The organism is Amycolatopsis sp. NPDC104587 (genome assembly GCF_055583645.1).
Genome location: NZ_JBVJNO010000009.1, coordinates 322281 through 379951 on the forward strand (window position 1 = coordinate 322281; position 57671 = coordinate 379951).

Sequence of the window (57671 nt, forward strand, 5' to 3'; positions counted from 1 at the left end):
TCTGCGGGAGGGGTGGTGGTGACCCGACCACCCACCCCCCACACCCCCCTCGGCGGGAACACCTCAGGTCGGGGGGTAGGCCGTGTGCTCCCTCTCCCCCCCCCCCTCCCCGCGGCCGGGGACGGCGCGCAGAGCGACGCCGTCCCGGCCGTCGAGCTGAGCAAGCTGAGCCGGGGCGAACAGGCCATCGCCAAGGTGCTCAAGCAGGCGCCCAGCAACAAGGACAAGTTCGCGTGCTTCCAGCGCGGCTACAGCGACGGCTTCGTCGCCGACATCACGGCCGTGCGGGCCGCGCTCAAGGCCCGCGTCGAGCAGCTGCGTGCCGCGAAGGACGCGAACGGCCACGCGCTTTCGGCCAAGGAGGCCAAGGCGCTGGCGGGCAAGGAGACCCAGCGGCTCACCCTGGCCAACGCCGCCCGCACGCAGGTCGACGGCAAGGAAGCGGGGCTGGACGTCAACGTCGGGCTGCTGGTGCAGGTGCAGATCGAGAAGTACCAGTCCGGCACCCTGCTGCTCGTCGACAAGGCGCTCAAGGAGCTGCAGGAAACCAAGTGGGACGACGAAGAGGGCAAGTTCAAGGACAAGGCGATCAAGGACCTGAGCGCCGCCACCACGGTCGTGCTCACCGCCTCCGCCGCCCTGAAGGTGTTCAGCCGGGACGTCGTCAAGATGAGCCCGGAGGACCGGGCGAAGCCGGAGACCGAAGCCGCCCTGTTCGACCTGATGATCGCGTTCACCGAAGCGGTGGGCAAGCAGGGCCGGGCGATGACCAGCGCGGGCGAGCAGGTCGCCGCCTGGGCCCGCTGGGCGACCAAGACCCTGCTCAAGGAGAACTTCAACACCATCTACCCGAAGCTGGGCGGGGCGCTGCTCCTGCTGCGCACCGGGGTGTCCGTCGCGCAGGTGACGTTGGACTTCTTCCCGCCCTTCAACGCCATCGGCACCGCGCTGGGGGTCGCCGACCAGGCGTTGGAGTTCGGCCTGACCGAGCTGGTCGTGTGGCGGGACAAGCAGAGCCTGGAGATCCAGCAGCAGTACGCGGGCCAGGAGTTCGTCACGCCGTGGGAGGAGCTCAGCGTCGCGGCCAAGGCGGTTTCCGGGTTCTCCGAAGGCAAGCAGCTGCTGTGGGACAACCTGAAGAAGTACACCGAAGACCTGCCGGCCGAGGCGGTCAAGAAGGTGGCTTCGATGAGCGTGGACGGCCTCGCCAAGGTCACTGACATCTCCCCGGAGCGGCAGTACCAGCTCAAGGCCGGCGCCGAAGGCGTCATCGGCGCGCTCAACAGCAACAAGGAGAAGATCCTGAGCCTAGACGGGGTCGAGGCGACCCTCACGGTGACGGGCGTGATCGCCAAGGCCGCCGGGGACGCCGCGGGCCCGCTCGGTGCGGTGCTCGCGCTGGCCGAGACGGGCATGGACGTCATCGACTTCCTCGCCGACCAGAACAAGGTCGCGCGGAACAAGGCCGGCTTCAGCGACGAAGACGTCGCGGCGATCCGCACGTTGATGGCCGACAAGGAGCACAACCCGTACCACACCGCGTTCACCTCGGGAGAGTTGCAGCTGGACCCCAAGACCGACCCGGGGTTCATCACGGGCACGGTCGCGGGCACCCGGATCAAGATCACCCTGGGCGCGAACCCGGGTGTCGTCAACGCCGACCCGGCGCAGCTGCTGCACCGGCTCCGGCAGTTCGTCGTCGGCGAGCTCGGCGCCGAGCTGGTCCACGACGGGCGCGAGCTCGTCGTGGACTGGTCCACTTTGGACCTGGTTGCCGACGACCACCCGCGGTACCACCTCAAGGTGGCGGTGCGGTTCATGATGGGCCGCATCGCGCACCCCGGCACCGCGGAGCTGACCTACGACATGCAGGGGATGTTCACCACGGTCACGAAGGTGACCGGCGAGTTCCCGGCCGACCCGATCCAGGCCAAGCTGGCCAACGCCCAGGACGCGCTGGCCGGCGGCACCGCGGCCGACGTGATGGCGGTCATCACCGACGACGACCTGGCGGCGAAGTTCACCGCCGGCACCCCGGTCACCGCCGACGGCGAGAAGTACACGATCAGCGGCGGCATCACCGGCACCGAGCGCGACACCGCCGCGGGCGTCATCCGGTTCCGCGTCGCCGGGCGCTCCGCCGACCGGCGGCCCCACGAGCTGACCCTGCAGTTCTCGGTGGACGGGCGGCTGGAGGTGCTCGACGCCGTGCCGGAACCCGACCCGCTGGAGACCCTGGCGGCCGACGCCGGCGCGATCCTGAGCACCGACAGCCTGGAGAACCGCCTGTCGGGCCTCACCCTCGGGTTCTCCGCGGGCGGCGCGACCGGGCAGTACACCCTCGACGCGGTCAAGGGCGCCGTGCGCAAGAACGGCGGCATCGAACTGGTGATGACGGCGATCGCAGGCAGCTCGGCCAAGGCCACCGTGACGGTGTTCTGCCTGCCGGGCGACGCCCCCGAGGTCACCGCGGCCGACCCCTCCCCCGCCGAAGAGCGCAAGGCGGCGAACCGGGCCAAGTTCGTCGCGGGCTCCGCGAGAAAAGTCGACCTGACGGCCCTCTCCCACTAGCCGACGCACGTCAACGGAGGCACCATGACCAGCACCGAAGAAGCCGTCGCGGACGACCCGGCCGTCCTTCCCCCGGACCTGTCCGAAGCGGCCGCCACCGCGCTGCGCGAACAGCCCACCTTCGCCGCCCTGCTCGACCCGAGCGACACCACGTGGACCGAAGAGGGACCCGGCCGGTACGCCGTGCTCGTGGCCCCGGACGTGGCGGGGGTGCTCGACGCCGCCGCGGGCCGGTTCATCCCGGACGACCCCGAGCAGGTGCGCCTGCTGCTGGCCGAGCGGATGGCCGCCACGGTCGGCGGGACCCCGGTGGCCGGCGGCGCCGGCGACCGGGTCGTCGACTGGACGACGCTGCAGATCACCGACGAGGCGGGCGGCGTGCTGACCGCGACGGCCACCACCGTGGCCGACGCGGCCGACGGCGACGCCGTCCACGCCGTGCGGCTGTCGATCGACCTGGCCCTGCAGCCGACGGTGGTCACCGAGCAGCTCGTCGCCGGCGGCGCGTTCGAGGCGGCGCTCGACCAGGCCATCGAGGTGCGGGAGGCGCAGGCCGAGGCGGCGGTCGCCGAGGAGATCCCCGCCGCGGAAGCCGCTCCTGCCGTCGACGCGGCGTACCTCGGCGGGTACTACGGTGAATCGGCCTTTCCGTTCGACGGCGACAACTTCGTCTTCGACTGGACCACCTGGACCCACGACCAGACCACCCCCGACGGCACCGTCGGCTTCACCGCCCACGCCACCGCCACCGACGGAAGCACCTACGACACCTACGCCTGGTTCGATCCCGCCGTCGGCATCAGCATCGTCCGCGCCGAAGCCCTCGCCGTCGACGCGGCTCCGGCCGTCGACGCGGCCTATCTCGGCGGGTACTACGGCACGTCCGCGTTTCCCTTCGACGGCAACAACTATGTCATCGACTGGACCACCTGGACCCATGACCAGACCACCCCCGACGGCACCGTCGGCTTCACCGCCCACGCCACCGCCACCGACGGAAGCACCCACGACACCTACGCCTGGTTCGACCCCAACGTCGGCATCAGCATCGTCCGCGCCGAACCCCTCGCCAGTGCCGAAGACGCAGCACCGGCCGCCGACGAACCGGTGGCCGACCCGCGTGCGGAGTTCGAGGCGCTCACCGGGCAGCTGCGCGACCGGTGGCGGTCGGCGGGCAACCGGCTCGAGGAGCTGAACGGCAAGGCCTACGACGTGCACGGCTGGGTCGAGGGCGAGCCCGGCTGCGAACTGGTCCACCAGAGCTTCGACGGCGAGTGCCACCTGGCCGAGCTGGGCGCGCACACCGACGGCGACGCCCGGCCCGTCACCGTCCTGCTCCGGATCCGCGACGCGGAAACGGTCTGGGCGGACCGCGAAGACGACCGGTACTGAGCCCGCGCAAGCGAAGGAGTGGCCGTGAACCGGCTGTGGAAGCTGCTCGCCGTCCTGCCGCTGCTGGCGGCGGGCACCCTGGTCGTGACCCCGGCGGTCGCGTCGGCCACCGGACCGGCGCCGGTCACCGCCGAGTCCCCGGTGTCCTACCGGGACGCCGTCTACGGCGACTTCCTGCACGTGGGCAACAGCATCCTGCGCTGCCCGGCGGCGGGCGAGGACACGCGAGGCGGTGGCACGGCGGCGGACTGCGCCGCGATCACCGCGGGCGGCACGACCCAGGGCCCGGCCGGGTACAACAACGGCTACGCGATGCGCCTGGCCGACGTGGACGACGACGCGGCCACCTTCGACTCGACGCGGGCGACGCTGACGGTGCCGGCGGGGGCCACGGTCGCCTACGCCCAGCTGACGTGGGGCGGCCACACCGGTGGCTTCTTCTCCTCGCTGCTGCCCAACTGCTCGGTTCCGGTGCTGGGCAGCGCTTCCCTCCCACCGGCGCCCGCGGCGTCGGGACCGCGCCGGCAGCAGGTGCGCCTGGCCGTCGGCGACCGGCCCTCGGCGCCGGTGCCGCTGGTCGCCGGGCACTACCGCGCGAGCAACGGCGTGCTCGACTACGCCGAGATGTACTCGGACTGGTCGGACGTGACCTCGCTGTTCGGCGCGGTCCCGACGGGTCGGCCGACCACCGTGACGGTGGGCAACGTGTGGGCGCCCAGCGGGATCGGCTGCGCCGGCGGCTGGTCGCTGACAGTGGTGTTCGGCTTTCCCGGGCCACAGCCGGACTACCCGGCACCACGCGCGGTCGCGGTCTACAACGACCACCTGCGCGCCGGCCCGCTCCGGGAGGAGAGCCTGACCGCGGCCTTGCTCGGCGGGCACGCCTCCACCGCCGGGGTGCGGATGGCCGTCACCGCCTTCGACGGCGACCGCGGGCTGGGCGAGGAACGCCTGTCGGTCAACGGCGTGGACGTCGTCGAGCCCTGCGCACAACGCTCCACAGTGGACTTCTTCGGTTCCTGCGCGCAAGGTGCCGTGGATCCGGTCGATCCCACGCGCGCGGCGGTGGCGAACAACCTGAGTGTGGACGCCAAAAGCTTCGCCCCGGGTGGGCTGCAGGACGGGCAGTCCGCGGCGGTGGTACAGGTCTCGTCGAGCACCGACGTCACCACCGTCGCGGAGCTGGTCGTCAGCCAGGCGATCCGGCCGCAGCTGGCCGTTTCCGTGCAGGGCCAGCAGACGCCGGTGCGCCAAGGCGACGTGGCACCGTTCTCCGTCGCGGTGACCAACACCGGCGACGTCGGTCTGACCGGCCTGCGCGTCACCGACAACGCCGGCACTCCCCCGCAGCCCGGCGAGTCGTGCGCCGCGCCACCGAGTGCCGTTCTGCCGCCGGGGGCGAGCGTCACGCTGAGCTGCACCCGGGTGGCGCGACAGGATCCGCTGCACGAGGAGGTCACCGCGACCGCCGACTACCTGAGCGCCGTGCCCGCGGGCACCGCGCGCTCGGTGAGCGCGACCGCCGCCGCCGACACCGCGGTGATCCACTCCGACATCGGCGTCACCCGCGTGGCCGACCGGCTCGTGGTCCGCGACGGGCAGCCGGTGACCTTCACCGTGACCGTCACGAACAACACCCCCGACAACACCCTGCAGACCTTGCGCTACACCGATTCCACGACCGGCGATTGCGCGGACCGCCCGCTCGACGACCTCGGGCCCGGGCAGAGCACCACGTTCACCTGCACGGTGGCCGCGGTGCACGAGAGCTTCACCAGCTACGGCGTGCTGCAGGGCACCGACCGCACCGGCACGGCGTTCCCACCGGTCAGCACGCAGCAGGCCGCCGTGGTGGTGATCCACCCGCAGCTTTCCGTCGCCGAAACCCTGAGCCCGGACACCGTCTACCGCGGCTCGCCGGTGACGGCGAGCTTCACCGTCACCAACACCGGCACCCAGCCGCAGGAACGGCTGACCGGGGTGACCGTCACCGATCCGGCGCTGCCCGGCTGCGCCCCCGAACCGGTGCCCGTGCTGGACGCGGGCACGGCCGTCACCCTGACCTGCGAGGCGCGTCCGACCGCGACGGCGTCCACCGCCGCGAAGGCGACCGGCACCGACGAGACGGGCGCGCCGGTGACCGCCGGAACCACGGCGACCGTCACCGTGCTCGAGCCGCCGCTGACCGTCGAACGCGCGGCGGACCGGACCACCGTGCGCGCGGGTGGCCCGGTGACGCTGACCTACCGGCTGCACAACACCGGCACCACGGACCCGCTGTCTTCGGTGACGCTGACCGACCCGGCGGCGCCGGACTGCGCGCCGCCACAGCCGATCGACTCTCTCGCGGCGGGCGCCACCGCCACCTTCGACTGCGCCGTGGCCCTTGCCGCGTCGGTGGACAGCGTGCCCGTCGCCACGGCGAAGGACCCGCAGGACCGGCCGATGTCGGTGACCGCGGCTCCCCTGCCGCTGACCGTGCTCAACCCGGCGCTGATGATCGGGGTGTCCGCCGGGTCGCCGCAAGCCGCGGCCGGCGCGGACGTCGAGTTCACCGTCGCGGTCCGCAACACCGGCGACGTGGCGCTGACCCTGGCGGTGACCAACGACCTGGCGAGCGCGTGCGACTTCACCGTGGACGAGCCCGACGGCCTCGCCGCGGGCGCGGCCCGGACGCGCCAGTGCACCGTCCGGGCGGCGTCGGCGGGCAGCCTGCGCGACACGGCGAGCTTCACGGCGAGCCCGGTCGCGGCGGCGCACGACACCGGCGCCCCGCTCACCGGCCAGGCCCAGGCCACGGTGCCCGTCACCGGCTCGGCCGGCGACGGCACCGGGACGTCGACCACGTCACCGGGCACCCCCGGAACCGGGACCGCGGGCGCCACCGGCACGGCCACTTCCGGCACCCAGACCGGAGTGACGGGCCCGGAGAGCGCGGGCACCGTTCCCGGCGGCGGCACGGGCAAGGACGACCCGGGCAAGCCCGGAAAGCTGGCCTACACGGGTGTGTCGGTCGGCCCGCCGATCATCCTGGGCACGGGCGCACTCCTCGCCGGCGTCGTACTGGTGGCCGTGGCCCGGCGCCGCTCCCGCGGCCGCTGATGGACTTCGCCCGGCGCCGAAGCGCCCCAATGTGGCCTTCGGTGCGTCTGACGCACCGAAGGGCCCCTTGGGTGCGTGTGACGCAACCAAGGCCACATTGGGGTGCTCAGCTTTGCGGGGTTTCGCGGGCCGGCAGGACCGTGCTCGCCCAGACCGCGATCTGCGCCCGCCGGCCGAACTCCAGCTTGCTCAGGATGTGCTCCACGTGGGACTCCGCGGTGCGCAACGCGATCACCAGCGTCGCCGCGATCTCCTTGTTGCTCAACCCCTTTGCGACCAGCAACGCCACCTCCAGCTCACGCGGGGTCAGCGGGTTGGCCACGGGCGGGCGGTCGCGCGGCGCCGGCACCGCGACCTCGGGTGCCGGGCCCGCCAGCACCTCGTCCACGGTCGAGCGCAGCCCGGTCGCGTAGTGCTGCTGGTAGACCTCTTCGCCGAGGTCCGCGCGCACGGCCGCCGCGTACCGCAGGTGCGGGACGTGCACGTGGCGCAGCCCGCTCAACGCACAGCCCGTCGCCCGCCGAGCCGCCTCCGCCGCGCCGAACGCGATCGCCGCCGTCACCGGGTCTCCGCGCTCGGCCCACGTCCAGGCGTAGGTCTCCAGCGCCATCGCGGTGAGCACCTTGTCCCCGCGGGCGGCGCGCACCCCCAACGCCGAACGCAGACTTCGCGCGGCCACCTCGTGGTCGCGGTGCTTCCACCGGTCCAGCCCGTGGCACCAGAGCCACCAGGCGTGCGAGGTCGGCGACCGCCTCGGTTCGGGCTGGACCGCCCCGGACGCGACCGCGCGCGCCCCGGCCGGGTCGCCCCCGAAGCAGCGAGCCATGGTCAGCTGGGCGAAAGCGAGCTGTTCGGCGGCGGTGTCACCGAGCTCCCGGTGCCGGTCCACGGCTTCGGCCAGCAGCTTGGCGCCGTGGGCGAAGTGACCGGCGAACACGCGCGCGAGCCCGCTGTACTGGACGGCCAGCGCCCGGCTCGGGGCGTCCCCCAGCTCTTCCGCCAGCGTTCGGCACTCGCGCAGCAGCCGGCCTGCCGTGGTCCGGTCGCCCTGGACGAGCGCCGCCCAGCCCGCCGTGGCCAGCGCGCGAGCCCGGACCACGGTCCGGCCGGGGGCGTTGACCAGCGCCCGGTCGAGCCAGCGCCGCGCCTCCCCGAGCGTCGCCCACGCCCGCCGGTGGTCGCACAGCGCGATCACCATCTCCAGCGCGGCCTGCCCGCCGTCGTCGTCGGCCAGGCTGAACTCCAGCGCCGCCCGCAGGTTCCCGCCTTCCACCTGGAACAGGGCGGCGATCCGGCTCTGGTCGCTGCTCATCCACTCCGAGCCGGCCCGCCGGGCCAGTGCGCGGAACCAGTCGCGGTGCGCGCGGAGCACGCCGGCCCGGTCCCCGCTCTCGGCCAGCCGGTCCTGGCCGTAGTGCCGGATGGTCTCCAGCAGGCGGTAGCGCACCTGGCCGTCTTCGGTGTCGGCGCGGACCACGACCGACTTCTCGACCAGCCCGGTCACCAGGTCGTCCACGTCGTCCGGGGCGAACCCTTCGCCGCACACCGCGGTCGCCGCGGCCAGGTCGAACCCGCCGGAGAACACCGAGAGCCGGGCCCAGACCGTGCGTTCGGCGTCGGAGCAGAGCGCGAAACTCCAGTCGATCAGCGCCCGCAGCGTGCGCTGGCGGGGCAGTGCGAGCCGGTTTCCCTTGGTGAGCAGGCGGAAGCGGTCGTCGAGCCGGTCCAGGATCTGGCCGGCCGACAGGGCCCCGAGGCGCGCCGCCGCCAGCTCGATCGCGAGCGGGATGCCGTCGAGACGGCGGCAGAGCCGGGTGACCGTCTCGTAGTTGGTGTCGGTCACCTCGAAGCCGGGCCGGATCGCCGCGGCGCGGGCCGCGAACAGGCTGACCGCGTCGTACCGGCCTAGTTCGGCCGCGCGAGCGGGAAGACCCGGCGCCGGCACACCGAGCGGGGCGACTTCGTGGATGTGCTCCCCCAGGATGCCCAGCGGCTGTCTGCTGGTGCACAGCACTCGGATGCCCTCGCCGTGCCGCAGCAGCGCACCGGCCAGCTTCGCGCACTGGTCCAGCAAGTGCTCGCAGTTGTCCAGCACCAGCAGCACGGACCGGTCGGCGAGGAAGCGCCGGAGCCCCGGGCCCAGCCCGTGGCGCGGGTCGTGTTCGATGCCGAACAGGGCGGCCAGCTGTTCTTCGACCGACTCGGCGACCCCCAGGTCGCCGAGTTCGAGCAGCCACACACCGTCGGGGAACACGTCCGGCACCGAGGCCGCCACCCGCAGCGCCAGCCGGGTCTTCCCGACCCCGCCGGCCCCGGTGAGGGTGAGCAGCCGCGTCCGGGACAGCAGCGTCGCCACTTCGGTCAGTTCGGTGCGCCGGCCGACGAAACTGCTCACTTCCGTCGGCAGGTTGCCGAGGTGGCCGTGGTCCGTGTCCGGCTCGGGCAGGGGCGGGAGGTCGTAGCGCGGGTGGCGGTCCTGCTCGCGGGTGCCCGGCGCCCACATCCGGGGCGCGCCGCGGCCCCTGCCGTGGAGGTGCGCCCCGTGCTCGGGTCCGTGTCCGGTTTGCCGGATCGCGGCACCGTTCCCGTCTCTGCCCGTGTTGGTTTCCTGCACGCTGTCTATAACGACGAAAGGACGAACATGGACGGACCATTCGGCGTAAACTTTGCGTGACGAAACGCCTTTCTCTCCAGCATCCGGGTGAACAGCACCCCCTGTTCAGCCGTCAGCCGGTCGGCGGGCACTCGCCTGCCACAGGCTGTCCGCTCCCGCCGCCCAGCAGGCCGCCGAGAGCCCCGGTGACCGTCGTGACGGTGCACGTGATCAACCCGGTCACCGGATCGAGCACCGGCACCGCGGACGCCGGGGGCGGCAGCGGGGCCGAAGTCGTGGGCGGGGCCGGGCGGGTCCCGGAGGTCGGCGGCGGAGCGGGCACGGACGTCGGCGGAACCGGAGGCGTGCCGGCCGGCGGAACGGGCGACGGGACCGTGGCAGGCCCCGGAGCCGTCGCCGGAGGCAGGAGCACCGGCGCGCCCTGCGGCGCCGCCGCGGCGGCGAACCGCGGGTCCGGGCCTTCCGCGACCGCGCCTTGGTAAACCAGCATCCAGGACAGCACCTGGCGCAGGTAGGCAGCCGAGTGGTTGTAGCTGAGCACCGCCGAGTCCAGTCCGGCCGCCGAACGCAGGTCGCGGCCGCCCGCGCAGAGGTACCGCCCGCTCGCCTCCACCGCGTCGGCCACGTTCTCCGGATCGGCCCGGCCGTCCCCGTTGCCGTCGGCGGCCCAGCGCCGCCAGGTGGACGGGATGAACTGCATCGGGCCCACGGCCCGGTCCCACGCGGCGTCCCCGTCGAGCACGCCGCCGTCGGTGTCGGCGATGGCCGCCGTGCCGGCCCGCCCGTCGAGCACCGGGCCGAGGATCGGGCTCAGCGCCGTTCCGGCGGTGTCGACCCGCCCGCCCCGGGCGTGGCCCGACTCCACCTTTCCGATCGCGGCGAGGAGGGCGACCGGCAGCCCGCACGCCGGGGTGTCGGCCGCGAGCCGAGCGGCTGCCCGCTGGTAAGCCGCCAGCACGACGCCCGGAACTCCCGCCGTCGCACCGGAACCCCCGGGCAGGCCCGGCACCTGCGGGCCGGCCGCCAGCGGGATCGGGACACCGGCGAACGCGGGCAGCGGGAACTGCGGCACGGTGCCGCCGTCCACACCGTAGGGCGCGGTGGTGTCCCCGGCGGGGCCGGGAGCCACCGGCGGGGTGTCCGGCCGCCGCTCGACGCGCGCGTCCGCGGCCGGGGTGGCGTCACCGGCTCCCGCGCTCAACGCGGTGACGGCCAGGACGAGCACGGCGGCCAGGTGGGTGGTGCCCGCCGGGAGGCGCACTCGGAACGGCCTGCGCACTGGGGACATCTGTGGTCCTTCCGGAAGAGGTGACGCTTCGAGTGGACCACCGGCGACGGCCGGTGAGCGCGGTTGGCGGAAACCCGGCCCCCGTGGCAGCCCCGGCTTGCCCGCGAGGGTCAGATCAAGCCGCCCTCGAGGGCAAAGGCGATGGCGTGCGCGCGGTTGCGCAGCTGGAACCGGTTGAGCACGTCGTGGGTGACCCGCTTGATCGTCCGCTCCGAGTAGGCGAGCTTCTCCGCGATCTCCTTGACCTCGAAGCCTTGGGCCACGAGGCGCAGCACTTCGGTCTCGCGATCGGTCAGCCCGGTCAAGGCCATCCCGCGGGGCCCGAGCACCTGGTTCTGCAGCCGCGCCACCTGCTCGAACAACCGGCCGACCATGCGCGGCGAAAGCACGCCGCCACTCCCGGCGACCTGCGTCACGGCCGCGACCAGCCGTTCGGGTGTGGCCTCCGCGCGGGGCACCACCCCACCCGCGCCGGCGCCGATGCAGGCGATGAGCGCGGGATCGTCGATGTCGGCCGGCACCAGCAGCACCCGGCCGTGCCCGGTGCTCGCCCCGCTCGCCTCCCGCACCAGGACCAGCAGCGCTTCGGTCACCGCGTCCCCCACCACGATCGTCACCGTGCCCGCGGGCGCGCCCGCGGGCCGGTCCACCAGCGACACCTCCGGCCGGGGCCGCAGCTGCCCGGCCACTCCCGAAACCAGGATGGGGTCGAATCCCTTGACCAGCACCGGTATCCGCTCCGACATCTCGCTCCCTCAGATCGCCGGCAGTGCCCCCACGCGCACCGCCGTGGCCGACGACGGGTACGACTCTGGCACCGGTGGCACCGCGACCGGCACGGGGAAAACCCCGAAAGATCGACCTGAACCACGGATGCTTCTCGGGGCTATCCCCGATGCGGGCCCGGGCGGGCGATGATCAACGGACTGCACCTGCGTGCGGGCGACACCTGCCGAGGTGACCGCCGATTCAGGCTCCGGCAGTGGCTTGCCGAAGTCTCGATACTCGTCAACGCGCTCCGGTCTGCTGTGCTTCCCGGGCTCAGGGCACATCCGGCGGGTGGTCCACGAAGTCCTTCACGACTCCGGTCAACCGGTCGACGACCGTCTCGACGAGGGCCAGTTCGGCTTCGGTGTAGCCGGCCAGCGCGGCGTTCTGGCGTTGCGCGAGAGTCGCGAAGAACGCGTCGGCGGAGGCGTGGATGGTGGGCGTGGAGTGCAAAGTGACCACGCGGCGATCGCTGTGGCCGCGGGTGCGGACGATGTGGCCCGCGTCTTCGAGCCGGTTGAGCAAGGTGGACGTGGCTCCGGTGGTCAGCACGATGTGCTCGGCCAGCCGCGCCGGCGTCATGGGGGTGCCCTGGTCTTCGGCGGTGAGGATCGCGACCATGGCGGCGGCGTCGGTGGTGTGCATCCGCTTGGCGCGGGCGAAGAGCCTGCCCAGCTCGTCGCCGGCCGCGGCGAAGTTCCGCAGCTGAGGCACGACGCGCTGGTGCGGCGTCCGTTGTTCGTCGGCCATCGACCCTCCTTGTGCGAGTGGCACCATATCACTCCGTGAAGTAACTTGATGATGTAACTACTTCATGATGGAGGATCACCCGTGTCCGATCAGACCCGTCCCCGCGTCCTCGTCACCGGCGGGAGCATCGCCGGCCCCGCCCTCGCCTGGGGCCTGGTGCGTGAGGGTTTCGAGCCCGTCGTGCTCGAACGCTCGCCACGGCGCCGCAGCGCCGGGCAGAACATCGACATCCGCGGGCTCGGCCACGAGATCGTGGACCGCATGGGTATCCGCGACGCCGTGCTCGGCAGCCTCACCGGTGAGGCCGGCACCCGGTTCATCACCGAGACCGGCGACGTCTACGCCGAGGTCGCGCGCCAGGAAGGCCGCGATGGCCCCACGGCCGAGCTGGAGATCCTGCGCGGGCAGCTCGCCGGCATCCTGCTCGACGCGATCGCCGAGGACGTCGAGGTTCGCTACGGCGATTTTGTCGCCGGCGCGCACCAGGACGCCACCGGTGTCGACGTGCGGTTCGACTCCGGTCGCTGGGAACGGTTCGACCTGGTGCTCGTCGCCGAGGGCCGCAGCTCGCGCACCCGGCGGCTGCTCCTGGGCGAGCGGACCAGCTACCGCGACAAGGGCTTGACCGTCGCCTTCGGCACGATCGACCGCCGTCCGGACGATGACGACTGGTGGTACTTCATGACCACTACGCGCGGCCGCGTGATCACCGCCCGGCCCGACAACGTCGGCACGATCCGGGCCAGCCTGAGTTTTCCCTCTGGGTCCGCGGAGTTCGAGACGCTGCCCGCCGAGGCCCGGATCGACCACCTGCGTGAGCGGTTCCGCGGCGCCGGCTGGCAGACCGAACGCATCCTAGACGGTTTCGCGGCCCGGCCCGAAGAGTTCTACACCGACCGGTGGGGACAGGTGGTGATGTCACGGTGGAGCGAAGGCCGGATAGGGGTGCTCGGCGACGCCGCGTGGGGATCGGGGCCCACCGGAATGGGCACCACCCTGGCGCTGGTCGGCGCGCACGTGCTCGCCGGCGAGCTCGGCCGCAGCCTGCGCGAACCGGGCGGCACCCACACCGGTGCGTTCGCCCGCTACGAGCGGCTTCTGCGAAGCTACGTCGACAGCGCGCAAGGTCTCGCACCGGGTATGCCCCGGCTGATGCACCCGATGACCCAGGCCGGTTTGGTCGCCACCCGGGCCCTCCACCGCGTCGTCACCTCCAAGGCGCTGCGCCCCGTCGTGGAAAAGGCGGTGATCACGACCCAGAAACACGAGCCGCGGCTGCCCGAGTACCCGAGGCTGCGCGATCCCGCAGCCGTCTGACCCGGGTCTCGCGCCCGCCTCGGGTGATCCGGGGCGGGCGATCCTGCCGCAACGAAGATCACCGGATCGCGACCACCGTCGGCCACTCAACGAGTCAAGGGCTCACCACGTCGTCGTCGATCGCGGCTCCGGCGACCGCGTCCGCGATGTTCTTGCCCGGGGTGGCCGTCAGCCAAAGGCCGACCGCGAACTCCCGGCGCCGGTTCTGCGACTCCGGCACGAACGCGTACAGGTGCGCCCGGGTCTGCGGCCACGGGCGGTACCAGGTTCCCTTGACGATCGGCCCGTCGTGGCGGCCGTCGGTCACGTTCCAGTAGCCACCGGACCGGACGTCGATCGCCCGCAACCGCCAGGCGCCCTCGTCGAGGCATTCCGGGTCCGGGCCGGTCGAGGTGAACTCCGCCGTCTCCGAGTCGATCTCGCCCACGATGTCACCGATGCGGGCCCGGTGCAGCCGCGCCGTCGCGCTGCCCGGCACCGGGCTGCTGTAGGCCATGTTGATCTCGCTCAGCCGGATCCCGCGAGAATCCTCCTGCAGCGCTTCGCGGTACTTCGCCGCGTCGGCGTCGTTCTCGTCGACCGGGACGAACCGGGTGCCGTCGTCGTAAAGCCGGCCTACGGTTCCCCGGCGGCGGGTGAAGAAGTACGGCCCCTCCGGGCTGTCGATCGGTCCGGACAGCAGCGTCAGCTTGCGGCCCAGCCCGTCGACCTTCGGCCGGGGCCGCTCCGCCACCGAGCCGGGCACCACGACCCGGACGCTGCGGCGGACCTGGGCCGCGGCGATGACGCTGTTCATCATCCCACGCAGCCGGGCGCCGTCCACTCGCTGGGCCGGGTCCACCGGCAGCGCACCCATGATCATCTTCAGGACGTCGTTGACGAGGGTCTCGCGCACGGCTTCGGTGGTCCAGTTGACGACGTCCACAACGGCGAGCACGTCACCCTTGATCTTGTCTTCCATGGTCTTGAGCAGGTCCTTGTGGAACCGCTTGAAGATCTCGAACCCTTCTTTGCCCTTGCCTTCGGCCAGGTCCAGCCGCTCCTGCTGGTACTGCTTGACGGCGCCGAGGATGATTTCCTTGAGCGCGGCCCAGATCTTGTCGACCGGCGCGTACGGGATCCACGCGGTGCCGACGCTGACCACCGGCTCGACCAGGGCGAGGATCAGCTCGATCTCCGCATTGGCCTTGTCCCGCAGCAGTTTCGCGATCAGCAGGCTGTCCTTGTCGTGCTCGCCGAAGATCCGGTCCGAGCTGTTCGCCTTGTTGAACTCCGCGATCTGCCGGTCGGCGCTGGCCGACAGCAGCATCCGGTCGACGACGGCCTTGCCCGCCGTCGCCGCGACCATGCTCCACTTGATCCCGGTGGCGGCGGCCTGCGTGTGGTAGTCGGGCACGTTGCTCAGGACGTCGCCGACCCGTGCGGTGTTGGCGATCCCGTTGTCGAAGACGAGGAGGGCCGCTTTGAGCGACTGGTGCGCCACGTCCGGGTGCTCGTTGACCCAGGCCTTCACGGCCTCGTACCGGATGACCTCCAGCGCGAGGGCCAGCAGCTCGTCGGACCGCATGCCGAACTGCTCGACGAACGTCAGGTTCACCGTGAAGAACCGCGCGAGCTTGAGGTTGAGGTCCTCGTCCTCGACCAGAACGTCGCCGTCTCCGGGCGTGGCCCCGTACCGGTTGACGAGCTCGCGCGCTTCCGCCACCCGGCGCTGTGCCTCCTGGGTGTGGGTGACCGCCTTGTCGGTCGCCTGCAGCAGGCCCTTCCCCGAGCCGGTCTTCACGATCATTTCCACGGCGCCCAGGTCGCGCACCGAACGCGCAGTGGCGGCGTAGGTGCTCCGCTGTTCTTCGAGTACGCCGATCAGCCCCTCCAGGGTGTCGATCGCGGCCTGCCGCCGCACCGGCTCGGCCGACCTGATCACCAGGGCCACCTGGAAATCCTGGGTCAACCCGAGCAGGAAGTCCTTCTTGTCGAGGGCCTGGGCCACGGCGAAGTGGTGCATGTCGAAGAGCTCCCGGCGCACGGCCCGGCCGGCGTCGATGATCTTCGTGAACAGGTGCTCCTTCTTCTTCTCGGCCTCGGGCCCGGAAGCGGTTGCCGCTTGCTTCGCGTGTGTCATGTCGTCCCTCGCTCGGATTTCGTCGTTCGGCTCGTCAACAGGTCACGCCTCGGTGAGGACCCGGTTCAGCACGTCCGCCACGTCCTCCGGGCTGAGGTCGGCGAACTCTTCGGTCACCAGCTCGGGTTTGACGACCGTCTCGAAGAACTGCCGGAGCCGGTCCTGCTCGGCCTTCGCCGCCCGGGCCTGCGCCAGCGCCAGGTCGACGTCTTCTTCGGCGGCGGTCGCGGTTTCCGCGACCGGTTCGGGTTCGGGGACCGGCTCGGGTTCGGGAGCCGGGGAGGGTGGGACCCCGAGCCCGGGCAAGGCCGTCGTCAGCCACGGCGCCAGCGCCTCCGGCGTCGAGCGCTTCCACTCCGGCCACCACGCGTCCAGCTGCCCCGGCAACCACGTCCGCCACTCACCACGCACGCTCGTGAAAGACGCGAGGACCGTGCGCTGGTCAGTGGTGACCCACCCGAGGTCCGCGACGCTCACCGCGGCCGGCGGGGTGCCCAGCCCGGGCAGGGCCGTCGTCAGCCACGGCGCCAGCGCCTCCGGCGTCGAGCGCTTCCACTCCGGCCACCACGCGTCCAGCTGCCCCGGCAACCACGTCCGCCACTCACCACGCACGCTCGTGAAAGACGCGAGCGCCGTTCGCTGGTCAGCGGTGACCCACGCCAGGTCGGTCACCGCCGCGACGGGCACGGCGGCCGGCACGGCGGCCGGTGCGATCGCGGCGCGGTAGTGCCCCGGCAGCTCACGGCCCAGTTCGACCAGCTTGCCGACCGTCTCCCACGGCGCCCCGGACTGGTCCTCGACCACCTTGGCGAACGTCTCGACGTCCGCCGGTGACGACCACCCGGCCCGCACCTCCGCCAGCAGCTCGGGCCAGCCACCCTCGGCCGCCGCGGTGCTGCGGTGGGCCTGGCAGAGAAGCTCGAACCAGTGCTCGGCATCGGCCGGGCGAACGGCCGTGAGTGCCGCCTTGACTGCTTGATCCATGTTCGGCGATCCCTTCCGTGGTAGAACGTTCAGCGGTGCTCAGGGTCCGATGAGGACGGTCGCGGTCGCCTGGACCGTGCCCGTCGGCAGTGGCGCCGGGTCGTTGCAGGTCAGCACGCGGTCGCCGGCGCGGGCCGCGGGTTTGCCCCCGATCAGGACGGTCACCCCTTCGGCGAGCACCGTGCCCTGATCCGTCGGCTGGGTGGCGAACCGGCCGGTGGGGGCCACGTGCGGCGGCAGGTTGCGCGCCGTCGCGCCCAGGACCGCGGCGGGCTTGCCGCCGATCAGCACGGTCGCGCAGCACCCCTCGGTGATCCGGCCGGTGAACGGGAGTGACGTCGGGGTCGGCACCGGCCCACCGGAGGACGGCACCAGGACGACGTGGACGTCGGTGCCGATGACGGCGTCCCCCTGCGCTGCCGCGGGTTTCCCCATGGTGGTCCTCCTCAGCTCTCGTGGATGACGCCGTGAGGCCGGCCGGCCCGGCGCCCGTCGGGTGCGGCGGGTGCCCCGCCGCGGCGCACGCCGAGATCAACGCGCTCCGGCGGCGTCGCCACGTCGGCGAGCACCGGTGGGACGTACGAAGCGATCAGCACAACGTCGAGCGCGAAACGGGCCTGCGCGCCGCAGGGATCCGCGGTGGGGACGTCGGGGTGAGCGAACTCGAGTGCGATCGGGACGTCCCCGTCGAGGGAGGTGCCGTCCAGGTGCCGCCGCGGGACGACCGGGTGAGCCACGCAGGTGCGCAGCACGGCGTCCAGCAGCCCGCGTTCGGCCTCGGCGTCGGCGGCGTCGGCCGTGACCCGGTAGTGGAACCGGAAGCGCCGAAGCGGCGCCTGCCGCCCGGCGACCCGGCCGTTTTCGCGCCGGTCCTGCCAGGCCGCCGTCCGGGCCGTGAGGTCCTCCCGGACGTCGCGCGGAACCAGGCTCACGACCACGCCGGTCGTGGCCGGCTCCCGCTCCGACCGTCCGATCCGGACCGTCGCCGAACCGGGAAGAGCGTTGCGCAGCAACGACTTGAGCACCGCGTCGACATCGGACAACATGGGCCGATCCTGACATCGGGAAGGTGCTCGACGCGAAGCACCCGAGCCAGCCGATGAGGCACACGAAGCTGCCCGATGGTGTGGGCCGCGAAGCCTCGCGACCGGGGCCGGGCCACGGCAGAGTCGGCGACGTCGAAACGCATCCCTGGAGGGCCGATGCCCAGTTACCTCTCCCCCGGCGTGTACACGGAGGAAGTGTCGTCGGGGTCCAAACCGATCGAAGGGGTCGGGACGGCCATCGCGGCGTTCGTCGGGTTCGCCGAACGCGGCCCGGTCCACGAACCCGTGCTGGTGACGAACTGGACCCAGTTCACCCGGGAGTTCGGCGGCTTCGTCCCCGGCACCCATCTCGCCCACGCCGTCTACGGCTACTTCCTCAACGGCGGCGGGTCCGCCTACATCGTCCGGATCGGTGCCGGGGACGCGGCGGGGCAGACTCCCGGCCCGGCTCCCGCGACGGAGCTGGAAACCGACGGTGCGGGCCGGCCACTGGCCCTGCGGGCGGCCGCGGCGACCGGCGGCGACCCGGTCACCGTCGAGGTCGAACCCGCCTCCGAGGGCGGCGAAGACTCCTTCAAGCTGGTTGTCCGCCAGGGTGAAGCCGAGGAGACCTACGACAACGTGACCGTCCGGCGCGGACCGTCCCACGTGGTCACCGCCCTGCGCCGGTCGAAGCTCGTCGCCGCGGTCGACGGCAAGGCCGGCACCCTCGCGGCCCCGAAGGTGGGGGCCCGGCTGGCGCTGGCCAACAACGCCGCGCCGGCACAGACCCTGCGCGCGCAGGACTACATCGGTGACCCCGACGACCGGACCGGGTTCGCCGGGTTCGAGGCGATGGACGACGTCACGATGCTCTGCGTCCCGGACCTGATGAGTGCGCGGGCCGCCGGGATGATCGACGACGCCGGCGTGAAAGCCGTGCAGCAGGCCATGATCGCGCACTGCGAGCTGATGGCCGACCGGATCGCCGTGCTCGACCCGCCGCCGGACCTCACCCCGCAGCAGCTGAAGCGCTGGCGGCTCGACACCGCCGGGTACGACTCGAAGTTCGCGGCGCTCTACTGGCCGTGGCTCACGGTGGCCGACCCGCTGACGGGCCGTCAGGTCACGGTGCCACCGAGCGGCCACATGGCAGGCATCTGGGCACGCAACGACGACACCCGCGGTGTCCACAAGGCACCGGCGAACGAGACGGTCCGGGGCGTGGTCGGCCTCGCCGGCAACCTCACGCGCGGAGAACACGACCAGCTCAACCCGATCGGCGTCAACTGCGTCCGCGCGTTCCCCGGCCAAGGCGTGCGGGTCTGGGGCGCGCGGACGCTGTCCAGCGATCCGGAGTGGCGGTACCTGAACGTGCGACGGCTGTTCAACTTCCTCGAGAAGTCGATCCTGAACGGGACCAGCTGGGTCGTGTTCGAGCCGAACGACCGTTACCTGTGGAGCTCGGTGGAGCGCACCATCAGCATGTTCCTGCGCCGGGTCTGGCGTACCGGCGCGCTGTTCGGCACCTCGCCGGAGGAGGCGTTCTACGTCAAGTGCGACGAGGAGAACAACCCCGAGGAAAGCCGGGACGCGGGCGTGCTGGTCGTGGACATCGGGGTGGCGCCGGTGAAACCCGCCGAGTTCGTGGTGTTCCGGCTGTCGCAGCTGTCCGACGGCGCCGCGTTGCAGGAGTGAGCCGTGGAACCGACGAGCCTGACCACGACGGGCCTGCCGTTCGTCGAGCCGGTCAGCGCGGCCCGGTTCGTGGTGTCCTGCCAGGGCTGGACGACCGGCGTCGGGTTCTCCGAGCTCGCCGGCTTCTCCTCCGGTGTCGAAGCGCTCGAGTACTCGCACGCGGTCCGGCTGGGCAACGTGCGGACCAAGCAGTTCGGCCGCGCGACCCCGCCGACCCTGGTCCTGAAACGCGCGCTCGACTCGGCGGGTTTCGCGCAGCTGTTCGCCTGGCACACGCTGGCCAGGATGAACAACCCGCTGGCGAAGGTCGCCGCGGAGTTCGTGATGCTCACCGCGGCCGGCCTGCCGGTCGCCGCGTGCGTGCTCGACAACGCCTGGTGCGCCCGGCTCGAACTGGATCCGGCGCAGGCCGGCGCCTCGTCGATGGTGCTGATGAAAGCGACCATCGAATGCGACGACATCACCATGACCTGATTCATTCTCCGGAAAGGAGCACACCGTGGGTTCCGGCACCATGCAGCAGCAGGTGATCAGCGCGGCCCGGTTCTTCATCGAATTCGAGAACCTGGGCAAGATCGCCTTTTCCGAACTGTCCGGCATCACATCCAAGGTGAGTCCGCAGGAGTACATCTTCAACGACGAGAAGGGATTCACCCACCACACGAAGCAGTTCGGCAAGACCGAGCCGCCGACGATCACGCTCAAGCGCGGTCTCGACGCGGACGGCAACGCCAAACTGCTCGCCTGGCACGCGATGGCCCGGCACGGGATGCCCGGCGCCCGCAGCAGCGGGTTCCTCACCGTGCTCGACGCGTCCGGCGACAACCAGGCCCAGATCGTCTACCAGATCGTCAACGGCTGGTGCTCCGAAATCGTCGTCAACGCGATGAAGGCAGGCGATTCCCAGGTACCGGCCATCGAATGCAAGATCGTGTGCGAGGAAATCGTCGTTCCGACCGTCAAGTGACCGTTCCGTCCCGACCAGGAAGGCGACGACGATGTCCACGTCTCTCTCCGGCGCGCCATCGGCCGCGTTGCGCACCGACTACCCGTTCGCGCTCCCCCGCGGTTTTGTCGACCAGGCGGGCGTGGTGCACCGGGAAGGCGTCATGCGGCTGGCGACCGCGCGCGACGAGATCAGCACCCAGACCGATCCGCGGGTGCGCCAGAACCCCGCTTACCTCACCGTGCTGCTGCTGGAACGCACGATCACCCGGCTCGGTTCGCTGCCCGCGGTCGACTCGCTGACCGTGGAGAGCCTGTTCGCGTCCGATCTCGCGTTCCTGCAGGACGTCTACCGGCGGATCAACCAGGACGGCTCCACCGAGGCGGATGTGCGCTGCCCGGCGTGCCGGCACGACTTCGTGGTGAACGTCGCCGGTGATGCGGCGGGGGAACGCTGACGGCGTACCCGGCTTCCCGGCTGTGGGAAGAGGTCGTGTACGTCGGCTACCACCTGCACTGGCCGCCCGGCGAGATCCTCGATCTGTCCCATGTGGACCGGTCGGCCGTGATCGACCGGATCGGCGCGTTGACCGGCAACGGCGAAAGGATGTGACTTCGGATGCGGTGGTCGTGGCCACGGGCGTTCCGGCGCAAGGCGGCGCCGCCCGCGACGTCGTCCGGCCCGGCCCGGCACTGGGCCGCGTTGCCGCCGACGCCGTACACGGTGTCGGTGGTTCCGCCGGTGCTCGCGCCGCTGCTGACCATGCCCGATGTCGCGGCGACCAGGTCGCACCTGACCCTGGAGCACCGGCCGGGCACCCCGTTCGACGCCCCGCCTCCGGGCCGCGTGGCCGGCTTGCTCGGCTCACGCGGGCCCGGACCGGCCACGGCCGAGGTCGTGACGCCGCCGATCGAATGGCCGGTGACGCCCCGGCCGGTGCCGGTGGTGCCGGAACCGGCGGCAAAAGCGGTGCTGACCACGGCGGACGAGGACCATCTGGGCGAGCCGCGGGAACCGGCGGCCCCGTTCACCAGCCTTTCGGACTTCGATCGCCTGGTGGCGCAGTACGAGTCGATGCCGATGGGCTTGGCGCTGCAGACCCTGCCGGCGTTCTCACCGGCGGAGTCCGCCGAGCCGGTCGAAGCGCCCCGGCCGGCGCCTCGGGCCCCGAGGCGGGCGACGCTGGGCGAGAGCAGGCGCCGCGGAATCGGTGGTTATCAGGCTCCGGTTGCGGTCCCGCCGGTCCCCGGCACCTCGGGCAGGGAGCCGGCGACCGGATTCGCACCAGGCCCGGATCCTGCGGCGGACAGAGAACGACCCGATCCCGTGCCGTCGGCCGGGGCTCGCTCCGAGAGTGCGGAGGAACCGGCCGGCCCCAGCCCCGCGCCGGACACCGCGGTGAGCGAGGACGACGCCGGTCCCAGGCCTCGGCTCGAACCGGACCACTCCGAGGTTCGAGCCGAGGCCGGACGCGGGCCGGGGGCCGTCCCCGGCGCTTCGGCGCAGCAAGGCGAACCGGGCCCCGGCACGGCCGACCGACGCGAACACAACGCCAACCCACGGACCACCCCCACCCACACCGAACCTCAAGACGGGCCCCAGCCGGAACCGTCGAGCGCCCCCGGCACCACGACCGACCGACGCGAACACAACGCCAACCCACGAACCACCCCCACCCACACCGAACCTCAAGACGAGCCCGGTCCCGGATCTCGCAGTGGCTCCGGTCAGGAAAGCTCCCACCCCGGGCCGCCGGGCCGCGTCGCGCCGCTGACCGGACCGGACCCGACGGTGTGGCCTCACGTCGCCGCGGGGCCGATCGCCGGTGCCGGGCCCGGACCCACGCGGACCGGCCGAGGCCCCGGGCCGGGGAACCGGCCCCGAGCCGGGGGCGGCTCCGCCCCGGCGGCGAGGGCCACCCCGCCGGTGGCCGGACTCGTGCCCGCGGCTCGCTCCGGACCGCCTCCTCTCGCCTCGTCAGGCGCACCCTCGGTGATCCGGCCGAACCCGGCCGACGAGCCGACGTCGTCGTTCGACGGCCGGCCCGGCCGGTCCGTGCCCCGTGCTGGTGCCGGCGGCGAGCCGAAGACCACGGTGGGCGAGGAAACGGCGGCACCGGACCGATGGCCCGCCTTCGGCAGCGCATCGGCTCCCGGACCCACGCCCCCGGCGGACTCCGGTTTCACGACCGACGCGCGAACGCACGGGAGCGAGCCCGCGGGAACGCCCGGCCTCGGAACCGAGCCGGTGTTCGCGCGGGAGCGCGGACCGCGAACCGCACAGTCCGGTGGTGACGCCGTGTCCGCGCTCCGGGAGCTCCGCGTCGCCGGGAGCCTGGCGCCCACGATTCTCCTGAACTCCGGCTTCGGTGGCGGAGCCCACCGAAGCGCGCTCGGCGAGGGGGCAAGAACCGGCAGTGGCCCCGAACCGGCGCGCGCTGCCGTGCCGCGTCCCGGCTCCGGAAGCGGTCCGGTTCCGTCCGGCAGCGGCCGCGCACCGGCGGCCGGCCCCGGCTTCGACGGCGCATCGGCGACGGCCGACGGTGGCGACCGGCCGATTCCCCTGCTCGGCAACGAAAGCGTGCCGTCGCCGGTGCTGTCCGGCACCGACGAGGCGGTCGCCCCCGGTTCGGACGGGACGGTTCCGGCGCCCGGGACACCGCCGGTCACCTGGACGGCCGAACACGGGTTCGCCGACCCGGCCGCACCGCCGCCCCGGCCGCGACCACCGGCGCCGGTACCGACCGCCACCGCACCGGAACCGGCCCGGACGACCGCAACCCCCGCCAGAACCCACGAACCCTGCTTCGACCTGACCGATGCCCAGGTGCTGGAGGACCTCGCCGGGCGGGTCTACCGGTTTCTGCGCACCACCCTGCGTGCCGAGCTCCTGATCGACCGGGAACGGTCCGGGCTGCTCGCCGATCCGAGATGAGGTGACCGTGAAGTCCACCGTGCAGCAGGTCGCGGGCAAGGCGTCCGAAGTCCTTTTCGGACAGGTGGCGATGACCCACCGGTTCGTCGTGGAGATCGACCACACGCCCTACAACTTCGGGACCTGGACCAAGGTCTCCGGGCTGCAGGTCGACTGGGAGCAGCATTCCTACCGGCCCGGGGACACCTCCGTCGAGGTGATCGTGCCCGGCGCCGTCCGCTACCAGCACATCACCCTGGCGCGCGCTGCCTGCTCGGACACCAAGACCGTGCAGCGGTGGCTGGCGTCCGTGCCGCGGCAGAACGACCGCTACAGCGGGGCCCTGCACGTCCTCGACTTCACCGGCCGGCCGATGCTCACCTGGCAGATGCGCCAGATCTTCCCGGTCTCCTGGGCCATCAGCGGGTTCGACGCCACCACCGCGCGCCCGGCGATCGAGGAGCTGAAGCTCGCTCACACGGGTTTCCTCGACGACCAGTGGCGGGCGTGATGGCCGGGCTGGTACCGCTGTCCGCCCCGGTCTCGCTGGTCCAGCGCACCGGCCGCGAGACCCAGCGGAAGATGAGCACCATCGAGCAGTTCGGGATGACCCTCTGGTTCGCGGTGACCGTCGAGACCGGCGGCTCCGGCGGGACGGACCTGGGCGGCTGGGCGAGCTGTTCGGGCCTGGGCGTCGAATTCGCGGCCGAACGGCTCGCGGTGGGCGGAAGCTACGGCGCCGACGTCGTCCTGCCCGGACGGCTGACCTTCGGCGACGTCACCCTCGAACGCGCGATGACCCACACCGACTCGGCCGCCGTGCGGAGCTGGCTGGACGAAGTCAGCCGGACGTGGCTGGGTGGCCCGGGCAAGCCACCTTGGGACCGGACCGGCTGCAGCGCCACGATCCGTGTCTTCGGCGGTCCTTCCGGCACCGAGCCGGTGGCCGAATGGACGCTGCGCAACGTCACGCCGGTGTCCTGGACGGCGCCCCAGCTGTCGACGTCCGGCGGCGGGATCGCGCTGGAAAAGCTCGTGCTCTCGCACGACGGGTTCCTGCCCGCCCGCGGCGGTCACGACCGGACGGCGGCGCTCACGCTGTCGCAGGGCCCGGGCGGCACCGGTGTGGTGTTCCGGTATCCCCCCGACTCGGTGAAGGTCGACCAGACGGTCGGGCTGAAGAACGCCGCGAGCCCGAACCGGATGATGTACGACCCGAAGATGACCGAGCCCGGCAAGACCGGCATCACGGTCAACGATCTCCTGATCGACGGGGCCGACGACGTCAAGCGGGACGTCGACCGGCTGTGGAAGTGGCTGGAGCCGGTGTCCGCCGGGCGGCCGGCCCCGGCGGGCGACGGTGACGAGCCCGGCGACTTCAGCCCGCAGATCCTCCAGCTGACCCTCGGGACCAGCGCGCAGGGCCTGCGCCGCACGGTGATCATCACCCGGGTCGACGTGACCTACGTGCGCTTCGACCCGGACGGCAGGCCCACCCGCGCGAAGGTGTCGCTGACCCTGCAGGCGGTGAGCGAGGACGCTCGGACGGCCGCCGGGTTCCTGGGCGCCGCCCGGGGAAAGCCCGCCCCCGTCCCGGCCGGCGGGCACGCGGACCCGATCCGGGCCGCCCGGGCGGCCGGGCGATGACCGCCGAGGGCCGGATGGTCACGGTCGTGCCGGAGATCGCGCTCGGCGCCGGGCGCACCCGGCTGCCGGCCGCCGCGGCCGAACGGGTCGGCCTGGTCGTGGTCGACAGCAGGCGCCGGCGGCCGGACATGTTCGAGATCACCTTCTTCGATCCCGACGGCCGGGTACTCGACGTCGCCGGTATCGGGCTCGGCACCACGGTGACGGTCGGCACCGCGGGCGGACGGCTCGTCACCGGCGAGGTCACCGCGATCGAAGGTGTCTACGGTCAGCTGAGCCACACCGTCGTCCGCGGGTACAGCGGTGACCACTGCCTGCAGCGGGGGCAGCGGTCCCGGACGTTCACCGGCATGACCGACGCCGACATCGCCCGCGCGGTCGCGCTGGACGCCGGTCTGGCGCTCGGTGTCATCACGCCGACCCGGGTGGTGCACGACCACGTCGGGCAGCTCAACCAGACCGACTGGGACTTCCTCTCCGGCCGCGCGGCCGAAGCGGGCTGCGACTTCGGGATGCGGGACGGGCGGTTCTTCTTCGGTTCGGCGCGGCCCGATCCGGCGGCGCCGGCCGTGCCGCTTCGGTTCCCGCGGACGCTCCGCGCCTTCCGGCCCCGGGTCAGCACGGCCGGGCAGAGCGCGGAGACCGAGCTGCGGGTGTGGGATCCCCTGGCGGCCAAAGTGGTCAGCTCCCGCGCCGGCGGGGCCGCCTCCGGGCCCGCGACCGCCGATCCGGCCCGGCTGGCGGCGGTGTTCGCCGGCGGGGCGCGCCGCCCGGCGCCCGGAGCGCGCGGCAACCCGGCGCTGGGTGATCTCGGGCCCGCGCCGATCGCCGGGCACGTCGTCGGCGACCGGCCGGTCGGCACCGGCCGGACGATCGCCGTCGCGGCGGCCGCGGCGGCCGGTCCGGCCGCGGACCACCACGGCGGCACCGCCGCGGAAGCGATCGGGGAGACCGTCGGCGATCCGGCCCTGCTGGCCGGCACCGAGGTGACCGTGTCGGGGGTCGCGGAGATCTTCGCCGGCCGGTGGGTGCTCACCGCCGCCCGGCACATCTTCGACCGCGACGGCTACCGCACGGAAATCGAAGCGAGTGGCGAACACCAGCGCACGCTGCTCGGCCTGGCCACCGGCGGCCCGGCCCCGGCGGCCAAGCTGCCCGGGCTGATCTGCGGGATCGTCAGCGACATCGGCGATCCGCTGCGCCGCGGCCGGGTCAAGGTCACGCTGCCGTTGCTGTCCCCGGGCTACGAAACGGACTGGGCGCCGGTGGCCCAGCCCGGCGCGGGCACCCGCAGCGGCACGGTGTTCGGCCACGAGGTGGGCGACCAGGTGCTCGTCGGGCACGAACGCGGCGACCCGCGCAGGCCTTATGTGCTCGGCGGGATCGTCTCCGACCACAGCAAGCACACCGTCGGCGGCGAGCCCGTGCGCACGGCCGCGGCGGCGAGCGCCCTGGTGTGGCGGGGGATGGTCAGCCCGACCGGCAACCGGCTGGCGTTCCACGACGAGCTCCCGCCCGGCTCCGGCGGGTCACCGAGCGCGTCGGAGATCGTCGTCGGCACCGGCCCGGGGGATCTCGCGCTGCGGATCGACGCGGTCGCCGGGACGGTCGCCGTCCGCGCGTCGCCCGGCGCCGGCGCGGGCAAGGTGACGATCGAGTGCGGAGCCGCGGGCAGCGTGGACATCCACGCCGGCGCCGGCGGGCGCGTGAACATCGACGGCGGCGCCGAGCTGAACCTGCGCGCCCAGGCCGCGGTGAAGATCGAAAGCAGCGGCCCGGTGGAGATCAAGGGCAATCCGATCAAGCTCAACTAGGAGTCGTGATGCGCACGGACCAGGTCGGCACCGGGTGGAACTTCCCTGCTCGCGTCGATCCCGACGGTGGCCTGTCGATGACCGGCGGCACCGCGAAGCTGGAGCAGTCGATGCGGCTGATCCTCGCCACCTACCCCGGCGAACGCCCGGCCCGGCCCGGCTTCGGGTCCCGGCTGCGGGACTTCGTGTTCCGGTCGGCCGGCGCCGAGACCGCCGCCGAGCTGGCGGACGAGGTGCGCCGCGCGCTGGTGCAGTGGGAACCGCGGGTGGCCATCGACCAGGTGCGGGCCGGACCCGAACCGGACGTGCCCGGGCTGCTCCGCGTCGACGTGACCTACACGGTGCGCGCCACCGGCGACCGCGCCGAGCTCACGTTTCCCTTCGACACCCGTCCCGACGGCGACCAGGACTGACATGGCACTGCCCGCACCCCGCCTCGACGACCGCGGCTTCGACGACCTGTTCGCCGACGCGCAGCGGCTGATCCGGCTCAACTGTCCGGAGTGGACAGACCTGAACCCGTCCGATCCCGGCGTCACGCTCATCGAGACGTTCGCCTACCTGACCGAGCAGCTGCTCCACCGGCTCAACCAGGTCCCCGACCGGCTGCACGTGCAGTTCCTCGACCTGATCGGCCTGCGGCTGCGCCCGCCGTCGGCCGCGCGGGTCCGGCTCACGTTCTGGCTCAGCACGGCGGCGAACACCCCGATGACCATCGAGCGCGGCACCCAGGCGGCGACCCCGCGCACGGAAAGCTCCGAAGCCGTCGTGTTCGCCACCACGGCGGACCTGACCGCGGTGCCGTGCCGGGTGGCGCACGTGCGCACCCGGGTCTCGGGCGAGGAGGACGGCGTCGCCCGCGACCCGGGCGGCGCGCCGTTCCCCGCGTTCGGCGAACCGCCGTCGGCCGGCGACGAACTGCTGATCGGGCTCGACCGGGCCGTTCCCGGGTGTGCGGTGCGCCTCGACCTGACGTGCCACGTCGAAGGCCTCGGCGTCGATCCCGGTTTTCCGCCCCTGGTCTGGGAAGCGTGGACCGGGACGGAGTGGACGCGGTGCGCCGTCGAGGAGGACGGGACCGGCGGCCTGAACCGCCCCGGCGCCGTGGTGCTGCACGTGCCGGACGGGCACCACACCGGCGTCGAGGGCGGGGACCGCGCCGGGTGGCTGCGGGCCCGGGTGGTGGAGCCGCCGCCGGGACGTCCCGGGTACACCGCCGCACCGACGGTGACCGGCGTGTCGGCGTGCACCGTCGGGGTGTCCGGCCCGGCCACGCACGCCGAGCTGATCGAGCACGAAGGGCTGGGACAGGGCGAAGGCGTCGCCGGCCAGATCTTCCTGCTCACTTCCGCACCGGTGGTGGCCGCCGGGTTCCCGGTGGTCGTCGAGGTGGCGGGCGACGACGGCTGGCAGGAGTGGCGCGAGGTACCCGACTTCACCGGCAGCGGACCCGGTGACCGGCACTTCCGGCTCGACGCCGTCACCGGCGAGATCCGGTTCGGCCCGGCCCTGCGGCTGGCGGACGGCTCGATCCGGCGGTACGGCGCGGTTCCGCCACGCGACGCGCCGGTCCGCGTGCGGCGGTACGCCGTCGGCGGCGGCGCCCACGGCAACGTGGCCGCGGGGACGATCACGACGCTGCGGTCGTCGGTGCCGTTCGTCAGCGGGGTCGGCAACCGCCGGTCCGCCCAGGGCGGCAACGACCAGGAGACGCTCGCCCAGGGCCGCGACCGGGCCCCGATGCTGCTGCGCACCCGCGGCCGGGCCGTCACCGGCGAGGACTACGAAGCCATCGCGGCGCAGGCGGTCCCGGAAGCGGCGCGGGTGCGCTGCATCACCGCCGACGGCGCGGACGTCCCGGCGGGCACGGTGAAGGTGCTCGTCGTGCCCGCCGCCGCGGCCGAAGACGGCCGGATCCGGTTCCCGGACCTGGTGCCCTCGGACACCGTGCTCGCGCGCCTGGCCGAGCGGCTGGACGAGGTCCGGCTGATCGGCACCCGGGTCCTGGTCGAGCCGCCGCGCTACCGCGGCGTGACGGTGGCCGCGCGCCTGGTCGCCCGGCGCCGTGCGGATCCCGGCACCGTCCGCCGGGACGCCGTCGAGGCGTTGTTCGGCCTGCTGAACCCGTTGCCCGGCGGCGGCCCCGACGGCGACGGCTGGCCGTTCGGGCACCCGGTCCGGATCGGCGACCTGCACGCCCGGCTGCAAGGGGTGCGCGGCGTCGACTTCGTCGACGAGGTCCGGCTGTTCACCGCCAACCCGGTGACCGGCGAGCGCGGCGACGAGGTGACCCGCGTCGAGCTGACGGCCAACAGCCTCGTTTTCTCCTATGACCACCAGGTCCGCGTCGAGACCCGCTGAACCACCCGACCCACTCGGAGTACCGGATGATCATCTGCAACGACTGCGGGCACCGCAACGCCGACCGCGACACGTTCTGCGGTTCGTGCGGCTGTTTCCTCGAGTGGACCGGGGCCAAGGTTCCGGTCGCCGAGCCGGCGGAGCCGGCTGTGGTCACGGTCGTGCCGCCGCGGCCGGGGCTGTTCAGGCGGCTGGTCGCCGCGGCGATCGGCGAGGTGCCCGCCGATCCCGACGCCCGCCCCGCGCCACCGGCCGACACCGCTCCGGCCGAAGCGGCGTCACCGCCGGCCCCCGCACCGCCACCACCGCCTCCGCCCCCACCTCCGCCTCCGCCCCCTCCGCCGCCCGCCGCCGCCTGGTCGGCGGCCCCGCCACCCCCACCTGTGCCACCAACCCCACCGGTCCCCGCCCCGCCGGGATCGGCAGCGCCGCCACCGCCGCCTGCGCCGCCCGCACCGCCGACAGCCGCGCCGGTCACGGCCGAGGCGGCGCTGGTCGCGCCCGTCCTGCGGGACGCGGACCGCGCCGGCGCCGAGGTCCCGCCGCAGGAACCGGCGCCCGCCGCACCCCGGGTGGTCCGGGCCGCGCCGGTCACCCGCGCCAAACCGGGTGACCTGATCTGCGGCGAGTGCGGTGAAGGGAACGTCGCGTCCCGCAAGTTCTGCCACCGGTGCGGCCATTCGCTGCGGCTGGCGGAAGTCGCGCGCCGGCCGTGGTACCGGCGGCTCGTGCCGCGCCGGCGCGGCCCGCGGGTCCTGCCGGCCGGTTCCCGGCCGGGGCACCCGGCGCAGGGGCGCGTCCGCCGCTCGGTGCGCACGTCCGTGAAGGTCGTGCGCCGCGGTGTCTGGGTCGTGCTCCTGGTGGCCGGGCTGCTCGTCGGGCTCTACCCGCCGCTGCGGACCATGGTCCTCGACCGGCTCGGCGCGGTGAAGCAGGACGTCGCGCAAGCCGTCGACCAGGCGCTCGTCCCGGTGCGGCCCGTCTCGGTCAAGGCGAGCGCCGAGACACCGGGTCACCCGGCGACCGCCGCGTTCGACGCGTTCAGCAACACCTACTGGGCCGCGCCGTGGTCCCGGGACCGGGAGCCGAGCCTGACCATCGACCTCGGCAAGCCGACCACGCTGGTGAAGCTCCTCGTGACCGGCGGCGCCGGTCGGGAGTTCACCGCGACCAACCGGCCGTCGATCGTGAACCTGGCCTACTCCAACGAAAAGTCCGACACCGTCACGCTGCGGGACACCCCTGAACCGCAGCAGCTGGTGCTGACCCACGCCGCCGGCGCGCAGACCGTCCGGATCCAGGTGCTCGACGTCCACGGCGCCCAGCAGTCCGACACCGTCGCCGTCACCGAAATCGAACTGTTCTCCGCTCTCTGAAAGCGAAGGAGCCATCGTGCGCGGAACCGCAAGCGGGCTGGGCACGCCCTACCCGATGCTCGAGCTGATGCCGTCGGTCTTCCGGGACGACCCCGTGCTGGGCCGGCTCACCGCCGTGCTCGACGAGCTGATCGCGCCGGTGATCTCCACACTGGACTGTCTCGACGCCTATGTGGATCCGGCGCTGGCGCCGGAGGACTTCCTCGGCTGGCTCGGCGGCTGGGTCGGCGTGGCGGCCGGCCCCGGCTGGCCGGTGGAGCGACGGCGGGCCGCGGTGGCCGGGGCGGTGCCGCTGCACGCCCGGCGCGGCACTGTGGCCGGGCTGCGCGCGCAGCTGGAACTGCTCACCGGATCGGCCGTGCGGGTCACCGACAGCGGCGGCGTGCGGTGGTCGGCCGCCCCGACCGACGGGCCGGACGACGCCGGGGAACCGTGGCTGCTCGTCGAAGCCACCACAGTGGACCAGGACACGCTCGTGGTGCTCGACGAGACGGTCGCCGCGGCGAAGCCCGCCCACGTGCCGCACGAAACGCGGGCGTCCTGACCCGGGCCCGGCGTACCCCCGGGCCCGGGTGCGTCGTTTCCCCAGTGGAGGAAGTCGTGGCTCGGGGTGATCAGCCGCCGCTGACCTGGGGGTCGTCGGCACTGGAGCGAATGGGCTTACGCGGGTTCGGCCTTTCGGGCTAGCCTCGGTCGGGGACGTCCGGCGTCGGCACCGGTGGCCGCGGGGGTGGCCGGCTTCCCAGGTTCGCCGACGAGAGGCCGGTCCCGTGCAGCATTCACCCAGCACCAACGGGTTCGTCGGCCGGCGTGAGGAACTGGCGACCTTGGCCGACCTCGTCGCCAAGGTCCGTGTCGGCTCGCCGCAGGTCGCCTGGGTCCGCGGGCGCGCCGGGATCGGCAAGACGTCGCTGGTGCGCCGGTTCTTCCAGCAGCTGAGCGGCTTCACCGTACTCCCGGCGACCTGCGACGCCGCCGAGTCCGTCGTGGACTACGGCGTGGTGGACCAGCTGGTCCACCGGCTCCCGGCGGCGGTCCGGGCGGCGATGCCACTGCTGAACGGCCGGCCGCGGACGGCGGCCAACCCGCTGGTGGTCGGGGCCCAGCTGCTCGACCTGATCGGCCGGCTGCAGGAGGACGAAGCGGTCGCGATCGTCGTCGACGACGTCCAGTGGGCCGACGCGGCCTCCCTGCAGGCTTTGGCTTTTGTGCTCCGCCGGGTGTGGGCCGACCAGGTGCTCGTCGTGCTGGCCGCCCGGCCGGACGACCCGGAGTCCGGCCCGGTGTTCGACCGGCTGCGGCGCAGCTGCCCGGACGCGCTGCTGATCGACCTCGGCGGCTTCGGCTCGGCGGACGTCGCGGACCTCTCGCGGTTCGTGCTCGGCAACGCGCTGCCGGAGGGGGCGGTGGACCGGCTGCGGAACTACACCGCGGGTCATCCGTTCCTGGTGCGGACGCTGCTGTCCGAGATCCCGGCCGACCGGCTGGCCGACCTGACGCAGACTTTGGCGATGCCCCGCTCGGCCGTCGCGGCAGTCGACGCCGGCCTGCGCCGGCTGCCGCTCGGAACGAGGCAGCTGCTGGACGCCCTCGCCGTGCTCGGAGTACGGAGCCCGCTGGCCCGGGTCGCCCGGATCAGCCGCACGGCGCGGCCGACCGAAGCGCTGCGGCCCGCCATCGAAGCCGGTCTGGTCCAGTGGTGGCCGGACGATCCGGTCTGCCCCGTCGCGCTGGCCCACGACCTGCAGCGCGAGGCGATCTACCAGAGCCTCACGCCCGCCCGGCGTAGCACCCTGCACAGCCGTGCGGCCGAAGTCGTCGACCAGGGCAGTGCGTGGGCGCACCGGGTGGCCGCCTGCACGAGCTCCGACAGCGGTCTCGCCGCCGAGCTCGACACCGCGGCGGCGGCCGAAGCGGCCGCGGGCCGGCACGGTGCCGCGGCCGCCTACCTGCGCTGGGCGGCCGACCTCTCGCCGGATCGGGCGGGCTACGAACGCCGGCTGCTGACCTCGGGTGTGCAGGTGATGTTCAGCAAGGACCGCGACAGCGCGCGGCCGCTCGCCACCCTGGCGGCCAGTTTCACCTCCTCGCCGTTGCGGTCGCTGTTCCTCGGGCTGTCGGCGTTGCTGCTGGACGGGCAGTGGGCCCTCAGCGTCCGGCTGCTCGAGCAGGCGCTGGCCCCCGGCGAAGACCCGGCGGCCGAGGCCTGGATCCACAGCACGGCTGCCGCACTGCTGTCCGCCGCCACCACGTGGGGCGGCGGTGACAGCGCCCGCGCCGCCCGCGAAGCGCGGTCCGCGCTCACGACGGGCGGGCTGCCCACCCTGCTGGCCGACTACACCCGGGTGCTCCTGGCCGTAGCCGTCACGCGAGAGCAGGGCATGGCGGCCGGTCTCGGCGAGCTGACGCACCTGCCGCGCAACCCCGGCGCCGTGCCCTCGGTCGAGCTGGATTCGCTGTCCTGCCGCGGCGGCATCCTCGTCATGCTGGGCCGGTTCACCGAAGCGAAGCGGGACCTGACGAGCCTCGTCGCCCGGCACCGGTCGGGGACCTTCCTCATCGGCGGCACCACGCCGTACGCCTACCTGGCGGCCTGCCACTACCAGCTGGGCGAGTGGGACCAGGCGTCCATCGTGATGCGGCAGTCGCTGTCGTTCGCGGACGAGCAAGAACAGCCACAGAACCATGTGCTGCGCCACTTCTGCGCGACGCTGGTGCCGGCCGGACGCGGTGAGTGGGCCACCGCCGAAGAGCACGTCCGGCTCGCACAGCGTTACGCGCAAAGGCTCGGCAGCCCGCAGGACCTGCGCAACGCGGCGCTCGCCGAAGCGATCCTCCGGCACGCACAGGGTGATCTGGCCGCCGTACTCGCGGCGTTCCGGCGGCTGCCCGAGATGCTCGAACCGGACGACCGGGACGGCAACCACACCTGGTGGAGCCTGTGGTGGCGGCCGCTGCTCGTCGAGGCCCTGCTGGCCGCGGACGAGCCGGACCTCGCCGAGCGCCACCTCCGAATCCTGCGGAAGGCGGCCGAGGGCGCGCCGTACCTGGCGGTGACCGTCACCCGGCTGGCGGCCCTGCTGGCCGGGCACCACGGTGCGGACCTGCCCATCCCGGCGCAGAACGAGCGCGGGGACGCACCCGCGTCTCCGTTCGCCGAAGGCTTGTGGGAGCACGACCACGGCCGCCGGCTGCTCGCCGCGGGCCGCCGCCGAGATGCGGCGAACTGGTTGCAGTCGGCGAAGTTCCGCTTCGCGACGTTGTCCGCGACACCGTACGAGCAGCGCGTGGACGAGGATCTCGCCCGGTGCGGCGTGAGGCACGGTCCGTCGGCGGCCATCCTGTCGGCGCTCACCGACCGCGAGGCCGAGGTGGCGCACCTGGTGGACCGGCAGCTGACCAATCGCGAGATCGGCGGACAGCTGTTCGTCACCACCAAAACGGTGGAGTACCACCTGGGCAACATCTACGCGAAGTTCGGCATCTCGTCCCGTCGGCAGCTGCGGGAGCTGCTGGCGGCGCACCGGACGGCCGTGGGCACGGCGTCCTGAACGGGTCCCCCGGGGACCCCAGGACCGAGCGCTAGGGCACGTCCCCAGGGACTCGGGGCTGCCCGTTCGCGCATGCTGGGGTCAGCCCGGCAGAAGGAGCAACACATGAACCCGCGCATTCCCGTCCACGTGCACGCATCCGACGCGCTCACCGGACACGGCCTCGTCGCCCAGCTGCGGCACGAGAGCTCGCTGGCCGTCGTCGAGCGCCGCCAGGTCGGTGCCGACACCGTGGTCGTCGTGGCCGCCGACACGATGGACGACGACACGATGCGGGAACTGCGGGCGCTGAACCTGGCCGGGGCCCGCAAGTGCGTCCTCATCACCGGGACGCTCGACGACGGCGCGCTGCTGACCGCGATCGACGTCGGGGTGTGCGCGGTGCTGCGCCGCGCCGAGGTCACCCCCGCGCGGCTGGTCACCGTCATCGGCAAGGCCTCGCGCGACGAAGCGGCGTTGCCCTCCGACGTCGTGGCCAAGCTCCTCAAGCAGGTTTCCCGGCTGCAGCACAACGTCCTGACCCCCCGCGGCCTCACCCTGGTCGGTCTCACCCCGCGCGAGACCGACGTGCTGCGGCTGGTGGCCGACGGCCTCGACACCGAGGAGATCGCGACGAACCTGAGTTTCTCGCCCCGGACCGTCAAGAACATCCTGCAGGGCGTCACGACCCGGTTCTGCCTCCGCAACCGCACGCACGCCGTGGCCTACGCCCTGCGCGAAGGCCTGATCTGAAGCGCTCCCGGGCGTCAGCCGGCGCTCACGCCCGAGAACGACACCGACGGTGTGCAGGCCGCCGCCCCGGGGCCGGGGGTGACGCAGTTGACCTCGACGACCACCGGCTTGCCCGGGTCGACGTGCAGCGGGTTGACGTAGTGGTAGTCGAGATCGCGGAAGTTGGCCAGCCCGGACTCCAGCAGGACCTGGTCGCCGAGCACGATCCGGAGGAAACCGCTGTCCCCGCGCGGGTTCTGCAGCAGCATGTCCCCCAGCGCCAGCGACCGCCCGGCCGGCGCGGTGAACACGAACCGCTGGTAGGCGTTGTCCGTCACCGGGCTCGCCTGGGTCGCGATCCGGAAGTCGATCGGCGCCGTCGCGGCGGCGGCCGGCGGCGGCGCGGACGTCGCCGGCGCCCCGGGAGTCCCGGTGGTGCTCGGCGCGGTCCCCCCGGGCGGGGTGGCGGCATCGGGTTTGCCACTCCCGCCGCCGGTCGCCTGGGCGGCCGCCGCGCCCGCCCGTGCCGCGGCGTCCTTCGCCTGCACAGCGGCTTCGTTGGCCTGCGACACGACCGGAGCGACCTGCTCGGTCGCGATGCTCGCGACGGCCTTGGTCAGCACGGTGAACCACAACGTCACCAACGCCGCGGCCAGCACGGCGGTCGCGACCAGGGCGGGCAGCAGCCACTTGGGCAGCACCCGCTCCTGCACCATCGTGCCGGCGCAGTCGATCGGTTCGGCGTCTTCACGGTCCGGTTCGGACACGCTCAGCCGGAACGGGTGCGTCTTCGGCTCGCCGCGCAGGAACCGTTTGCGCGCGGTCGCGGTGACCTTGACGAGGGTGACGGTGCCCGGCGCCGCGGTCAGCGTCGCGGGGTCGGCCCGGACCTCCAGCACGTCACCGTCCACATCGGACACCGAGATCGCGGCGGCGACCGGCTGGTTCCCCGTGTTCTCGACCGCGAGCCGGTACCGCGCCCGGCGCCGGGCGTGCCGCCGCGCGGGGACCAGCTCGGCTGTCGTCTCGGTGAAGGCCCCGACGGACACTTCGCCTTCGGCCACCACGGCGGCGGCCGGGTCCTCCCGCGAGCGCACCCGCGCGCCGAACGGGACGGCGCCGGCCGGGACGGAACTGGCCCGTGGCGGCGCGAAGGTGAGCGTGACCGTGCCCGAGGTGCCGGGCATCAGGTTGATGGTGGCCGGCTCCGCGGTGGCCCACGCGCCGGCGTCCCCCACCAGCTCCACCGAGAACTGGTCGACCACGGCGCCGTCGTTGCGCACCTCGAGGTCGCAGCGCGCGCTCTCGCCGGGGTCCACCGTCGTCGTGGTGGAGCTGAGGTTCGCGGCAACAGTCATGCGCCCACTATGGGAGCCCGGGCACCGGCCCGGCAGCTGCTTCGGACGGCCAACTCAGGCACTTCCCGTTGCCCGATGGGGACAAAACCGCCGTCGGCGGCCACCGCCCCCGTACCGTCCGCCTCGTGATGGTTGGCGGACAGGCCTTTTCGGCGACAAGACGACGCACCGCTGTGGTCACGGCGGGTGTGGTGGCGGTGGCGGTGGCGCTTGCCCCAGCGGCCACGGCGCTGCCGCCGCAGGACCCGGAGCTGGTGTCGGTCCGGACCGACGGCGGTCCGGGGGCGCCGTTCGCGCCGTCGCAGGACGCGGCCGTCTCGGCGGACGGCCGGTACGTCGCGTTCGACTCGGCCGCGGGCCTGGACCCGCTCGCCACGCCCGGCGTGCTCGACGTCTACGTCCGCGACCGGCAGCAGGGCCGGACCGTGTTCCTCAGCCACGGGATCGGTGGCGCCCACCCGGCCATCTCCGCCGACGGCCGGTACGTCGCCTTCGACACCGGCGACGGCTCCGGGCGGAGCGTGGTCGTCGCCGACCGCGATCCCGACGGTGACGGCGTGCCGGACGAACCGCTCCCGTCCGGCGCGCCGGACGTGCGGTACACCACCATGCCGGCCGACGGGGGCCAGGCGGACAGCCTGCCCAGCGTGTCCGCCGACGCCGGCACGATCGCCTGGAGCAGAACGACGACCTACGGCAACCCGGTGACGGTGACGGCCGCGCTGGTCCGCGACGCCCAGGGCCGCCTGTCGGCGCCCGCCCCCGGCGCGGTGCGCGTCCTGCTGCCCGAAAGCGAAGGGACGACCTACGTCGAGGGCGGCATCGGCCGGGCGAGGGTGTCCGCCGACGGGACGCACGTGCTGGTGCCGGTCAAGGTGTGCGCGTCCTACTGCGGCACCTCGCTGGCGCGCGCGGTGCGACCCGCCGCGCTCGCCGGGCCGCCGATCCAGAACGCCCTGTACGTCGCCGAGCTGCCCGGCGGCCGGATGTCCAGAGTGGACGATCCCGGGATCGGGGACGCCGGTGGCGGGACCCTTTCCGCCGACGGCCGGGAGATCGCCTACCTCGAGGGCGCGCCGCCGGCCTTGCGGGTGGTCACTCGCGGGGTGGACGGCGGGCAGGTCTCGAAGACCACGGTGGCCACGCCCGCCCCGCCCGCCCCGCCCGCCGAGCCGGCACTGTCGGCGGACGGCCGCTACCTGGCCTACGCCGCCGACGATCCGGACGGCCGGGTCCTGGTGCGCGACCTGCGGGTGGACGCCGACCGGGCCGCCGCCGGCCTGCCCCCGCTGCCGGACGAGCCCGCCGCCACGCGCGACTGCCGAACGGAAGGCACGGCGTGCGCGCCGGTTCCGGCCTCGACGTCGGTCGGCTTGTCCGCGGACGGTTCGGTCGTGACCTTCGACTCGGCCGCCCCCGATCTGGTGCCCGGCGACCGGAACGCCGCCACCGACGTGTTCGCGCGGCCGTTCCGCCCGGAGGCACAGGCGGACGCGGTCGACTTCGGGGTGGCTGACGAGCCGGTGACGCGGACGGTCACGGTGCGGCACAACGGTTTCGGCCCGCTCCACCTCGGGACCGTGACCACCGGCGGGGCGTTCGACGTCCACCCGGCCCAGAACTGCGGCGGTGTGGTCCTGCACGAGACGGGGGAATGCGTGATCTCCGTGCGGTTCACCCCGCCCGCCCCGGGCACGGAGGTGACGGGCGAGCTCACGATCACGACGGACACCGGCGTGCTGACCGTGCCGCTGCGCGGCGCGCGCGGCCCCGCGCCGGCGGCCGCGCTCTCGGTGTCACCGGCCGAGCTGACGTTCCCCGGCGAGCGGCTCGCCCTCACCCCGAGCCCGCCCGAGACGGTGCTCCTGCTGGCGTCCGGCACCGCACCGCTGACCATCCGGGACCTCGGCCTGCTGACGGGGCCCGGCCTGTACCCCGGCGACTACGTCCTGGACCGCGGGTGCGCCGGCGCGGTGCTGGCCCCGGGCAAGACCTGCGAGGTGCGGATCACGTCGGTCCCCCGCGGCGGCGGCCCCCGCCCGGGCGCCCTGCTGATCACCACCGACGACCCGGCCGGACCGAGGATCGCGGGCCTGACCGCCACGGGCGTTCGCCCGTCGGTGACCACGACCCCGGCGGTCACCGGCGGCGGCCGCGTGACGACGCTGTCGGGCTCGGGCTTCCCGCCGGATCACCAGCTCTCGCTGACGGCGCCAGGCCTGACGCCGATACTGCGCACCGACGCACGCGGCCGATTCTCGGTACCGATGGTGATCTTGCAGCACGCGGTCCCGGGCGCGGTCCGGCTGAAGGTGAGCGGACCACCGGACACGAACCTGACGACGGAGGCGGACCTCCTCATCACGGGCGGCACGTACCAGCCCCCCGGACTGCTTTCGCGGCGCTGAGGTTTCAGCGGTATCAGGCCGCCATCGCGGCCGGAATCCTCGTACCGCACACCCGACGAAACGCTGACCGCGCCGTCCCGGCGTGAAGCCGAGCTGCGGTTCACCGACCTGCGCTGGAGCAGCCGGAGTCGCCGGTCGAGCAGGTGCGGGTTCTTCCGGCTCTTCCGCTGCCTCCGCGGCCGCCCTTTCCCGGGGTTTCAGGCGTTTTCCCGGAAGGTGACCTCGTCGGGGTTGGAGCTGGGCTGCCCGGCGCCGGTGACGAGGAAGTCCCTGAGGCTCGCGCCCGCGTAGAGGTTCCACGCGCCGGAGCACGCCTCGTAGCACTCGACCGTGGGGCGCAGGCCGACGTGGGTGAAGCGGACAGCGGTGCCCTCCGCGGCGGGCGAGATCTCGAAGCGGATCCGGGTGCCGGTCCATTCGTCCTGGTCGGCGACGAACGAGACCTTGCCCTCGACGACCTCCCAGACCACGAGCTCGCCCGGGACCAAGTCGGTGACCCTCAGCTTCGAATAGTGCACCCCGGGGACCTCGAAGGAGAACTCGTCGCCGACCTGCCGGGCGGTGCCGGCGAGGTCGGTCATCCACCAGGCACGGGGGTCGCTGATCGCGTCGGTGACCTCCGCGGCGGGGTTGGGGACGGTGAAGGTGGTGGTGTAGTCGTTCACGGCTGCTCCTGTCGTCGGTGCGGGTCCCAGCGGACCCTGGTGACCCACCGACGAACGGCGGGAGCCGGCTTTGCGTCCCGCCGCGAAAAAACTTCGGTCAGTTTTCCGGCGTCAGCTCGAGCAGCCGGTTGGCCAGGTAGCGGCGCTCCGGTCCGGACGGGGCCAGCGCCAGCGCCTGCTCGTAGGACGCCCGCGCTTCGGCGTCGCGACCGGCGCGACGAAGGAGGTCCGCGCGGGTCGCCGGCAGCAGGTGGTAGCCGTCCAGGTCGCCGGACTCCGCCAGTGCGTCCACCAGCGCCAGGCCCGGCGCGATGCCGTCCGCCATGGCCACCGCCACGGCGCGGTTGAGCTCCACCACCGGTGACGGCGTCAGCTCGCTCAAGTCCGTGTACAGCCCGGCGATCCGCGCCCAATCGGTCGCCGCGGCGTCCGGCGCCGTCGCGTGGCAGGCCGCGATCGCCGCCTGCAGCTGGTAGGGACCGGTCTGGCGCATCGCCCGGGCTTCGCCCAGGATCCGGACGCCCTCGTCGATCAGGGTGCCGTCCCACCGTGACCGGTCCTGGTGCTCCAGGATGACGAGTTCGCCGTCGTGCAGGCGGGTGGCGCGCCTCGACTCGTGCAGCAGCATCAGGGCGAGCAGGCCGCGTGGTTCGGCCTCCGCGGGCATCAGCGCCGTCAGGACCCGGGCCAGGCGGATGGCCTCGGTGGCCAGCGCCCGCTGGTCCGCTTCGCCGTAGCCCTCGTTGAAGATCAGGTACAACACGGCCAGCACCGATGCCAGCCGCTCCGGCAGCAGTTCCGCCGGCGGCACCCGGTACGGGATGCCGGCGTCCTGGATCTTGCGTTTCGCCCGGCTCAGCCGCTGCCCCATGGTGGTTTCGGCGGACAACAGCGCCCGGGCGATCTCGGCGGTCGTGAGACCGGCGAGCGTACGCAGGGTGAGCGCCACCCGCGCGGGCAGCGGCAGCGCGGGATGGCAGCAGGTGAAGATCAGGCGCAGCCGCTCGTCCGGGATGTCCTCCGGCTCGGCGACGGCCGGGACCTGGCCGGGCTCCCACGCGGCCAGCTCCCGGAGCTTGGCCGCCCCGACCGTCTCCCGCCGGATCCGGTCGGTCGCCCGGTTGCGGGCCGTCCTGGTCAGCCAGGCCCCCGGATTGTGCGGGACGCCGTCGCGCGCCCACGCCGTGAGCGCCGCCGCGAACGCCTCCTGCGCGCTGTCCTCGGCCAGGTCCCAGTTCCCGGTGGCGCCGATCAGCGTCGCGACGACCTGGCCCCACTCTTCCCGGTACGCCGTCTCGACCGCCGCCCGGACGTCCGCGCTCATTCCCAGACGGGGCGGACCTCGACGCAGCCCCGGTGCGCGTAGGGATGGCCCGCGGCGATCGCGACCGCCTCGTCCAGGTTCTCGCAGTCGACGATGACGACGCCGCCGACGAAGTCCTTCGTCTCGGCGAACGGACCGTCCGAGATCAGGGTCTCTCCCTGCCGGACCCGGACGGTCGTGGCGCTCGCCACCGGGCGCAGGCGCGCCATGCCACTGACCCGGCCGCGCCGGTCGAGGTCCGCCAGCCACGCCGTGTGGACCGGATCGGTCGCGAGCTGCTCGTTCGTCGGCGCGTCGACCTCGTCGTCGCAGATCAGCAAGACGTACTTCATGACGTCATTCAAGCGCAGTCCCGGGCTCCGACAGGACGAGCACCACCGTGCCGCTCGCGAACGCGCGGGTCTCGACCTTGCCGAACACGCCGCTCACCCCCTCACCGAGGAGCTGCTCGCCGGCGCCGCGCAGCACCGGGTGGATCCACAGCCGCAGCTCGTCGAGCAGCCCGTGCGTGACCAGCTCGCGGGCGATGGGACCGTAGCCGTACATCAGGATGTCCGCGCCCGGCGCCTGCTTCAGTTCCCGCACGGCGCCCGCCAGTTCACCGGACAGCACAGTCGTGTTGTTCCACTCCGGCGAGGTCAGGGTGGTCGAAGCGACGTACTTGGCCATCTTGTTCATGGTGTCGCTGAACTCGTCGCCGCTGCGGGCCGGCCAGGCCTGGGCGAACCCGTCGTAGGTGCCCCGCCCCATCAGCAGGGCGTCGCTCGCGCGCAGCTGGTCGAGGGCGAACGCGGCGGCGGCCTCGTCGAAGTAGTCCAGCGACCACAGGTGCGGGTCGGAGACGACGCCGTCGAGGGTGACGTAGGTCGAGTTGACGATCTTGCGCATCGGACACTCCCGGGGTTCGGTTGCTGTGCTCCGAGAGTGGGGCGCGGCCCTTCCGGTGGGCTATCGACGCGCTATCGGTGCCCGCTCGCGTGCTCCGCGACGTCGGCGAGGAGCCGCTCGGCCTGGTGAGCGTGTCCCGCGGCTTCCGCACCGTCCTCGGCCAGTTCGCCGAGCCGCCGGTGGGCGCGGGCCTGCAGGTGCCGGTCGCCGGTCACCCCGGCGACGGTGACCGCCTCGGTGAACCGGGTGCGCGCCGTGCCGGTGTCCCGGGTGGCCAGTGCGACCCGGCCCTGACCGAACAGCGCGTAGCCGACCCCGATCCGGTCCCCCAGGCCGGAAGCGATCTCCAGGACCCGGTCCACCGCCACCCCGGCGGCGCCGACGTGCCCGGCGGCCAGCTCGACGTCGGCGCTGCGGTAGAGGATCTGCGCCTCGGTGCGCGACGCGCCCGCGTCCCGCGCGAGCCGCAGGGCTTCGGCCACCTGGTCGGCCGCGTCGCCGAACTCGCGGGCGTCGAGGTCGAGACGGGCGAGTTCGGACCGCGTGTGCGCTTCGCCGCTGCGGTCGCCGGCCGCGTGCAGGAGCGGTAACGCCTCGACCGCGCAGGCGCGGGCCGCGGCCAGGTCGCCGTTGAGCCGCCGGACCGTGGCCAGCTGCCGCAGCGTCGCGCCCGCGCCGTGGCCGATCCCGGCGGCGCGGAACCCCGCCAGCGCGGGTTCGAGATACCGGGCCGCGTCGCCGGGACGGCCTTGGTGGACGAGCAGGGCGCCCAGGGAGTGGCGGGCCGCGGCGGCACCCACCGCGTCGCCCGCGCGGTCCGCCGACGTGATCGCGAGCTGGGCGATCTCCCGCCAGTCGTCGAAGTAGCCGCGGATCTCGAACAACGCCGCGGCCGTGACGGCCAGTTCCCAGCACAGGTCGTCCCACTCCGCGGCCGCTGCCTCCCGCACAGCGGCGACGAGCGCGAAGCGTTCTTCGTCGACCCACTGCAACGGCGCCCGGCGGACGGCCGCCGTCGCCGAGGACGGCGGCTCCCGGCGCGGCGCGGTCCCGCGCAGGTCGAGGCGGTCGCCGAACTCGGGGCGCTGAGCCTGTTCGGCGAGACCGAGCCAGCCCGAGCCGAGGCGGCGCAGGGCCGCCGCGTGCTCGGCGACGCTGTCCTCGGCGGCCGCGCGTTCGGCCGCGAAGACGCGCACCAGGTCGTGGAACCGCCAGCGCCGGGACAACGCCGAGGGCGGCGCGCCGTCGGCGATCAGGTTGGCTTCGAGCAGTTCCGCGAGCGCGTCCTCGGCCGTGACGTGCGGGACGTCGAGCAGCGCACCCGGCGCCCAGTGCGGCAGGTCGGGGTGCTGCGGCGTGGCCATCCGGCGGAACAGGGCCCGGGCCGGCTCGCCGAGGCCGTGGTAGGACAGCGCGATCGTCGAGCGCAGCTGGACGCCGCGGAAGGACAGCTCGTCCAGCCGCCGCTTCTCGTCGGTCAGCCGCTCCAGCAGGTCGCCGAGCGCCCAGTGGTCGCGGGATGCCAGCTTCGCGCCGGCGATGCTCAGCGCCAGCGGCAGCCGATCGCACGCGGCGACGAGCGCTCGGGCCGCCTCCGGTTCGGCGGCCAGCCGGTCGTCGCCGACGAAGGTGGCTAGCAGCCGCAGCGCGACCTCGTCTTCGAGCACGTCGAGCTGGACGCCGGCCGCGCCGGGCAAGCCGGTGAGCCGCGCCCGGGACGTCGTTAGGACCGCGCAGCCGGCCGAGCCGGGCAGCAGCGGCAGGACGTCGGCCTCGCTCCGGACGCCATCGAGCACCACGAGGACGCGCCGGTCGGCCAGCCGCGTGCGGTAGAGCTCGGCGCGTTCGCGCGGATCCCGGGGCAGCAGCTCCTCCGCCATGCCCAAAGCGCGCAGGAAACCGCCGAGCACCCGCGCGGACCAGGTCGTGCTGTCCTCGGCCGAGTCGTCGTGCAGGTCGGCGTAGAGCTGGCCGTCCGGGAAGTGCGCGGCGAGCTCGTGCGCGGCCCGCACCGCCAGCGCCGACTTCCCCACTCCCCCGGCGCCGGAGACGCCGACGACCCGGACCGCGAACGGCGTCTGCGGATCGGCGGGCCCGCACAGCCGTGCGGCGATGGCGCGCAACGCGGCGTCGCGGCCGGTGAAGTTCGCGGCGGGCGCGGGCAGCTGCCGCGGCACCGGTGTCGCGACGACGGCCTGGACGACCGCCTGCTCTCCGGCCAGGATCGCGGCCTGCAGCTCACGCAGCTCGGGGCCCGGTTCGACGCCGAGCTCGTCGATCAAGACCTCCCGCGCCCGCCGGAACGCCGTCAGCGCCTCGGCCCGGCGGCCGCCGCCGTGCAGCGCCCGCATCAGCAGCAGGTGCAGGTTCTCCCGCAGCGGGTGCTCGTCGACCAGGGCGGTGAGCTCGGCCAGGACGTCGTCCCCGCGCTCGAGCCGGGCCCGGACTTGCTGCTCGACCAGGTCCCGCCGCCGGTCGGCGAGCCGGGTGGCCGCGCGAGTCAGGGCTTCGCTGTCCAGGCCGGCGAACGCGGGTCCACGCCAAAGCGCGAGGGCTGCTTCGCAGGCGCCGTCGTCCGTCCGCGCCCGCCCGGCCAGCTCCGCGAAGCGGGTCAGATCGAGGTCTTCGACGGCGACGTCGAGCCGGTAGCCCGGGGCGCGGGTGGTGATCGTCGCGAACCCGCCCGCGTCGCGCAGCCGGCGGCGCAACGCGGAGACGCAGATCTGGACCTGCGCCCGGGCCGTCGCCGGCGGCTGCTCGCCCCAGAGGGCGTCGACCAGCCGATCGGCCGCGACCTCGCGGTTGGCGTCGAGCGCGAGCACGGCGAGCACCACCGACTCGCGCGGGCTGCCGACCGGCGTCGCACCGGCTTCGGACCCGAGTTCGGCGGGCCCGAGCAGGCGGAGTCGCGGCGGGGTGGGGTGCTCGGTCATCACCACCAGTGTCGTCCATAGCGGATCGATAGCGGCCGGATGGGCTGCCCGGCGAAGGTGGTTCCCGTCACCGACGAACTCGAGGAGTGGTCCGAATGTCCGCAGTGGAAACGCCGCACGAGCTGGTGCTCACCGACACCTTCCCGGTGTCCCGCGACGAGGTGTGGGCGGCCTGGACCGACCCCGAGCGGTTCGCGCAGTGGTGGGTGGGCCCTGGCTTCCGCACGCACGACCTCGTCATGGAGGTCGAGCCGCGCGGCCGGTTCGCCGCGACGCAGTCGTCCGAGGCGGGCGACCTCGTGATGCCGTTCGCCGGGTTCTACGTCGACGTCGTCCCGCGTGAGCGCCTGGTGTTCGGGTTGAGCGACAACCCGTCGCCCGACGAGCCGCAGCGCACCGAGATGACCGTGACGCTGACCGACGTCGACGGCGGCACCCGGCAGGAGTTCCGGCAGACCGGCGTGGTGACCGACGAGCACTTCGCCGCGCTGGAAGCCGGAACGCGGGTCTTCTTCACCCAGCTCGGCGCGCACCTGACCGGGCGGGGCTGAACCCGGTCTCACAGCCCGGCCAGCTCGCGCCGCTTGATCTTCCCCGACGGCGTCGCGGGCAGCCGGTCGACGAACCGCACCAGCCGTGGCCGCTTGTACGGCGCGAGGTGCGGGGTCGTGAACGCGATCAGCTCGTCGGCCGAGGCGGCCTCGCCGGGGCGCAGGACCACGTACGCGCAGGCGAGCTCGCCCTTGACCGCGTCCGGCACCGGCCCGGCGGCGACCATCGCGACGGCCGGGTGCCCGGCGAGCACCCGCTCGATCTCGGCCGGGTAGACGTTGTACCCGCCGGTGATGATCAGGTCTTTCTTGCGGTCGACCACGAACAGGTGCCCGGTGGGGTCCCGGTAGCCGAGGTCGCCGGTGCGCAGCCAGCCGTCCGCGTCGATCGTCTCGGCGGTGGCGCCGGGCCGGTCGTGGTAGCCGAGCATCACGACCGGGCCGCGCACCCATCAGCTCGCCGCGGACGCCGTCGGGGGCGTCGCGGGCCGGGTCGTCGAGGTCGGCGACGCGGATCTGCACGCCGGGGTAGGCGACGCCGATGGAGCCGAGGACCTCGGGCGCGTGCGGGCTGTGCGTGGTGGCGTGCCCGGACAGCTCGGTCATCCCCCAGACCTGCAGCAGCGGCGCGCCGGAGCGCTCCTGCCACGCCCGCATGGTCGCGACGGCGATCGTCTGGCCGCCGACCGTGCTGCGCGTAAGCGACGAGAGGTCCGCGCGCGCGAAGGACGGGTCGGCGAGCAGCATCGCGTACATCGCGGGCACGCCTTCGAACATCGTTGCGCGGTATTCTTCGATCGCGGCGAAGACGTCTTCGGGAGAGAAGCGCTCTCTCAGGACGACGGTGCCGCCGGCGCAGAAAGTGCTGTGCACGGCGACGTTTCCGTAGACGTGCGGAAGCGGCAACGCGGTGACGACGACGTCGTCTTCGCGGCGGGCGTGCATGGTGGCGGTGAGCGCGCAGTTGACCAGGACGCCGTACTGGCTCTGCACCGCCCCCTTCGGGTGGCCGGTGGTGCCGGAGGTGTAAGCGATCGTGCACGGACCGGCACCGTCCACTTCGGCCGGTTCCCGGGGTGGCGCGCCCAGGAGATCCGCGAAGGGGACGGCGCCACCACCGTTGTCCATGTCCACAACGAGCCGGACGCCGTCCACCCGATCTTTGAGCTCGCTGGTCGTGACGACGGCCGCGGCCCGGCAGTCTTCGGTGACATAGCTCAGTTCTTCGGCCGTGAGCAGCGCATTGGCCGGGTTCACGACCGCGCCGGCGCGCAGGACGCCGTGGTAGGCGGCAAGCCACTCCCAGCGATTCGGCGCGTACAGCGTGACGACGTCACCGGGAGTGATACCGCGGTCGCGCAAACCGCCGGCCACGCACGCCGCGGCCGTGTCCAGCTCGTGGTAGGTCAGCGCGCGCGTCGCGGTGACAAGCGCGATCCGGTCCGGGTGACGCCGCGCGGCAGTGCGAAGGATATCGGCGGGACCGGTCATGGCGAGATCATAAACCGGACACCGGGGACGGGTCCCCGGCTTTGACCGGTAAGGACACGGCGGACCGTTCACGGCAGAACGGCCTTGATCAGGGCGTCGGCCGAGCATGTCGCGGCACCGCCTGGACCGCTCCGGCCGGTGTTCCCCGGGTCACCCTCTGCCCGCCGATCGGGGTCGCATACCAGCGGGTTTCTCGCGATACTGCGACCCATGGGGATGGGGATGGGGTTTCGGGTACTGGGGCCGGTCGAGGCGAACGCGGACGGGGTCGTGCTCGCCCCGGACGGCGAACGGCCGCTCGTGGTGCTCGCGGGGCTGCTGACCCACCCCGGCCAGCACGTCACCATCGCCCAGCTGACCCGGTGGCTCTGGGACGACGACGGCCCACGCAACGCCCGCGCGGCCATCCAGACCTACATCTCCCGCCTCCGGCGCGCGCTCGGCCACGCCGACGTGCTGCGGACCGAACCGGGCGGCTACCGCCTCACCGTCCCCGACGACGCGGTAGACCTGACCCGGTTCCGCGCGGCGGCCGCCCGAGGCTGGGCTTCGGCCGGCCGCGGCGCGCACGCCGAGGCCGTCGCCGCCTTCGACGCTGCGCTCGCCGAATGGTCGGGCGAGCCGCTGTCGAACGTGGCGTCCGAGGTGCTGCAACGCGACGTCGTGGCCGCGCTGCACGAAGAGGCGCTCGCGGTCCGGGAGGCCCGCGCCGACGCGTTGCTCGCGCTGGGCCGTAGCCGGCGGCTGGTCCCGGAGCTGACGGAGCTGGCCGCCGGGCACCCACTGCGCGAACGCGTCCACGAGCAGCTGATGCTCGCCCTCTACCGGGCCGGCCGGCAAGCCGATGCTCTGGCCGTGTTCGACCGCGTACGCACTGCCCTCGACGACGAGCTCGGCCTCGCCCCCGGCCCCGGGCTGCGGGAGCTGCGCCAGGCGATCATCACCGCCGACCCGGCGCTGGCGCCGGCGCCGGCGCCGGTGCCCGCCGCGGAGCGGTCCGTGCCCCGCCAGCTGCCCAGCGACGTCGCCGGGTTCACCGCCCGGACCCGCGAGCTGGACCGGCTGCGAGCCCTGGTGCCGGACGCTGGCGACACGGCCGTCGCGGTGCTCGAAGGAACCGCCGGGGTCGGCAAATCGGCGCTCGCCGTCCACTTCGCACACCAGGTGGCCGGGCAGTTCCCGGACGGGCAGCTGTTCCTGGAGCTGACCGGCTTCGGGCCCGCCGCGCCCGCCGAACCCGAGGGGCTGCTCGCCCGTCTGCTGTGGGCGACCGGGGTGCTCGGCGAGGAGATGCCGGCGGGCCTCGACGAACGCGCCGCGCTCTGGCGGTCGCGAACCGCCGGACGCCGCTTCCTCGTGGTGCTGGACGACGCCCGCGACACCGCGCAGGTGCGGCCGCTGCTGCCCGGGCCCGGCTGCCTGGTGCTGGTGACCAGCCGCCACCGGCTCGGCGGGCTGATCGCCCGGCACGGCGCGCACCCGGTCACCGTCCGGCGCCTCGACCGGCGGGACGGCGGGGCGCTGCTCGGCGGGCTCCTCACCGGCGCCGTCGCCCGGCCGAAGACGGCGGCCTGGACGCGGGCCCTCGAGCTGTGCGCCGGGCTGCCGCTGGCCATCCGCATCCTCGGCGAACGGGTGAACCGCCAGGCCGGGAGGTCGCTGGCGGAAGTCGTCGCCGAGTTCGACGAGGACACCGGGTTGCGTGGCTTCGACCTCGGTGATGGCGAAGACAGCAACCTCCGCGCCTTGTTCGCCTCCTCGTACGCGGCGCTGCCCGGCCCCGCCGCGCGGCTGTTCCGCCTGCTCGGCCTGCACCCGGTCGGCGGCGTCCGGGAGCGCTCGGCGGCCGCGCTGGCGGCGGTCGACGTCCTTGAGGCCCGCCGCCTGTTGCACCAGCTCGGGGTGGCCCACCTCGCCGAGCAGCGCCGGCCCGGCCGCTGGGAGCTGCACGACCTGCTCCGCGTCTACGCAGCCGGGCTGGCCGCGGCGGACGGCGAGGCCCGGGCCGCGACCGTCCGGCTGGTGGACTGGTACGCGGCGTGCACGGTCAACGCCTTCGACGCGTACCGGCCGTACGTCGCACCCGAAGGCGCCGACGGCCCGGCCGTCGAGCGGTTTTCGCGGCCCGAGGACGCCATGGACTGGGTCCTGGCCGAGCAGGCCAACCTCGTCCAGGCCGTCGCGAAGGCGTACGAGAGCGGGCTGGACCGCCAGGCCTGGCAGATCGCGCGGGCGATGGCCCACGTGTTCCTGATGTCCGGCGAGTGCACGGCATTCCTCGAGACGCACCGGACCGGGCTGGCCGCAGCGGCGCGCTCCGGCGACCTGCCCGGCGAAGGCTGGATGCGCACCGGGCTGGGCCTGGTCCTGCGCTGCACCGGCGAGCTGGAGCCGGCGCTCGCCGAGTTCCGCGGGGCCCTGGAGGTGTGGCGTGCACTGTCCTCAGTAGATGGTGAGTCGATGTGCCTGTTCAACCTGGCCACGGTGTATACGGCGCTCGACCGCCACGAAGAGGCGTTGCGCGCCGGATATCGGGCCTTGGAACTGGCCCCGCACACGAGCAACCCGATCAACGTGGCCGCGGCGAACGGCGTGCTCGGCGACATCCTGGTCAACCTGGACCGGCCGGCCGAAGCGCTGACGCACGCCGAACGCGCGCTGGCGATCTGCGAAGAGCAGGAAGCGGAGTGGGAAATCGGCGAAGCGCGGCACGGGCACGGCCGGGCCCTGCTCGGCCTGGGCCGCCACGCCGAAGCCGAGCGCAGCCTCGATACGGCGCTGCGGATCGCACGGGAGCTCGGCTCGAGCGCCCTGGAGTGCGGCGCGCTGTGCGATCTGACCCGGGCCTACCTGCTGCTCGGCAAGAAGGAGCGGGCTTGGGCCCGGCGCGCGGAGCTCGACGCCCTCGTCGAGGGCAACCCCGTCATCGCCGTCGACTACCGGCGCCACTTCCGGGAGCTCGAAGTCGTCGAGGCCGGCTTCGGGTCGCCGGCGCCGGACGCACCGTGAACCGGCACCGGCGATGTACCGTCAGGCGAGCTTCGCAGTACCACAACGTTCCCACCGGGCGACGCCATCGCCGGTCCGTACGACAACGCCGTGGCAAGCAGGGTCACCGTGGCTCATGCCACCAGCCTTCGGATGATCGGCATTTCATGCCTTTCCCCTTCGATCGTCAGCAGGTGTGGGCGCCCTTGTGCACCGAGCTCGCCCGGTTGTTTTCGCTCGCGTCCAGGTTTGATCGGGCGCCGGGGAAGACGTCGGTGATCACGCCGGCGTAGTTGTACGAGTCGCAGAGCGCGAATGCGTCCGCGTTGCGGTTCCACACCGACGACGCGGCGTTGTCGATGTGCTGCTGACGCAGGTCCGGCGAGCCGGACCGGAAGTAGGCGATCGTGCCGCCGCCGTTGGCGTCGGCGAAAATGCAGAAGTACCCGCTGGGACAGCGGTCGTAGCCGGTCGCCGCGTGGCTCGGCGTGGCCGTGGCCGCGATTGTCGCGGCCGCCAGCAGCGGCACTGCGAGCAACCGCCGGTACGAAAGTCGCATCGTTCCTCCTCGAGTGTCGGGAGATCCAGGACACCGGTGGCCGCTTTCGGACCGCTTTCCGACGGCTGTCCGGCCACCCGCCTTTCGCCGACAGCGAACGGAAAGCACGCCGAAAGCGCCGCGGCTTCCGATGAAGGGGCGTGCCGGGGGACAACGGCTTTCCCGATGCCGACAAGCGCGACCGGATCCGAAGCCGGTCGCCGGCGCGCACGCGGTGAAAGGGGAATCCATGAAGAAGACACTGCTGTCGGCCGCCTTGCTCGGGCTGGGCCTGGCAACCGCCGCGCCCGCGTCCGCCGCCGTCGACGCGGCCGGCACCTGGCGGGCGTACGGCAACACCAACCCGATCACGTCCAGCGCCAGCAAGTGGACCTGCGGGGCGACCTCGGAACCCTTCAGCGGCATCAAAGCCCAGGTGTGTTCGGTCCAGACGGTGTCCAGGACCGGCGTGCAGGGCGCCGTGATCGTGCGCAACAACACGTCCGGGCTCGTCCGCATGCTGGCGGAGGTGACCCTGCACAAGTCGGCGGGCGGGACGCTGGGCACCTGGGACTGCACCGCGTCGGGCGTGGCCGCGAACTCGTGGTCGGTCTGCTTCGGACCCACTCTCACCTACAGCGGTGGGACGTGGGCGAGCGGCGCGGTCGCGAGGGGCTGAGGACCGGGGTGCCGGGCGCGGCCTCGGGCCCGGCACCTCCCCGCTCCGGCTGGATTGGCGGCGGCGGGTGATGGGTTTGCCGCTGGAGTAGCGCAGCAGCTGCCCGTTCGGGTCACCATCGCCGCGCTCGAGGTGGTGGGCCACGAGATGGCGCATCAATGGTGGTGAGACCGGCTGGCGGTGTCCGGTCTCGCCCCTCTCCCGCAGCCTTCCCTCCGATTGAGCCGTTCACGATCCCAGCGATCCGCGCGGCTCCGGTCTTGACGCCAGAGCTCCAGGCTCCTGGGAAGCAAGGTGTTGGCCGCGCGGACGGGCTCGAACCACGAGCGACATCGGGACCGACAAGGCGTCCCGCTCGAGTCACCACCACAGCGGGTTCGACCGCAGTGCGGTCTTGGCCGAGGACTCAAGGCCTCAGGTATCGGCAGGCGTCGGTCGAACACGAGCTGGTCGAACCCCGGAGCGGACGTCGCAGCCGCTCTGGGGGGGTCGTGCTGGCCCAAGGCTTGGTGTTCTGCTCCGGGCGTTCGGACGTTATCAGGTCAGGACCCCGGCAAGAGGGTGCGCATCAAGGATCGCCTCAACCTGCTCCGCAACCTGTGTCCTTTGCCGCAGCACGGTTTTCAGACCGTCGGCCAGCCGCGGCAAGACCGTGTCCGCGGCGGCGGCGCCCGGGACGGTGACCGCCTGCTCGTCCAGGGCGGTCATGATCGCCTCGACTGGTTTGTCGCCGACGCGGGGTGCGTGGACCTTCGCGATCGCGGTGGGTTTGCGGCGGCCGGCTTTGGTGATGCCGGCCGGGCCGCCGCAGCGGGACAGGATCTTCAGGACCACCGGATGCGAGATGCGCGGACCGATCGCGTGCTCGAGGGCCGGGTGGTGCAACCAGACCCGGTGACACCCGGATCGTGGATGCGACCGGGGGCAGAAGTCATGCCGAGCCTGGTGACCACAACTCCCTGGTCGGGAGCCACGAAAAGGTAACCGGGGGATGGCGGCGCGGCGGGTCCGGAATGCCAGAACAGCTCGGCGAGCGCCGCCATCTGCCCGGTGTCGGTGCCGTCGACCCTGGTGTAGCGGTAGGTGATCGACAGCAGCGGCAGGAGGAGGCGTGGCGTCTGATTCGATCAGGGCGCCCGGAGTTTGACCCTGTTCCACCCGCGATCGACGTAGCGGACGCGACACAAGACCACCGAATCCGGCAGGCCCTTGCCGACGCGACGGGCACCGGCGTGGTCACCGTCGATCTTCGCGGCGTCACCTACCTCGACAGCGGTGCCATCAACGCGCTGTTCACCTACGCCGACCCATCCGCGTCATCGCGTCGCAGTTGCTGATACCGGTGCTCACCGTCAGCGGCCTCACCGAACTTGTCGACGTGGGCGATCCTCGACACCCCGCTGTGGTCGGAGCCGACCTGCTGGATCCAGGGAGCGCGCCGCACACCGGGATTAGCTCATCTATCCCGTGAGGGCGATCGTCCGAGCCACTGGAAGATCATCGAGGTCAGACCGACGACCAGGATTCCGGCCGGTCCGCTGTTCAAGCCGGACACCGGCATCGAACTCGTCGATGTCGACGATTTCCGATAAGCGAAAACACTACCCGAGCGTGTGGTCACCGCTATTCGGGAAGACAATCAGACAGTTCAGCCCTACGCTGTTCGGGACTCCTTCTCGAAATGTCCTCCTGCAGGCGGTTTTGACGCAACGATCAGGTATCTGCACTGGTCAGAGCCGCTAGAACGAGCTGCCGCCGGGTACCGTCCTCGACAGGCAGACGTTCTGCCCGGCACCCGAACAACCCCGATGAATAACCGGGTACCGCAGCCAGAAAGGAATCCGATCAATCATGTCCACCTTGCGGCGATTCGCCGCTGCGGGCGCATTCGCGCTGCCCATTTCCCTGCTCGGCGTCCCGGCCTCGGCGAGCACTTCCGACGCCCCGTGGAGCTCGGAAAGCTCCACGAGCTTCGCCGGCATCGGTGGGGCAGGCACAACCGACACCGACGAAGGCGCCACTCGCTGGGGCTATCACTGGTCAGAGCAGGACTCCGCGGTGGCCGGTATCGGCGGGGCCGCCGTCATCCACACCGCGCAGTCCGGTGCGGACGGCAACGACGAGAGCACGAGCTGGACCGACGACCAGCCGACCGTGACGCACGGCCGGCGTCCCGCCGGTCACCACCACAACCACCACAACAACACGGCGGTGCCCAACCGGCACACCCACGCGCGTCCGGCACACCACGACGTCAGCTACGAGACCCACGCGCAGACGGCCGATCTGGCGGGCGCAGACTCGTCGCACGTCGAAAGCCACGCCGGTGACGACTACGCCACCTACGAGTCCGGGCACTACATGGCCGGTCCGGCGGGTGCGGTGTCCGAAGGCGTTCAGGCAGTGGCCGCGGCGGACCTTGCCGGCTACCACAACTGGTATGCGGCCGCGGACGAAACGGGCGCGACCGCGCACTCGGTGTCCACTGTGGCTGACGCTTCGGACCACGACGAAGACTGACACTCTGCTGGTGAAGCCGGCCCGGTCGCGACCGGGCCGGCTTGCAAGCACGCCGGTCCTCCCTCGGGTGAACGACTGCTCAGCCGAGGTGCGGCGCGTCGTCCGGGAACGAGAGCGGCAGCGAGTACAAACCCCGCGCCGTGCGGGCACCACTCAGCCAGCCGTGGAAGTAGATGTGGCCGTCCACGACGTCCGCGCCGCCGGGGGCGTCCACCTTGCCGCCGAGCAGGTCGTTCGTCAGGAACGGCGCGTCGGACTTCACGAACGGGCCGGTCGCCGTCGGCGCCGACGCGTAACTCGTGTGGTAGCCCGAGCTCTGGAACGTGTCCGCGGAGTAGAAAAGCAGAAACCGGTTCGCGGTCTTCACCATCGAAGGCGCCTCGACGACCGCCTTCTCCACGTTGAGGTCGGCGCGCAACAGCTCGGTGCGAGGCCCGGCAACCGTTCGCCCGTCGTCCTTCAGCTTCTGGGCCCAGATCGCGGCGGGCGCGCCGATGGCTCCACCATCGCTCTTGTAGAGCAGGTAACGGGTTCCGTCCGCGTCGACGAACGTCTGCGGGTCGATGTCACCGTGGTCTTCGGGCGCGCAGATCAGGGGCTGGTCACCAGTGGGGGTGTACGGCCCGTCGGCTTTCGATGCGGTCGCCGCGCCGAGGCACATCTCGCCGTCGGCTGTCCGCGCGCCCGAGAAGTAAAGGACGAACGTGCCGTTCGGCAACAGCGTCACGTCCGGTGCCCAGAACCCGCCGTCCGGCTCGGCCCACGCGGGGACCGCTCCGAGTGCGTCGCCGGTGATGTGCCAAGGCCCGTCCGGCGCTGACGCGGTCGCGACAGGTATCCGGCCCGAGCCCGAGCTCGTGGAAAACGCGAAATAACCGGCTGCGGTCTTCACGACGTCCGGATCGGGAAAGTCCTGGTTGATCAGCAACCGCGGTTCACCGGTGGCCGAAGCGACCGGGCAAACCGTGGTGACGGCCACGAGGACGATGACCGGAACGAGCAGGAATCCCTTGATGCTCATCAGCGATTCTGGTTTCCCTCAGCGGTTTCCGCAATCGAAGGGGCCACGTGCGCCGGGTCGACGGCGCGTGAAACCGCCGCGCGGAGGGGGATCCACGCGGCGGTTTCGGCGGGCGGTCAGTTGCCCTGGGCTGACCCGCCGTCCACGACGGTGCCGCTGGCGCAGTTGAACGGCGTTGCGCCTTGGGCCCCGTTCTCACCCGGCGAAATCACCGGGACGTCGATGCCCTGCGCCACGTCGCGGACCGGCACCTGGACGCCGAGCACGTTGACGTTGTCGTCGCAGACGCCGCCGACCGCGTTCAGGTTGTGCGCCGCGTCGAGGTTCTGCACGTTGGCGAGGCCGACCTGGTCGCTGTGGTCGACCGGGTGGCCGCCGACCGTGACACCGGCTGCCGACGCGGACCCGCCGAGCACCGCCATCCCGGCGGCGAGGGCGGTGGCGACGAAGCCGAGCTGCTTGATCACTAAAAGAACTCCTTCACAAGACCCACCGGACCGTCCGGTGGGAAACCGGGGAAAGGGATCGGGCCCGGCTCCGGTTCGCCGGGCCCGGGGAAGTCGGTTATCGTGCGGTTCACGCCGGGTGGGACCGGCGCACTTCTCCAGGTCGTGACCGGTCCCACCCGTGCCGGCAGCGCCCGGCGTCGCGGCGTGCCCGGAACGCGGAGCAGGAGTGTGCAGCTCGCTCCGTGTTCCGGGCACGCGTGACGACGTCGAAGCGGATCGCCGGATTCCCGTGCCTCAGCCGGCTTCCGCACACACAGCGGGCGGCCTCGGCACGGAAACTCAGTTGTCCTGGCTCGTGCCGCCGTCGACCACCGCGCCCGAAGCGCAGTTGTAGGGCGACTCGCCGCTGGCCTCGTTCTCGCCCGGCGACAGGATCGGCACGCCGATGCCGTTGAGCGAGTCGCGGATCGGCACCTGGACGCCGAGGACGTTGACGTCGTTGCCGCACAGGCCCGGCGTGACGTTGACGTTGTGGAGCACGTCGGTGTTGTTCAGGTTGACCAGGCCGACCTGCCCCATGTGGTCGGAGCCGCCGTGGTGGTGGCCGTGGTGGCCGTCCGGGGTGCCGGCCGCGGCGATACCGCCGGTCAGGAACGCGCCGGCGGCCATGGCGGCCGTGACGAAGCCGATCTTCTTCAGCATGGGATTTCTCCTCGATTGACGATCGCGTCGGATGGAGCGGCAGTGAAGGTGTGTTCTCCGCTCCGTGTGAGGAAAACGTACTGACGTCCTGGAGCCGTTTCCAGCTCGCGCCACCATCGTGTGGATGCCGCAAGCCTCTGACCGGCCTTTCAGTGGTCCTAATGGGTTACGCGGACTTCCCTTTCCGCCAACGTCTTCGAGCCACGGCGACAGCGAATTCCGGGCGCGCAAAAGAGCCCTGCGCCACCACGGCGGCGACGCAGAGCTCCGTTACGGGATTTACTATTCCGGCCAAGCCTCCGCTTCGGCCGTGAGCGCCGTGGTCACGTCGACCTCACCCGAGCGCACCCGCCAGGCGAGCGAGCCGGGGCGAGGCTCGATGAGGTGCCAGCCGACGACGTTTTCGTCGGTGTAACTGGGGTTTTCGTCGTCACCGACACCGAGAGCGGCGAAGTACTGACGCGCCGGCCAGGTCTCCGGAACCCAGGCACGGGCCCACCTCATCACGATGCGAGCGAGGTCGTTGCGGCCGTCCGCCGGGTGCTTCAGGCGGTCGCCGGTGGTGCAGACGAGATGTGGCGTAAAAGTCGCACCCAGTGGCGCGACAACGTTTTCATGGTTCATTGCTCCCCCGAGCCCACGACAGTGGACGATGTTTCCTGATGCGGATGCGCACTTGCGCAGAAAGGGGAGAGCCGGCCGGTGGCGGACGTGCTCGTCCTCCCACGGCTCGCGCTTGAACCGAAGGCCAGCATACAAACGCCACCGCGATGCCGAAATCCGGGTCACAAAACGGGGTTCGCCCTCCCTTCTCGTGAAAGCGCACGTGCACGTGCACGTGCCGGGTACGCGGCAGTTGATCGTCCGCCCGACCGGAAGGAGAAACCGAGATGAACCGAACCGCACGCGCTCCATTCGGTCCCGTCGGCCGGCTGGGCATGACCGGGCCGACACGGTACAGCTCCCCGGTCGAAGCCGCGCCGGGGCGGCCTGCGGCGAGCCGGACTTCGCACGGCGACACGACTCCGCCCGCCCAGCAGAGCGCGATCGACGCGTATCCACCCGCCGAGGCGACTTCCCCCGCGAACACGTACTCGGCTGTCGAACGGCACCGGAACCCACCGAGTGCCCGAGGACGACCTGGCCGGCCGTGGCGACAACGCACCCCCTGCACTCATTCCCCTCGTCTCTCGCACAGAACGTCCCGGCGCCACCCGGCACCGGGACGTTCTGCGTGTTCATTTCTCTGAATGGCGCCTTCGTGTCAGGTCCCGGCAGCCGAATTCAGATTAGCGACGCACGGAGCGCGCAAGAAGTGCTTTCGCGACGTACCCTTCTTAAGAGTGGCTTTCCAGCCCAAGGCAAATCCGCATGATTACCCAATAATTATCACAGTAAACGTCACAATCGAGTGAAACCTGGATCCCACGTGAGAACAACCCAGTGGAACCGTCCGTAAGAAAATATGCGCCGGTTCAACCTTTAGCCGCACCTGGAAGTCTCGAACGAGTGGATCGATCACGTGTCGTGACGATCTGAACCCGTTGCCCGCCTTCGGCTTCACGCGAACTTGATGTTTGTCCGCGATTTCCGGACCGCCGCGCACGGTGTGAAATCGGCAGACTCACCGGGGACTCGCGCATCCGCTCGCACTATTAACGTCCGGGGATCACGATGATCGTCGTCGGCATCGGAATTCCCCAGGGAGTACGACATGAAAAGTGCACTGGTCCGGACAGTCATGGTTTTCGTCACCGCGACGGCGGTGACCCTGACCGGCGTGGGAGTGGCGTCGGCGGGCGGTCCCGGCGGCAGCGGATCGTCGAGCACGACCAGTGCGGGCGCGGAGGTCCAGACCTTGCGTGACCAGTTGGCCACGCGAGCGGACCGCGGAGACGTGTCCGGAACCCGGGTGACGCTCGGCGACCTCGACCCGCTGCTCACGGATCTCGCGCAAGGCAAGCGGTACACCATCCAGGCCGGCGCCCGCGACACCGCGGTCACGGCACGGCAGCAGAACACCGAAGCACGTGAGGGCGTCGACCGGCTGGCGTCGCAGCCGGAGGCCCGGCAGGGGTTGCCGCCGGTGGCCGGGCTGCTCAACGCGTTGCTACAGCGGCTCCTGATCTCGCTGTCCTTGCTGGTGAACGACCTTCTCGGCGGGCTGCCCGTCCCGATCGGTTAGGGCCCGATCGGCACCCCGGAC

At 72.6% G+C, this 57671-nt stretch carries 45 protein-coding genes and 2 pseudogenes; 25 read left to right on the plus strand and 22 right to left on the minus strand.

What is annotated here, in order from left to right:
- The first annotated feature begins 84 nt into the window (after window positions 1-84).
- From ACZ61C_RS28935 to ACZ61C_RS28945, 3 genes are read left to right on the plus strand one after another with little or no spacing between them, the layout of a single operon-like run.
- The gene (locus ACZ61C_RS28935; protein ID WP_465310994.1) at window positions 85-2571 is read left to right on the plus strand and encodes a hypothetical protein; all 2487 of its coding nucleotides are present in this window, start codon (window positions 85-87) and stop codon (window positions 2569-2571) included.
- Between the two features lie 24 nt (window positions 2572-2595).
- Complete coding sequence (locus tag ACZ61C_RS28940) at window positions 2596-3963, plus strand: hypothetical protein (protein ID WP_465310995.1); 1368 nt, start codon at window positions 2596-2598, stop codon at window positions 3961-3963.
- Window positions 3964-3987: 24 nt separating this feature from the next.
- Window positions 3988-7065 carry a DUF7507 domain-containing protein gene (locus ACZ61C_RS28945; protein ID WP_465310996.1) on the plus strand — a complete coding sequence of 1026 codons (3078 nt, stop codon included), beginning with the start codon at window positions 3988-3990 and terminating at the stop codon, window positions 7063-7065.
- 106 nt (window positions 7066-7171) lie between these two features.
- On the opposite strand, the gene ACZ61C_RS28950 is transcribed toward ACZ61C_RS28945, so the two are convergent.
- The 4 genes from ACZ61C_RS28950 to ACZ61C_RS28965 all read right to left on the minus strand — a co-directional run bounded on the left by ACZ61C_RS28950 (window position 7172) and on the right by ACZ61C_RS28965 (window position 12485).
- Complete coding sequence (locus tag ACZ61C_RS28950) at window positions 7172-9568, minus strand: ATP-binding protein (RefSeq protein WP_465310997.1); 2397 nt, start codon at window positions 9566-9568, stop codon at window positions 7172-7174.
- Between the two features lie 223 nt (window positions 9569-9791).
- Complete coding sequence (locus tag ACZ61C_RS28955) at window positions 9792-10967, minus strand: lytic transglycosylase domain-containing protein (protein WP_465310998.1); 1176 nt, start codon at window positions 10965-10967, stop codon at window positions 9792-9794.
- A gap of 110 nt (window positions 10968-11077) precedes the next feature.
- Complete coding sequence (locus tag ACZ61C_RS28960) at window positions 11078-11713, minus strand: helix-turn-helix transcriptional regulator (protein WP_465310999.1); 636 nt, start codon at window positions 11711-11713, stop codon at window positions 11078-11080.
- A gap of 295 nt (window positions 11714-12008) precedes the next feature.
- A complete protein-coding gene (locus ACZ61C_RS28965) occupies window positions 12009-12485 on the minus strand; it encodes a MarR family winged helix-turn-helix transcriptional regulator (protein WP_465311000.1) in 477 nt (158 codons plus the stop codon).
- An 81-nt stretch (window positions 12486-12566) separates the two neighbouring features.
- Here ACZ61C_RS28965 and ACZ61C_RS28970 point away from each other — a divergent pair, with 81 nt between their 5' ends.
- Window positions 12567-13802 (plus strand): FAD-dependent monooxygenase, encoded by a 1236-nt coding sequence (locus ACZ61C_RS28970; RefSeq protein ID WP_465311001.1) that lies wholly within the window; start codon window positions 12567-12569, stop codon window positions 13800-13802.
- Window positions 13803-13896: 94 nt separating this feature from the next.
- Here ACZ61C_RS28970 and ACZ61C_RS28975 read toward each other — a convergent pair whose 3' ends face one another.
- Genes ACZ61C_RS28975 through ACZ61C_RS28990 form a run of 4 tightly spaced genes read right to left on the minus strand, consistent with a single transcriptional unit; the run spans window position 13897 to window position 17954 of the window.
- On the minus strand, window positions 13897-15924 hold the full coding sequence (locus ACZ61C_RS28975; protein ID WP_465311002.1) for a hypothetical protein: 2028 nt from the start codon (window positions 15922-15924) through the stop codon (window positions 13897-13899).
- A gap of 42 nt (window positions 15925-15966) precedes the next feature.
- Window positions 15967-16908: a hypothetical protein gene (locus tag ACZ61C_RS28980; protein WP_465311003.1), complete on the minus strand. Its 942-nt coding sequence runs from the start codon at window positions 16906-16908 to the stop codon at window positions 15967-15969.
- A gap of 39 nt (window positions 16909-16947) precedes the next feature.
- Window positions 16948-17343: a PAAR domain-containing protein gene (locus tag ACZ61C_RS28985; protein WP_465311004.1), complete on the minus strand. Its 396-nt coding sequence runs from the start codon at window positions 17341-17343 to the stop codon at window positions 16948-16950.
- Window positions 17344-17354: 11 nt separating this feature from the next.
- Window positions 17355-17954, minus strand: a complete 600-nt coding sequence (locus ACZ61C_RS28990; RefSeq protein ID WP_465311005.1) for a Pvc16 family protein — start codon at window positions 17952-17954, stop codon at window positions 17355-17357.
- A 156-nt stretch (window positions 17955-18110) separates the two neighbouring features.
- Between ACZ61C_RS28990 and ACZ61C_RS28995 the strand changes: the two genes are divergently transcribed.
- The 14 genes from ACZ61C_RS28995 to ACZ61C_RS29060 all read left to right on the plus strand — a co-directional run bounded on the left by ACZ61C_RS28995 (window position 18111) and on the right by ACZ61C_RS29060 (window position 34971).
- Entirely contained in the window at window positions 18111-19631 is a 1521-nt protein-coding gene (locus tag ACZ61C_RS28995) for a phage tail sheath family protein (RefSeq protein WP_465311006.1), read from the plus strand.
- Between the two features lie 3 nt (window positions 19632-19634).
- On the plus strand, window positions 19635-20105 hold the full coding sequence (locus tag ACZ61C_RS29000; protein WP_465311007.1) for a phage tail protein: 471 nt from the start codon (window positions 19635-19637) through the stop codon (window positions 20103-20105).
- Between the two features lie 25 nt (window positions 20106-20130).
- Window positions 20131-20598, plus strand: a complete 468-nt coding sequence (locus ACZ61C_RS29005) for a phage tail protein (protein ID WP_465311008.1) — start codon at window positions 20131-20133, stop codon at window positions 20596-20598.
- 31 nt (window positions 20599-20629) lie between these two features.
- Window positions 20630-21034: a phage tail assembly protein gene (locus ACZ61C_RS29010; RefSeq protein WP_465311009.1), complete on the plus strand. Its 405-nt coding sequence runs from the start codon at window positions 20630-20632 to the stop codon at window positions 21032-21034.
- Between the two features lie 1841 nt (window positions 21035-22875).
- Window positions 22876-23511: a hypothetical protein gene (locus ACZ61C_RS29015; protein ID WP_465311010.1), complete on the plus strand. Its 636-nt coding sequence runs from the start codon at window positions 22876-22878 to the stop codon at window positions 23509-23511.
- A gap of 7 nt (window positions 23512-23518) precedes the next feature.
- Window positions 23519-24001, plus strand: a complete 483-nt coding sequence (locus tag ACZ61C_RS29020) for a phage tail protein (RefSeq protein ID WP_465311011.1) — start codon at window positions 23519-23521, stop codon at window positions 23999-24001.
- Window positions 24001-25137, plus strand: a complete 1137-nt coding sequence (locus tag ACZ61C_RS29025; protein ID WP_465311012.1) for a phage tail protein — start codon at window positions 24001-24003, stop codon at window positions 25135-25137. Before ACZ61C_RS29020 ends, ACZ61C_RS29025 begins: the two co-directional genes overlap by 1 nt.
- Window positions 25134-26951 (plus strand): phage baseplate assembly protein V, encoded by a 1818-nt coding sequence (locus ACZ61C_RS29030; protein ID WP_465311013.1) that lies wholly within the window; start codon window positions 25134-25136, stop codon window positions 26949-26951. The genes ACZ61C_RS29025 and ACZ61C_RS29030 overlap by 4 nt, the downstream gene beginning before the upstream one ends.
- Before the next feature lie 8 nt (window positions 26952-26959).
- Entirely contained in the window at window positions 26960-27364 is a 405-nt protein-coding gene (locus ACZ61C_RS29035; RefSeq protein WP_465311014.1) for a GPW/gp25 family protein, read from the plus strand.
- Window position 27365: 1 nt separating this feature from the next.
- Window positions 27366-29312 (plus strand): putative baseplate assembly protein, encoded by a 1947-nt coding sequence (locus ACZ61C_RS29040; RefSeq protein ID WP_465311015.1) that lies wholly within the window; start codon window positions 27366-27368, stop codon window positions 29310-29312.
- A gap of 26 nt (window positions 29313-29338) precedes the next feature.
- Window positions 29339-30688, plus strand: a complete 1350-nt coding sequence (locus ACZ61C_RS29045; protein WP_465311016.1) for a discoidin domain-containing protein — start codon at window positions 29339-29341, stop codon at window positions 30686-30688.
- Window positions 30689-30704: 16 nt separating this feature from the next.
- A complete protein-coding gene (locus ACZ61C_RS29050) occupies window positions 30705-31232 on the plus strand; it encodes a phage tail protein (protein ID WP_465311018.1) in 528 nt (175 codons plus the stop codon).
- Window positions 31233-31458: 226 nt separating this feature from the next.
- Window positions 31459-34239, plus strand: a complete 2781-nt coding sequence (locus ACZ61C_RS29055) for an AAA family ATPase (protein ID WP_465311019.1) — start codon at window positions 31459-31461, stop codon at window positions 34237-34239.
- Window positions 34240-34344: 105 nt separating this feature from the next.
- Window positions 34345-34971 carry a helix-turn-helix transcriptional regulator gene (locus tag ACZ61C_RS29060; protein ID WP_465311020.1) on the plus strand — a complete coding sequence of 209 codons (627 nt, stop codon included), beginning with the start codon at window positions 34345-34347 and terminating at the stop codon, window positions 34969-34971.
- Window positions 34972-34985: 14 nt separating this feature from the next.
- Here ACZ61C_RS29060 and ACZ61C_RS29065 read toward each other — a convergent pair whose 3' ends face one another.
- Window positions 34986-36308, minus strand: coding sequence for a COG1470 family protein (locus ACZ61C_RS29065; RefSeq protein ID WP_465311021.1), 1323 nt, complete (start codon window positions 36306-36308; stop codon window positions 34986-34988).
- A 128-nt stretch (window positions 36309-36436) separates the two neighbouring features.
- Here ACZ61C_RS29065 and ACZ61C_RS29070 point away from each other — a divergent pair, with 128 nt between their 5' ends.
- Window positions 36437-38716, plus strand: coding sequence for a TolB family protein (locus ACZ61C_RS29070; protein WP_465311148.1), 2280 nt, complete (start codon window positions 36437-36439; stop codon window positions 38714-38716).
- 197 nt (window positions 38717-38913) lie between these two features.
- On the opposite strand, the gene ACZ61C_RS29075 is transcribed toward ACZ61C_RS29070, so the two are convergent.
- From ACZ61C_RS29075 to ACZ61C_RS29095, 5 genes are all read right to left on the minus strand, one after another.
- On the minus strand, window positions 38914-39381 hold the full coding sequence (locus ACZ61C_RS29075; protein WP_465311022.1) for an SRPBCC family protein: 468 nt from the start codon (window positions 39379-39381) through the stop codon (window positions 38914-38916).
- Between the two features lie 97 nt (window positions 39382-39478).
- Entirely contained in the window at window positions 39479-40705 is a 1227-nt protein-coding gene (locus ACZ61C_RS29080; protein ID WP_465311023.1) for an RNA polymerase sigma factor, read from the minus strand.
- Window positions 40702-41037, minus strand: coding sequence for a YciI family protein (locus tag ACZ61C_RS29085; RefSeq protein WP_465311024.1), 336 nt, complete (start codon window positions 41035-41037; stop codon window positions 40702-40704). The genes ACZ61C_RS29080 and ACZ61C_RS29085 overlap by 4 nt, the downstream gene beginning before the upstream one ends.
- 4 nt (window positions 41038-41041) lie before the next feature.
- Window positions 41042-41593 carry a dihydrofolate reductase family protein gene (locus ACZ61C_RS29090; RefSeq protein WP_465311025.1) on the minus strand — a complete coding sequence of 184 codons (552 nt, stop codon included), beginning with the start codon at window positions 41591-41593 and terminating at the stop codon, window positions 41042-41044.
- Window positions 41594-41664: 71 nt separating this feature from the next.
- A complete protein-coding gene (locus ACZ61C_RS29095; protein ID WP_465311026.1) occupies window positions 41665-44526 on the minus strand; it encodes an AfsR/SARP family transcriptional regulator in 2862 nt (953 codons plus the stop codon).
- 95 nt (window positions 44527-44621) lie between these two features.
- Between ACZ61C_RS29095 and ACZ61C_RS29100 the strand changes: the two genes are divergently transcribed.
- The gene (locus tag ACZ61C_RS29100; protein ID WP_465311027.1) at window positions 44622-45077 is read left to right on the plus strand and encodes an SRPBCC family protein; all 456 of its coding nucleotides are present in this window, start codon (window positions 44622-44624) and stop codon (window positions 45075-45077) included.
- 8 nt (window positions 45078-45085) lie between these two features.
- Here the strand turns inward: ACZ61C_RS29100 and ACZ61C_RS29105 are convergent, their stop codons facing one another.
- Window positions 45086-45526 (minus strand): class I adenylate-forming enzyme family protein, encoded by a 441-nt coding sequence (locus ACZ61C_RS29105; RefSeq protein ID WP_465311028.1) that lies wholly within the window; start codon window positions 45524-45526, stop codon window positions 45086-45088.
- 55 nt (window positions 45527-45581) lie between these two features.
- Window positions 45582-46676 (minus strand): annotated as a pseudogene (locus ACZ61C_RS29110) (class I adenylate-forming enzyme family protein); the annotation flags it as partial.
- 102 nt (window positions 46677-46778) lie between these two features.
- Here ACZ61C_RS29110 and ACZ61C_RS29115 point away from each other — a divergent pair.
- Window positions 46779-49577, plus strand: coding sequence for an AfsR/SARP family transcriptional regulator (locus ACZ61C_RS29115; protein ID WP_465311029.1), 2799 nt, complete (start codon window positions 46779-46781; stop codon window positions 49575-49577).
- Between the two features lie 166 nt (window positions 49578-49743).
- Here the strand turns inward: ACZ61C_RS29115 and ACZ61C_RS29120 are convergent, their stop codons facing one another.
- Entirely contained in the window at window positions 49744-50115 is a 372-nt protein-coding gene (locus ACZ61C_RS29120) for a peptidase inhibitor family I36 protein (RefSeq protein WP_465311030.1), read from the minus strand.
- Window positions 50116-50344: 229 nt separating this feature from the next.
- On the opposite strand from ACZ61C_RS29120, the gene ACZ61C_RS29125 reads away from it, so the two are divergent.
- Entirely contained in the window at window positions 50345-50773 is a 429-nt protein-coding gene (locus ACZ61C_RS29125; protein ID WP_465311031.1) for a hypothetical protein, read from the plus strand.
- 540 nt (window positions 50774-51313) lie between these two features.
- On the opposite strand, the pseudogene ACZ61C_RS29130 reads toward ACZ61C_RS29125, so the two are convergent.
- Window positions 51314-51652: pseudogene (locus ACZ61C_RS29130) on the minus strand (IS110 family transposase); the annotation flags it as partial.
- A gap of 134 nt (window positions 51653-51786) precedes the next feature.
- Between ACZ61C_RS29130 and ACZ61C_RS29135 the strand changes: the two are divergent.
- Entirely contained in the window at window positions 51787-52110 is a 324-nt protein-coding gene (locus tag ACZ61C_RS29135) for a hypothetical protein (protein WP_465311032.1), read from the plus strand.
- Between the two features lie 514 nt (window positions 52111-52624).
- Window positions 52625-53293, plus strand: a complete 669-nt coding sequence (locus ACZ61C_RS29140) for a hypothetical protein (RefSeq protein WP_465311033.1) — start codon at window positions 52625-52627, stop codon at window positions 53291-53293.
- Window positions 53294-53372: 79 nt separating this feature from the next.
- Here ACZ61C_RS29140 and ACZ61C_RS29145 read toward each other — a convergent pair whose 3' ends face one another.
- The 4 genes from ACZ61C_RS29145 to ACZ61C_RS29160 form a co-directional block, all read right to left on the minus strand.
- On the minus strand, window positions 53373-54314 hold the full coding sequence (locus tag ACZ61C_RS29145) for a glycoside hydrolase family 43 protein (protein WP_465311034.1): 942 nt from the start codon (window positions 54312-54314) through the stop codon (window positions 53373-53375).
- A gap of 116 nt (window positions 54315-54430) precedes the next feature.
- Entirely contained in the window at window positions 54431-54781 is a 351-nt protein-coding gene (locus tag ACZ61C_RS29150) for a hypothetical protein (RefSeq protein ID WP_465311035.1), read from the minus strand.
- A 321-nt stretch (window positions 54782-55102) separates the two neighbouring features.
- Complete coding sequence (locus tag ACZ61C_RS29155) at window positions 55103-55465, minus strand: hypothetical protein (RefSeq protein WP_465311036.1); 363 nt, start codon at window positions 55463-55465, stop codon at window positions 55103-55105.
- 282 nt (window positions 55466-55747) lie between these two features.
- A complete protein-coding gene (locus ACZ61C_RS29160; protein ID WP_465311037.1) occupies window positions 55748-56089 on the minus strand; it encodes a hypothetical protein in 342 nt (113 codons plus the stop codon).
- A gap of 1090 nt (window positions 56090-57179) precedes the next feature.
- Between ACZ61C_RS29160 and ACZ61C_RS29165 the strand changes: the two genes are divergently transcribed.
- Entirely contained in the window at window positions 57180-57650 is a 471-nt protein-coding gene (locus ACZ61C_RS29165) for a hypothetical protein (protein WP_465311038.1), read from the plus strand.
- Window positions 57651-57671: the final 21 nt, after the last annotated feature.

Excerpts from the sequence above, each read along its gene's own strand:
- ACZ61C_RS28940 (WP_465310995.1), top strand. The coding sequence starts at position 2,596 with ATGACCAGCACCGAAGAAGCCGTCGCGGACGACCCGGCCGTCCTTCCC.
- ACZ61C_RS28950 (WP_465310997.1), bottom strand. The coding sequence starts at position 9,568 with ATGTGGGCGCCGGGCACCCGCGAGCAGGACCGCCACCCGCGCTACGAC.
- ACZ61C_RS28955 (WP_465310998.1), bottom strand. The coding sequence starts at position 10,967 with ATGTCCCCAGTGCGCAGGCCGTTCCGAGTGCGCCTCCCGGCGGGCACC.
- ACZ61C_RS28960 (WP_465310999.1), bottom strand. The coding sequence starts at position 11,713 with ATGTCGGAGCGGATACCGGTGCTGGTCAAGGGATTCGACCCCATCCTG.
- ACZ61C_RS28965 (WP_465311000.1), bottom strand. The coding sequence starts at position 12,485 with ATGGCCGACGAACAACGGACGCCGCACCAGCGCGTCGTGCCTCAGCTG.
- ACZ61C_RS28975 (WP_465311002.1), bottom strand. The coding sequence starts at position 15,924 with ATGACACACGCGAAGCAAGCGGCAACCGCTTCCGGGCCCGAGGCCGAG.
- ACZ61C_RS28980 (WP_465311003.1), bottom strand. The coding sequence starts at position 16,908 with ATGGATCAAGCAGTCAAGGCGGCACTCACGGCCGTTCGCCCGGCCGAT.
- ACZ61C_RS28985 (WP_465311004.1), bottom strand. The coding sequence starts at position 17,343 with ATGGGGAAACCCGCGGCAGCGCAGGGGGACGCCGTCATCGGCACCGAC.
- ACZ61C_RS28990 (WP_465311005.1), bottom strand. The coding sequence starts at position 17,954 with ATGTTGTCCGATGTCGACGCGGTGCTCAAGTCGTTGCTGCGCAACGCT.
- ACZ61C_RS28995 (WP_465311006.1), top strand. The coding sequence starts at position 18,111 with ATGCCCAGTTACCTCTCCCCCGGCGTGTACACGGAGGAAGTGTCGTCG.
- ACZ61C_RS29010 (WP_465311009.1), top strand. The coding sequence starts at position 20,630 with ATGTCCACGTCTCTCTCCGGCGCGCCATCGGCCGCGTTGCGCACCGAC.
- ACZ61C_RS29025 (WP_465311012.1), top strand. The coding sequence starts at position 24,001 with ATGGCCGGGCTGGTACCGCTGTCCGCCCCGGTCTCGCTGGTCCAGCGC.
- ACZ61C_RS29030 (WP_465311013.1), top strand. The coding sequence starts at position 25,134 with ATGACCGCCGAGGGCCGGATGGTCACGGTCGTGCCGGAGATCGCGCTC.
- ACZ61C_RS29035 (WP_465311014.1), top strand. The coding sequence starts at position 26,960 with ATGCGCACGGACCAGGTCGGCACCGGGTGGAACTTCCCTGCTCGCGTC.
- ACZ61C_RS29040 (WP_465311015.1), top strand. The coding sequence starts at position 27,366 with ATGGCACTGCCCGCACCCCGCCTCGACGACCGCGGCTTCGACGACCTG.
- ACZ61C_RS29045 (WP_465311016.1), top strand. The coding sequence starts at position 29,339 with ATGATCATCTGCAACGACTGCGGGCACCGCAACGCCGACCGCGACACG.
- ACZ61C_RS29060 (WP_465311020.1), top strand. The coding sequence starts at position 34,345 with ATGAACCCGCGCATTCCCGTCCACGTGCACGCATCCGACGCGCTCACC.
- ACZ61C_RS29065 (WP_465311021.1), bottom strand. The coding sequence starts at position 36,308 with ATGACTGTTGCCGCGAACCTCAGCTCCACCACGACGACGGTGGACCCC.
- ACZ61C_RS29070 (WP_465311148.1), top strand. The coding sequence starts at position 36,437 with ATGGTTGGCGGACAGGCCTTTTCGGCGACAAGACGACGCACCGCTGTG.
- ACZ61C_RS29080 (WP_465311023.1), bottom strand. The coding sequence starts at position 40,705 with ATGAGCGCGGACGTCCGGGCGGCGGTCGAGACGGCGTACCGGGAAGAG.
- ACZ61C_RS29085 (WP_465311024.1), bottom strand. The coding sequence starts at position 41,037 with ATGAAGTACGTCTTGCTGATCTGCGACGACGAGGTCGACGCGCCGACG.
- ACZ61C_RS29090 (WP_465311025.1), bottom strand. The coding sequence starts at position 41,593 with ATGCGCAAGATCGTCAACTCGACCTACGTCACCCTCGACGGCGTCGTC.
- ACZ61C_RS29095 (WP_465311026.1), bottom strand. The coding sequence starts at position 44,526 with ATGACCGAGCACCCCACCCCGCCGCGACTCCGCCTGCTCGGGCCCGCC.
- ACZ61C_RS29100 (WP_465311027.1), top strand. The coding sequence starts at position 44,622 with ATGTCCGCAGTGGAAACGCCGCACGAGCTGGTGCTCACCGACACCTTC.
- ACZ61C_RS29115 (WP_465311029.1), top strand. The coding sequence starts at position 46,779 with ATGGGGATGGGGATGGGGTTTCGGGTACTGGGGCCGGTCGAGGCGAAC.
- ACZ61C_RS29120 (WP_465311030.1), bottom strand. The coding sequence starts at position 50,115 with ATGCGACTTTCGTACCGGCGGTTGCTCGCAGTGCCGCTGCTGGCGGCC.
- ACZ61C_RS29125 (WP_465311031.1), top strand. The coding sequence starts at position 50,345 with ATGAAGAAGACACTGCTGTCGGCCGCCTTGCTCGGGCTGGGCCTGGCA.
- ACZ61C_RS29135 (WP_465311032.1), top strand. The coding sequence starts at position 51,787 with ATGCCAGAACAGCTCGGCGAGCGCCGCCATCTGCCCGGTGTCGGTGCC.
- ACZ61C_RS29140 (WP_465311033.1), top strand. The coding sequence starts at position 52,625 with ATGTCCACCTTGCGGCGATTCGCCGCTGCGGGCGCATTCGCGCTGCCC.
- ACZ61C_RS29145 (WP_465311034.1), bottom strand. The coding sequence starts at position 54,314 with ATGAGCATCAAGGGATTCCTGCTCGTTCCGGTCATCGTCCTCGTGGCC.
- ACZ61C_RS29155 (WP_465311036.1), bottom strand. The coding sequence starts at position 55,465 with ATGCTGAAGAAGATCGGCTTCGTCACGGCCGCCATGGCCGCCGGCGCG.
- ACZ61C_RS29160 (WP_465311037.1), bottom strand. The coding sequence starts at position 56,089 with ATGAACCATGAAAACGTTGTCGCGCCACTGGGTGCGACTTTTACGCCA.
- ACZ61C_RS29165 (WP_465311038.1), top strand. The coding sequence starts at position 57,180 with ATGAAAAGTGCACTGGTCCGGACAGTCATGGTTTTCGTCACCGCGACG.